The sequence below is a fragment of the uncultured Thiothrix sp. genome (genome assembly GCF_937873765.1).
Lineage (GTDB): Bacteria > Pseudomonadota > Gammaproteobacteria > Thiotrichales > Thiotrichaceae > Thiolinea.
Map to the genome: position 1 here is coordinate 1 of NZ_CALMZC010000005.1, position 57,617 is coordinate 57,617.

General features: G+C 45.8%; 46 protein-coding genes and 1 pseudogene. 18 read left to right on the top strand and 29 right to left on the bottom strand.

What is annotated here, in order from left to right:
• Positions 1-109: 109 nt before the first annotated feature.
• The 12 genes and pseudogenes from Q0307_RS00870 to Q0307_RS00925 form a co-directional block, all read right to left on the bottom strand.
• Positions 110-797, bottom strand: a pseudogene (locus Q0307_RS00870) (IS1 family transposase).
• A gap of 241 nt (positions 798-1,038) precedes the next feature.
• Positions 1,039-1,695: a hypothetical protein gene (locus Q0307_RS00875; protein WP_298655078.1), complete on the bottom strand. Its 657-nt coding sequence runs from the start codon at positions 1,693-1,695 to the stop codon at positions 1,039-1,041.
• Positions 1,696-1,726: 31 nt separating this feature from the next.
• Complete coding sequence (locus Q0307_RS00880) at positions 1,727-2,908, bottom strand: hypothetical protein (protein WP_298655080.1); 1,182 nt, start codon at positions 2,906-2,908, stop codon at positions 1,727-1,729.
• Positions 2,908-3,876: a MoxR family ATPase gene (locus Q0307_RS00885; protein WP_298655083.1), complete on the bottom strand. Its 969-nt coding sequence runs from the start codon at positions 3,874-3,876 to the stop codon at positions 2,908-2,910. The genes Q0307_RS00880 and Q0307_RS00885 overlap by 1 nt, the downstream gene beginning before the upstream one ends.
• Positions 3,876-4,733 carry a hypothetical protein gene (locus tag Q0307_RS00890; protein WP_298655087.1) on the bottom strand — a complete coding sequence of 286 codons (858 nt, stop codon included), beginning with the start codon at positions 4,731-4,733 and terminating at the stop codon, positions 3,876-3,878. Before Q0307_RS00890 ends, Q0307_RS00885 begins: the two co-directional genes overlap by 1 nt.
• 474 nt (positions 4,734-5,207) lie before the next feature.
• Complete coding sequence (locus Q0307_RS00895; protein WP_298655090.1) at positions 5,208-5,345, bottom strand: hypothetical protein; 138 nt, start codon at positions 5,343-5,345, stop codon at positions 5,208-5,210.
• Positions 5,345-5,659 (bottom strand): trypco2 family protein, encoded by a 315-nt coding sequence (locus Q0307_RS00900; RefSeq protein ID WP_298655093.1) that lies wholly within the window; start codon positions 5,657-5,659, stop codon positions 5,345-5,347. Before Q0307_RS00900 ends, Q0307_RS00895 begins: the two co-directional genes overlap by 1 nt.
• 375 nt (positions 5,660-6,034) lie before the next feature.
• Complete coding sequence (gene pepN, locus Q0307_RS00905) at positions 6,035-8,674, bottom strand: aminopeptidase N (protein ID WP_298655096.1); 2,640 nt, start codon at positions 8,672-8,674, stop codon at positions 6,035-6,037.
• 9 nt (positions 8,675-8,683) lie between these two features.
• Entirely contained in the window at positions 8,684-9,550 is an 867-nt protein-coding gene (locus tag Q0307_RS00910) for a DUF4743 domain-containing protein (RefSeq protein WP_298655099.1), read from the bottom strand.
• Between the two features lie 29 nt (positions 9,551-9,579).
• On the bottom strand, positions 9,580-9,975 hold the full coding sequence (locus Q0307_RS00915; protein WP_298655102.1) for a hypothetical protein: 396 nt from the start codon (positions 9,973-9,975) through the stop codon (positions 9,580-9,582).
• Between the two features lie 84 nt (positions 9,976-10,059).
• Positions 10,060-10,590 carry a tRNA adenosine(34) deaminase TadA gene (gene tadA, locus Q0307_RS00920; protein WP_298655105.1) on the bottom strand — a complete coding sequence of 177 codons (531 nt, stop codon included), beginning with the start codon at positions 10,588-10,590 and terminating at the stop codon, positions 10,060-10,062.
• A gap of 67 nt (positions 10,591-10,657) precedes the next feature.
• Positions 10,658-12,892, bottom strand: coding sequence for an NADP-dependent isocitrate dehydrogenase (locus Q0307_RS00925; protein ID WP_298655108.1), 2,235 nt, complete (start codon positions 12,890-12,892; stop codon positions 10,658-10,660).
• 476 nt (positions 12,893-13,368) lie between these two features.
• Between Q0307_RS00925 and Q0307_RS00930 the strand changes: the two genes are divergently transcribed.
• From Q0307_RS00930 to Q0307_RS00955, 6 genes are all read left to right on the top strand, one after another.
• The gene (locus tag Q0307_RS00930; protein ID WP_298655111.1) at positions 13,369-13,632 is read left to right on the top strand and encodes a hypothetical protein; all 264 of its coding nucleotides are present in this window, start codon (positions 13,369-13,371) and stop codon (positions 13,630-13,632) included.
• A 254-nt stretch (positions 13,633-13,886) separates the two neighbouring features.
• Positions 13,887-14,372: a nickel-responsive transcriptional regulator NikR gene (nikR, locus tag Q0307_RS00935; protein ID WP_298655114.1), complete on the top strand. Its 486-nt coding sequence runs from the start codon at positions 13,887-13,889 to the stop codon at positions 14,370-14,372.
• Between the two features lie 145 nt (positions 14,373-14,517).
• Complete coding sequence (locus tag Q0307_RS00940; protein ID WP_298655117.1) at positions 14,518-15,411, top strand: energy-coupling factor ABC transporter permease; 894 nt, start codon at positions 14,518-14,520, stop codon at positions 15,409-15,411.
• Positions 15,412-15,611: 200 nt separating this feature from the next.
• On the top strand, positions 15,612-16,535 hold the full coding sequence (locus tag Q0307_RS00945) for a helix-turn-helix domain-containing protein (RefSeq protein WP_298655120.1): 924 nt from the start codon (positions 15,612-15,614) through the stop codon (positions 16,533-16,535).
• 117 nt (positions 16,536-16,652) lie between these two features.
• Positions 16,653-19,088 carry an FAD-dependent oxidoreductase gene (locus Q0307_RS00950; RefSeq protein ID WP_298655122.1) on the top strand — a complete coding sequence of 812 codons (2,436 nt, stop codon included), beginning with the start codon at positions 16,653-16,655 and terminating at the stop codon, positions 19,086-19,088.
• 120 nt (positions 19,089-19,208) lie between these two features.
• Positions 19,209-20,081, top strand: a complete 873-nt coding sequence (locus Q0307_RS00955; protein WP_298655125.1) for an ankyrin repeat domain-containing protein — start codon at positions 19,209-19,211, stop codon at positions 20,079-20,081.
• Here the strand turns inward: Q0307_RS00955 and Q0307_RS00960 are convergent.
• Together Q0307_RS00960 and Q0307_RS00965 are read right to left on the bottom strand one after the other, a co-directional pair.
• Positions 20,078-21,256 (bottom strand): formylglycine-generating enzyme family protein, encoded by a 1,179-nt coding sequence (locus tag Q0307_RS00960; protein ID WP_298655128.1) that lies wholly within the window; start codon positions 21,254-21,256, stop codon positions 20,078-20,080. The two genes, Q0307_RS00955 and Q0307_RS00960, sit on opposite strands and share 4 nt — an antisense overlap.
• Positions 21,256-21,852, bottom strand: coding sequence for an RNA polymerase sigma factor (locus Q0307_RS00965; RefSeq protein ID WP_298655131.1), 597 nt, complete (start codon positions 21,850-21,852; stop codon positions 21,256-21,258). The genes Q0307_RS00960 and Q0307_RS00965 overlap by 1 nt, the downstream gene beginning before the upstream one ends.
• Before the next feature lie 111 nt (positions 21,853-21,963).
• Here Q0307_RS00965 and recG point away from each other — a divergent pair, with 111 nt between their 5' ends.
• A complete protein-coding gene (recG, locus tag Q0307_RS00970; protein ID WP_298655135.1) occupies positions 21,964-24,066 on the top strand; it encodes an ATP-dependent DNA helicase RecG in 2,103 nt (700 codons plus the stop codon).
• Here recG and Q0307_RS00975 read toward each other — a convergent pair whose 3' ends face one another.
• Both Q0307_RS00975 and Q0307_RS00980 read right to left on the bottom strand, forming a co-directional pair.
• Positions 24,067-27,021 (bottom strand): hypothetical protein, encoded by a 2,955-nt coding sequence (locus Q0307_RS00975; RefSeq protein WP_298655138.1) that lies wholly within the window; start codon positions 27,019-27,021, stop codon positions 24,067-24,069.
• A 110-nt stretch (positions 27,022-27,131) separates the two neighbouring features.
• Positions 27,132-28,595 (bottom strand): OmpA family protein, encoded by a 1,464-nt coding sequence (locus tag Q0307_RS00980; protein WP_298655141.1) that lies wholly within the window; start codon positions 28,593-28,595, stop codon positions 27,132-27,134.
• Between the two features lie 165 nt (positions 28,596-28,760).
• Between Q0307_RS00980 and Q0307_RS00985 the strand changes: the two genes are divergently transcribed.
• The gene (locus tag Q0307_RS00985; RefSeq protein ID WP_298655144.1) at positions 28,761-29,603 is read left to right on the top strand and encodes a sulfurtransferase; all 843 of its coding nucleotides are present in this window, start codon (positions 28,761-28,763) and stop codon (positions 29,601-29,603) included.
• On the opposite strand, the gene tilS is transcribed toward Q0307_RS00985, so the two are convergent.
• From tilS to murA, 6 genes are all read right to left on the bottom strand, one after another.
• Positions 29,600-30,871, bottom strand: a complete 1,272-nt coding sequence (gene tilS / locus Q0307_RS00990; protein WP_298655146.1) for a tRNA lysidine(34) synthetase TilS — start codon at positions 30,869-30,871, stop codon at positions 29,600-29,602. The two genes, Q0307_RS00985 and tilS, sit on opposite strands and share 4 nt — an antisense overlap.
• Positions 30,872-30,873: 2 nt before the next feature.
• Positions 30,874-31,830: an acetyl-CoA carboxylase carboxyltransferase subunit alpha gene (locus Q0307_RS00995; RefSeq protein ID WP_298655149.1), complete on the bottom strand. Its 957-nt coding sequence runs from the start codon at positions 31,828-31,830 to the stop codon at positions 30,874-30,876.
• A gap of 113 nt (positions 31,831-31,943) precedes the next feature.
• On the bottom strand, positions 31,944-33,242 hold the full coding sequence (hisD, locus tag Q0307_RS01000; protein ID WP_298655152.1) for a histidinol dehydrogenase: 1,299 nt from the start codon (positions 33,240-33,242) through the stop codon (positions 31,944-31,946).
• 7 nt (positions 33,243-33,249) lie between these two features.
• Positions 33,250-34,317: a 3-deoxy-7-phosphoheptulonate synthase AroG gene (aroG, locus tag Q0307_RS01005; protein WP_298655154.1), complete on the bottom strand. Its 1,068-nt coding sequence runs from the start codon at positions 34,315-34,317 to the stop codon at positions 33,250-33,252.
• A 5-nt stretch (positions 34,318-34,322) separates the two neighbouring features.
• Complete coding sequence (hisG, locus tag Q0307_RS01010; protein WP_298655157.1) at positions 34,323-34,961, bottom strand: ATP phosphoribosyltransferase; 639 nt, start codon at positions 34,959-34,961, stop codon at positions 34,323-34,325.
• 3 nt (positions 34,962-34,964) lie between these two features.
• Positions 34,965-36,224 (bottom strand): UDP-N-acetylglucosamine 1-carboxyvinyltransferase, encoded by a 1,260-nt coding sequence (murA, locus tag Q0307_RS01015; RefSeq protein ID WP_298655160.1) that lies wholly within the window; start codon positions 36,222-36,224, stop codon positions 34,965-34,967.
• Positions 36,225-36,930: 706 nt separating this feature from the next.
• On the opposite strand from murA, the gene aqpZ reads away from it, so the two are divergent.
• The 3 genes from aqpZ (at position 36,931) to Q0307_RS01030 (ending at position 40,055) form a co-directional block, all read left to right on the top strand.
• Complete coding sequence (aqpZ, locus tag Q0307_RS01020) at positions 36,931-37,656, top strand: aquaporin Z (protein WP_298655163.1); 726 nt, start codon at positions 36,931-36,933, stop codon at positions 37,654-37,656.
• A gap of 161 nt (positions 37,657-37,817) precedes the next feature.
• Positions 37,818-38,933 (top strand): agmatine/peptidylarginine deiminase, encoded by a 1,116-nt coding sequence (locus tag Q0307_RS01025; protein WP_298655166.1) that lies wholly within the window; start codon positions 37,818-37,820, stop codon positions 38,931-38,933.
• An 18-nt stretch (positions 38,934-38,951) separates the two neighbouring features.
• Complete coding sequence (locus tag Q0307_RS01030) at positions 38,952-40,055, top strand: agmatine/peptidylarginine deiminase (RefSeq protein WP_298655169.1); 1,104 nt, start codon at positions 38,952-38,954, stop codon at positions 40,053-40,055.
• A gap of 56 nt (positions 40,056-40,111) precedes the next feature.
• On the opposite strand, the gene Q0307_RS01035 is transcribed toward Q0307_RS01030, so the two are convergent.
• From Q0307_RS01035 to htpG, 3 genes are all read right to left on the bottom strand, one after another.
• Entirely contained in the window at positions 40,112-41,374 is a 1,263-nt protein-coding gene (locus Q0307_RS01035; RefSeq protein ID WP_298655172.1) for a HAMP domain-containing sensor histidine kinase, read from the bottom strand.
• A complete protein-coding gene (locus tag Q0307_RS01040) occupies positions 41,358-42,026 on the bottom strand; it encodes a response regulator transcription factor (RefSeq protein WP_298655175.1) in 669 nt (222 codons plus the stop codon). The genes Q0307_RS01035 and Q0307_RS01040 overlap by 17 nt, the downstream gene beginning before the upstream one ends.
• Before the next feature lie 96 nt (positions 42,027-42,122).
• Positions 42,123-44,012 (bottom strand): molecular chaperone HtpG, encoded by a 1,890-nt coding sequence (htpG, locus tag Q0307_RS01045; RefSeq protein ID WP_298655178.1) that lies wholly within the window; start codon positions 44,010-44,012, stop codon positions 42,123-42,125.
• A 118-nt stretch (positions 44,013-44,130) separates the two neighbouring features.
• On the opposite strand from htpG, the gene Q0307_RS01050 reads away from it, so the two are divergent.
• From Q0307_RS01050 to Q0307_RS01075, 6 genes are all read left to right on the top strand, one after another.
• Positions 44,131-44,463 carry a metalloregulator ArsR/SmtB family transcription factor gene (locus Q0307_RS01050; protein ID WP_298655181.1) on the top strand — a complete coding sequence of 111 codons (333 nt, stop codon included), beginning with the start codon at positions 44,131-44,133 and terminating at the stop codon, positions 44,461-44,463.
• Positions 44,460-44,942, top strand: coding sequence for an ArsI/CadI family heavy metal resistance metalloenzyme (locus tag Q0307_RS01055; protein WP_298655185.1), 483 nt, complete (start codon positions 44,460-44,462; stop codon positions 44,940-44,942). The genes Q0307_RS01050 and Q0307_RS01055 overlap by 4 nt, the downstream gene beginning before the upstream one ends.
• Positions 44,943-45,074: 132 nt before the next feature.
• Positions 45,075-46,529: a class I SAM-dependent methyltransferase gene (locus Q0307_RS01060; RefSeq protein WP_298655188.1), complete on the top strand. Its 1,455-nt coding sequence runs from the start codon at positions 45,075-45,077 to the stop codon at positions 46,527-46,529.
• A gap of 153 nt (positions 46,530-46,682) precedes the next feature.
• Positions 46,683-46,871 (top strand): hypothetical protein, encoded by a 189-nt coding sequence (locus Q0307_RS01065; protein WP_298655190.1) that lies wholly within the window; start codon positions 46,683-46,685, stop codon positions 46,869-46,871.
• Positions 46,872-46,971: 100 nt separating this feature from the next.
• Complete coding sequence (locus Q0307_RS01070; protein WP_298655193.1) at positions 46,972-48,084, top strand: acyltransferase; 1,113 nt, start codon at positions 46,972-46,974, stop codon at positions 48,082-48,084.
• Positions 48,085-48,158: 74 nt separating this feature from the next.
• Positions 48,159-48,983: an SGNH hydrolase domain-containing protein gene (locus Q0307_RS01075; protein WP_298655195.1), complete on the top strand. Its 825-nt coding sequence runs from the start codon at positions 48,159-48,161 to the stop codon at positions 48,981-48,983.
• A gap of 51 nt (positions 48,984-49,034) precedes the next feature.
• On the opposite strand, the gene putA is transcribed toward Q0307_RS01075, so the two are convergent.
• Positions 49,035-52,763 carry a bifunctional proline dehydrogenase/L-glutamate gamma-semialdehyde dehydrogenase PutA gene (gene putA / locus Q0307_RS01080; protein ID WP_298655198.1) on the bottom strand — a complete coding sequence of 1,243 codons (3,729 nt, stop codon included), beginning with the start codon at positions 52,761-52,763 and terminating at the stop codon, positions 49,035-49,037.
• A 64-nt stretch (positions 52,764-52,827) separates the two neighbouring features.
• Positions 52,828-53,643 (bottom strand): M90 family metallopeptidase, encoded by an 816-nt coding sequence (locus Q0307_RS01085; protein WP_298655201.1) that lies wholly within the window; start codon positions 53,641-53,643, stop codon positions 52,828-52,830.
• 249 nt (positions 53,644-53,892) lie between these two features.
• Between Q0307_RS01085 and Q0307_RS01090 the strand changes: the two genes are divergently transcribed.
• Positions 53,893-54,555, top strand: coding sequence for an outer membrane beta-barrel protein (locus Q0307_RS01090; RefSeq protein WP_298655204.1), 663 nt, complete (start codon positions 53,893-53,895; stop codon positions 54,553-54,555).
• Positions 54,556-54,889: 334 nt separating this feature from the next.
• Here the strand turns inward: Q0307_RS01090 and Q0307_RS01095 are convergent, their stop codons facing one another.
• Entirely contained in the window at positions 54,890-55,675 is a 786-nt protein-coding gene (locus tag Q0307_RS01095) for a M90 family metallopeptidase (RefSeq protein ID WP_366936732.1), read from the bottom strand.
• A 131-nt stretch (positions 55,676-55,806) separates the two neighbouring features.
• Entirely contained in the window at positions 55,807-57,186 is a 1,380-nt protein-coding gene (locus Q0307_RS01100; RefSeq protein WP_298655207.1) for a Fic family protein, read from the bottom strand.
• Positions 57,187-57,617 lie beyond the last annotated feature (431 nt).

The window sequence follows — 57,617 nt, forward strand, 5'->3', positions numbered from 1 at the left end:
TAAGTTACTACCGCTTTAGTGGCTCTTCAACTCCTCTGGTGCATGACCAAAAAATTAAAACTACAAGTTTTTTCACTTCAAGCTCCTTAAAAATTCGGGTAATGTCTCATTAGATTTGAAAGTAGTACCGATTGATGAAGGTTCCAATGACTTTATCGTGTAACTCAACTGACTTAGAAAAGCACAGAGTTCGCCGCGCCAAGCGTTTGAGTCGGGTGCGCAAGGTTAGCTTTTCTCGCTCAATGCTTTGGGTATAACGTTTAGAGATTAAATGACGATCAGAAGGGAGTAACCGCTGATAAACTCCCCAGTGATCGGTACAGTACAGCCGAAAGGCCAGCCCCTTGAGTCGTTCTAACAGGAGCATTAACGTATCGTCCATGCGACGCCCTAAGGCATAAGCAAAGATACTTTTAAAGTGCGGTGACCACGTTCCGATTTCCTTCCCACAAACGACCACTGTTTATCGAGTTCACACACAAGCTCTAAGCCATGTTCCAAAGCAAGGGCTTCTAGCGGGAAGGGGGTCACCGACGCGGGGCTGAGCTTTTTAAATGGCGCACTACGGTCGTCGGACTGATCTTCAGCACTCGACCCGTATCACGTACCCCTGACCCCTTCAGCGCCATGTCAATGATCCGCTCCGCCACTCCAGGACGACTCCCTTCATAACGGTCGTTCTACTGAAAACAGGGATGACACCCTCGACAGCGATAACGCCCCTCTCCACTTGACGCCTTACCGTGTCAATACACCGCACTGGAACACTTCGGACATAACACCTCCATCGTTGCCATCATTCCGTTCTCTAGGGGCGGAATCTCATTAGACTCTACTCTATTCAACTTTTTGGATACATGACCGCTATTATATTCAAAAAAATAAACCTAGAACTTAACTACCTACTAACATAGAAAGATGCGATGACATCGTATACCTTTATAAAGCCCAAACTCATCCTGACCAAAGGGTGCTGAAAAATCCCAATAGCCATTTTTAAGCGACTCTGTAGCTGGTTGCCAAATTACTTCAAGTTCCTCACCTCGCCATAGCCACTAAACCTTTGGAATTACGCCAAATACGTGTTGCCCAAACGGACTTAATGATAGCCGTGAAGCTTAAGCGCTCGCGCCCAGTCTCTAGCTCAAAATCGTTTCCTTCTTCCAAGCCCCACAAAGCACGCTCTGTCTGTACCGCTAGGGTTTTATGAACCTCGCCTTGTTTCAGAGTAAGAAGAGAGGTTTCAAGGGTTAAAAAAGCCAGTAGTGAACCATGTAAACTGAGTGGATAATCTTTTGACCAACCTGCTAAAGGCCTTAACCAAAGTTCTTCACCTAATTGCACCAAGAAATATTCAGTTTTGGCTGTTGCTTGTTGTGCAATAGCTTGCACCACACGCGCATCAAAACCGGCCGGAATCGTTTGCCCGTGGCATAATTCTTCACGATAGGCTAAGCCATATAGCAGATGACTATGCTCCCCCTTTGCACCCAAGCGGCGCAAATGCCGCTTTGCAAATTGCCTCATACCTAAATGGTCTGCACGCCCTGAAAACTGACGGGTAAAGCGCGACAGGAAGGTTTGAGCTTGCTCTTGCTCAGGCAAAGCAAATCCTACCAGATCATGCAACATCAGCACTTCTTCCGCCCACACTGCTGGAAATTGGCTAATATGCTGCTGACGTAGTAGAGCCATCACTTGTTGCTGTAAATCTGCAGGCTCAGCTTTAAATAAAGCTTGATAAGCTGCGCGCTTGATCTGCTTTTAGGCTAATCGCCGTCAGACCAAAATTTATGGCTGCATGTTGATAAACCGCAGCCTCAACTCCACTATCTGCTTGATCGCTAGGCAAACACTGCAAAATGGCACGCAGTAATTCTGGCTCAATATGCACGGCTACTGAGATTAAGCCTAAAACACGTTCCACTTTAGCAGAATGCAGCGTTGAACTAGCTTGACTCGTTTGCGGTTTAAGCAGGCTATTCCGATTCCATAACACTTGCGTCAACCACTTACGAAACCGTAAATCTTGTTGCTCGGGTGAAATCGGACTTAATGCATATACTCGGCAGGTTGTTTGCTGCAAACTTTGTATAAAGCGCAGCCATTGTTGACGCACTACACTATCCTGTTCCATCAACTGCCCTAAATCACTCAACACGAATACCGTACTAGGGCTAGCGAAGTGCTGCCACGCTTGTGGTATCGAGTTCGCACTGAACCAATCTATATAACGAGTTGGTGGACAAGCTTCAATGACACGCAGCTCCAAACCTACCCGATCATATTTGCGTTTGATCAGTGCCGCTACCTCTGCCAAGTCATCCCAAAACGGACGCAGTCGCCGACTCGTATCCAGCAAAACATACAAACGTCCCGATACGACTTGGCGGGGCGCTTTGGGAAGCCGGTGTAAGGTTTGCAGATGAGCTAGTTTTTTTACCAAAACACCTAAATCTAAATACTGCCCCTGCGCTAAGTGCAGACTATTTTGCACAAACGGGACTAAGCGCGCCTCAGGCAAAATAGTTTGATGTGCAAGTGGCTCAGTCAGCTCCCAAGGCTGTAAATCAGCCTCTGTCAGCGGCTCAACACTTTGGAGAAACTTGGAGCGTTTAACTTCCTCCTCATTTTGATGAACCTCGCGCTCAGTTAGGGCATAAAAAATAGCAGACGGGCGTTGTTCAAGCTCTGACTCTAAGAACTGAGCTTGGGAGTTTGACTGTGACTCAACTAAGACTGGTTGAGACTCCTGAGGAAAAAAGCTAGGCTCAATAGCAGGCTTTTGGTGCAGCCAAGATAATTCGTAGCCTAATAACTCCGCTACCAAAACCTGCTCTTCCTTAGAAGAACTTGCCTTGAGGCAACGCAATAAATCAGCACGACTAACTTGCTGCTTAACTTGCATTAAACTGCCTTTTTCAGCACAAAATCTTGAATTTCGGCTAAGAGCTGCGCTTGATAAGCTTCACGCTGCTTACCTTTTAGTGCTTTATCAGTCATCTCATCGAGGGCGACTAATAAATCAATATACTCGGCGAGTCCGGCTTTGGCTAAGCCCTGTTTATCCGCTTGCTCTCGATCACGTTTTAATTGTTCAGCAGCTAATTGCTTGATAGGCAAACTGCATTGATTATTAGTGATATGTACCGACGCACGCTCGATTAGCCATTGCTCTAAATTACTTTCATCGACCTTTAAATGCAGCACTAGACAGCGGCGCACAAACGCGGCTGGTAATTCACGCTCATCATTGGTGGTAATAATGACCAAAGGTGCAGGGGTATTAGCTTGTTGACCCATTGTTTCACCCAATAATGGAACATCAAAACCACCATTCCCTAGTACTTCCAATAAGCTATTCGGCAAAGATGGCTCTGCTTTATCAATTTCATCAATCAATAGCACCATGCCATGTTCTAAGCTACCTTCTTGACAGGTTTGTGGGCGGTAAATTTTATGCCGACAGACATCATTATATTGGGTTGCCGCACTATTCCAACCAAACGTCCACCACAACACGCCTGGATTGATATAATGCTTGGGATTGAGCGCGTCGCCTTCTTTGCCTTCTTGTGCATCATTCAGGCGCGCTACCGGATCATAACGCCACAATAAATCCTGCCCTTCAGTTTGACTATTGATCACTTCTGCAAGAAATTGACGCTGTAGTTTGGCAGCAGCGGCTCGCGCTAGATAACTTTTACCTAAACCTGGCTCCCCTTTGACTAATAAAGGCCGTTGCGTTTTCAAGGCCATTTCCAAGGCAAACGCAGACTTTTTATCCAGTAGATAACGACTGCCTCGCCACGAGCCGCAGGGTTTAATGTCGATGATTTCGTTGGGAATAAAATGCTGTAGCTTTAAATCACTCATCAAGCTCCACTCTCTTCAAGACTGACAAATAAATCATCTATTATGGCGCTAAGTGCTATCTCCAACTCTGCTTCGGCAGCTCCATAATGCACAATAGGCAAATCAGGCAGCCAATCGCTTCCTGTGAGTACCGTACACATTTGCAAATCACTTAGTGGGTTTAATTTAAAATTTTCTTCATCAGCAGAGTTCAACTCAAACCTATAAAGTTGATTAGCTGAGCGATTCTGACGCTGTTTGATCACCCGGTTCAGCTTCCGAGCCTCAAGAGAATTAATAGCTTTAGGTCGTTTAATGGGAGTAGCTTTAAAAATTTCGGTATGTAAAATTTCAAAAGCTTCTTGTTTAAACCCCTCTACGCCCCAGCCAGTTTCTCTAACCAAGTTTGAAGCATCAATCGCACATTTACCCTTAAGTTCACCTAATTGCTCATCAAGCATAAACTCAGGCGTTGTATCATACAGCGACGCAGTATGTAGCTCAGCAGCCATACGAGTATAAACAGAGAGGCGGATATAAGCAGTTCTAGCTACTATGCTGTGAGAAGCCAATAAACTAACCAATAAACAAAATAAAGCTCTAATATCCTCAACGACTGATCGATTTGGTTTAGCTCTTGAAACCTCGCGGCTCACTGCTAAGAGTGTATCTAAAACGTCTAAAGGATTTTGCTCAAAAGCATCCATTAAGTTTTGGCAGCACTGTTTAGCGTCCTTCTCATACTCAAGACAACTTAGCTTTTTTCTGATGCCGACCAAGAAAATTTCGTCAAAAGACTGAGTAATAAGACCTTCAATTGCTTTTTTTTGCTCTAGTTTGAAGATTTGCCACTGCTCATCCTGAACTGTTAAACCCATCACCTCTCGAAATGTTGGATACTTATCAATTAAGTGAGGTAAGTAGACTGCCTTAAAATACTCATCTCTATTAGTAGGCGTGGAGCTAATCACCGCATAGAGTTTGTTGTCCTGTATGACAGGAGCACCGGATAAGCCAGCCCAATTGGATTTTTCAATAGCATCACTTTTTGAGCTTAAGCCGATATAAGCACTAGAAGAATTAGGATGATGAAACTCGCCAAAAGCTGAGACCAGCTCACGATCCCCATCCTCACACTTGCCTAAACGCGCAAAACCAAAGCTATCCCAGCGCCCAGCTAAATTAGGGCTAGTTCGTGCAATAGAACAAAAAGCCGACATCGGCAAGAGCAAAGGCGGCTGAAAACGCACAATAGCAATATCTACTTTTTCGCAACTTTCACCATCAAAGACAATAGATTCAACCTTAGCTTGATGCTTTAAATCATCGGCGAACCATTCTAATTCAATCTGCTAGGTATCCATCCAATGAGGAAAAACTACATGCCGTGCTGTAATGAGTAAATCGGGCGCAATCGGATAGCCTGTACCGATGCTATAGGTTCGCTCTTTCTTGAGAGGGCGAATTTTAGCAATTAGCTTGGAATGCATTATTCATCATCGGATAACATGAGATCCTCATGACTGCCATCTGACTTCTGCTTCTTAGGCGTTAAACTCAACTTAATTTTATGCGTCTGGGAGCGTTTATATTTACCTGTTCCTTTCACATCGATATCTAATACCCAGAACTTAATCTTGCCACTGCCTTCGGCTCCAAGCTCATAATCCACCATCGTTTGGAACTCAACCTCAATCGAATTAGTTTGAAAGCGAATATCTTGCCCTTTTCCAGCAATTTGGACGCTTTGCAACTCTTCGCGTAAGGCTTTAATCACCGCAGCCAACTCAAGTTTTTGGGTCATACAATATCTTGGGATTTAGGAGGAAATAGGCCTTATTTATAGAGCGTGGCTAAGCAATGTGCAAGTTTATTAACCTACAATAGGGTGAAAATCTATACGCCAATAAAGACTCGGATAGTTTTAAAAGCTAACAATTGCTCCTAAATTGGGGGAAGATTAAATCTCTCATCGACTCTATTTTTATTTTTGCTACTTAGCGTTTGCCACCCGCACGGCTTGTTTAAAAGCTCACCCAAAGTAAATGTTTTGCTAGCATCCGTATAAAGCTATAAAGCTCCAAATAAAACCTGTTTTGTGGTTGGGAAATTTTTCCCATTTATAATAAAAAGCCCTCCAGTGGAGGGTTTTCTACTTGCATGCTCTAACTAAACTTAACTAACTATTCGCCAAACTTTTACTAACAATTTCATACACATCTGCAGATAAACCGGGGTGAGCTTGAATCCGCTCTAGCTGTGCTTTCATTAAAGCACCGCGCCTTGCTTCATAATGCCGCCAATTCATCAAAGGCCGCACCATGCGCGACGCGACTTGTGGATTCCGCTCATTCAGCCATAACACTCGCTCTGCCAAGAATGCATAACCGCTGCCATTGGCAGCATGGAAATGCAGAGGATTACGCAGCGCAAAGCTACCGACTAGCGCACGCACCTTATTCGGATTACGCATATCAAAGAGCGGATGCTCCAAGAGCTGTTCAACTTGTTGCAAAGTATTTGGCAAACTTGAACTGGCTTGTAGGGCAAACCATTTATCCATCACCAGAGGATCCTGCTGCCAACGCTCAAGGAAATGCGCTAAAGCTGCTGCCCGCTCTGGGCAATCAATATCATTTAATACCCCTAAAGCTGCTAAGGCATCGGTCATATTATTCGCTTGATCATATTGTTCAGCACACAAAGCCGGAATTGCCGCATCTTCTAAATGTCCCAAATAAGCTAAACAGATATTTTTCAAACGCCGCTTACCCATGCTAGCCGCATCAATTTGATAAGCTCCCTGATCTTGGTAGGCTTGGAATACAGCTTCAAAATCCAAGCGCAAAGTTTTCGCTAAAGTGCTTAAAATAAAATCGCGCACTTGATGAATCGCCGCAGGATCAGCAGGGCGCACCAGCTCGGCAATATCCGCCTCTGATGGCAGGGTCAAGGTTTCAGCCCGTAATGCAGGATCTAAACTTTCATCCGTCAAGACCGCTTGCCAAGCACTGACAAACTCATGACTTAACCCCAGTGGATTGCCCTGTTTAAGCTCCGCTAATAAGTTTTGAATGACCCCCATCGCTAAACGCTGGCCTGCATCCCAACGATTGAAGGCATCGCTATCATGCTTCATTAAGAAAATTAGCTCCGCTTCCGTATAGGGATAATCTAAACGCACGGGGGCAGAAAAATTACGTAATAACGAAGGTACAGGCTGTTCAGTGACTTGGATAAACTTAAAACTTTGCTCAGCTTGTGTGAACTGCAAAGTCCCCGTGCAAGCTTGTCCCTCTAAATAGAGCGGTAAATCAGTACCCTCTTGGCCTAGTAAACCAATCTGCAGTGGAATAAGCTGAGCTTGTTTACTTTGATTTTCAGGTGTAGGTGGGCAAACTTGCACACAGTGTAGCGTACAAGTTTGCGCCACAGCATCATAAGTCATCGTCACTTTGACTTCAGGTGTACCGGCCTGATCATACCAACGCTGGAATTGTTGCAAATCAGCGCCATTCGCATCGGCCATTGCTGCTAAGAAGTCTTCTGTAGTAACCGCTTGACCGTCATGGCGTGCAAAGTACAAATCCATCCCTTTCCGGAAACCTTCACGGCCTAACAGGGTTTGGTAAAGACGCACCACTTCCGCACCTTTTTCATACACTGTCATGGTATAGAAGTTATTGATTTCCATATAGGACGCTGGTCGGATCGGATGCGCCATCGGGCTTGCATCTTCGGTGAACTGGAAGGTGCGTAACATGCGTACATCTTCAATCCGCTTCACGGCTCGCGAATGCAAATCCGCCGTGAACTCTTGATCACGGAATACAGTTAAGCCTTCTTTCAAGGACAATTGAAACCAATCCCGGCAAGTGACTCGATTCCCTGTCCAGTTATGGAAATATTCATGACCAATCACCGATTCAATATTGATATAGTCTTGATCGGTAGCAGTTTCGGGGCTGGCAAATACGAGTTTAGAATTAAAGACATTTAAGCCCTTATTCTCCATCGCGCCCATATTGAAATCATCAACTGCGACGATCATGTAAATATCAAGGTCATATTCCAAACCAAAGCGCTGCTCATCCCAACGCATTGCCCGCTTGAGCGACTGCAGCGCATGGTCGCACTTATTAATATTATGTAGTTCGGTATAAATACGCAGGCTTACTTTCCGCCCTGAACCCGTAGTATAGAAATCCTCAACATGCTCTAAACGACCCGCGACTAGCGCAAATAAATAAGCAGGTTTACGATAAGGATCAACCCACCGTGCCCAATGTTTACCTTCCGCTAGTTCACCACCAGCGACTAAATTACCATTAGATAAAAGCACTGGATATTTAGCTTTATCCGCAATAATATCGGTAGTGAATAAGCTCATCACATCAGGGCGATCCGGGTAATAAGTGATTTTACGAAAACCCTGTGCTTCACATTGCGTACAGAAATTACCACTCGACTGATATAAGCCCTCGAGCGCTGTATTTTTTTGCGGATAAATCCGAGTGGTAATTTCGAGATTACCCTGCTCTGGCATATCTAAAATTTGTAAGCCTTCAGCATTCAAACGATAATCTCGCCCTTCTTGCAGTGTACGTCCTTCTAATTGAATACTGATTAGCTCTAAATCTTCGCCGTATAACTCTAGACTATTCGTTGTGGTATTGCGTGCATCGCGCTGATACTGCGCTTTACTGGTAACTAAAGTGAACTCATCACCCAGTTCAAACTTTAATTTAAGCGTTTCGACTTGATAAGTCGGTGGCTTATAGTCGCTTAAATAAATGGTGGTGGGCTGCCCTTCTCTCATTTTGACTTCCTAATCACTAATAGGACTGATCTCAGTATATAAAGCCTGCTGAATAGCAGCATAATTGGGATCAGCTTGGGTTATAAATCCGCGCCTCAACAACAAGTCAATATTGACTAGATTGCAATTATCTTTAAATGCAGTAACTTGCGCGGTTAAAGCTGCTAACTCAGCTAGGGGGATTAATTGAAACTGTTCGACTTCACCATCGGTATTTTCTGGCTGAAAATCTGCGGGTAGCCACAGATCGTAAATAAATAAGCTCGAATTTTCTAAGCCACGGCTTAAACTTTGGCGATAATGTAAAGTACTAACCGCTTGTGCTTGCTTGGCTAAATAGGCTGGAATATTCGCTTCTTCTTGTGCTTCTTTCACTAGGTTATCGAGCAAGCTGAGGCCAACCGGTAAACCGCCTGCAACCATTTGATCCAGCTTGCCCGGCCAAAAAGGTTTGCGCGAAGTGCGAGTACCTATCCAAACATAAACGCCATCTGCTTTTTCTACTAAGCCATTGACATGAATACCAAAGCTTTTAATCCCTAAATAAGAAGCTGCTGCCCGCTCTACCTCCAATATGGCAGGTTGTTGATAACCTAAACACACGGGATAACGTTCATTCACCCAAGTATCAATTACACCTTGTTGGTGCAAGCTCCACATGACTTGATCAAGCACTTGCGTGCGTTGCTTAGGCGTTTGTAATCCAGAAGAGAGTGTAATTTCCCGCCCATATTGCTGAAAAACCTCAGGATACACTAGTAAATGAGCAGCAAAACTCTGACTAATCCAACCGTAAATACGGCCATCAACACGCCAAGCCCTATAATCTGCTAGCTGTGCGTTATTGCACAGACGGATACAATCGAGATAAGCCATGAATGCCGCTTATTAAAGGAATTATGCGTTCAAAGATAATGGTAGATGAGCACCAACGCAATGCCCAATGCACAAGCTAAGGTTGCTAGAGCGACTAATTTACTCAAGCGTGGAAGCAAGAAGCGTTTATTTTGATCGATGCTTTCATAAACTAAGCGCTCCTCGTAACCATGCGTTAAATTAAATGGACGAAAGTCAATCGTCACTAAATCGCCGCGCACTAGTGTAGTGAGGGCTTCCACTAAAGGGGTTTCACGTGAGTAAACTGGTTTAACCGTTTTTACCAAACCGCTCTCATCAAGCTCCGTAAGTCCCATCACTTTACGTGGAACGCGATTTTCATCAGTCACCAGCCAAGTAATTAAACCTTTCCTTGGAGCCACTTGAGTCGTTTTAGCTGCATGTACCAAAAAGGTCTTAATCATAAGCCCGATTACTCGCCATTAGTAAGTAACCTGTACAAACTATCATAAGTCTTTTTAATAACTAACTAAGGAACAGAGTAACGGCTAGATTTCAGAGTTAGTGGGTTCACTTAGATTAGGGATATTTAATTTAGCAGCCTTCTGGGCTAAGCGACGCTCTTTAAAAAAAGCTTGGATTTGCTCCACACAAAGCTGTTGCAACACCCCCCCTGTCAATTGCACTTGGTGATTATGGCGCTTATCTAACAACATATTAAACACGCTACCTGCGGCACCTGTTTTGAGATCGTAAGCACCAAATACCACTCGCCCCACCCGCGCATGCACTAAAGCCCCAGCACACATCACGCAAGGTTCTAAGGTCACATACAAAGTGGTATTAGGTAAACGATAATTGCCCGTTGCTAAGCCTGCCGCCCGCAAAGCCAGCATTTCAGCATGTGCCGTCGGATCGTGCTGGCTAATCGGCTGGTTCCAACCTTCACCGACCATCTTATTATCAAGCACGATAACTGCACCGACTGGAACTTCGCCTTGTTGATAGGCACGTTCGGCTAAGTGTAAAGCGTGTCGGAGCCAGTATTCGTCGGCAGGGATAGTTGGTGGGAAAGACATAAATTTACTTGCAGAAAAGTTGAAAACCTATAGCCCCACTACGCAGAGCTATAGGCATAAAGCACGATTAAGCGTTAACAGCTTCGATTGCTTGATTCAAAGTCGCACTTGGACGCATGACTGCACTGGTTTTGGCCGGATCAATATAATAATACCCCCCTAAGTCCACTGGTTTACCTTGTACACCATTCAACTCAGCCACAATTTTTTGCTCATTCTCAGATAAGGTTTTCGCTAGAGTAGAGAATTTCTCTGCTAATTCCGTATCTTCGCTTTGATTAGCTAACTCTTGCGCCCAATACATTGCTAAGTAGAAATGACTACCACGGTTATCAATATCTCCAACTTTCCGCGATGGGGATTTATTTGTTTCCAGTAATTTCTCAACAGCTCTATCTAAAGCATCGGCGACCAGTTGCGCTTTTTTATTGCCAGTCTTTTGAGCGATGTCTTCAATCGAAACGGTCAGCGCTAAGAATTCGCCTAAAGAATCCCAACGCAGATAGTTTTCAGAAACTAATTGCTGGACATGCTTTGGCGCAGAACCACCTGCACCGGTCTCAAATAAACCACCACCAGCCATTAGAGGTACGATGGAGAGCATTTTCGCACTAGTGCCTAACTCTAGAATCGGGAATAAGTCAGTGAGGTAATCGCGGAGAATATTGCCTGTCACTGCAATCGTATCAAAGCCACGGAAAGCGCGTTCCAAAGTGAAACGCATGGCGCGCAACTGCGACATGATGTGAATTTCAACACCATTCAAATCGTAATCTTCTAAATAACGATTAACCTTTTTAATCACTTCATTTTCATGCGGACGATAGGGGTCTAACCAGAAAACTGCGGGCGTATTCGACATGCGTGCGCGAGTAACGGCTAATTTGACCCAGTCGCGAATCGCAGCATCTTTCGCTTGGCACATCCGCCAAATATCACCCTCTTCCACAGTTTGTACCATCAAGACCTTGCCTTGATCATCTACAATCCGTGCTTCGCCTGCCTCAGTAATTTCAAAGGTTTTATCATGGGAGCCATACTCTTCCGCTTGCTGTGCCATTAAACCCACATTCGGCACGGTGCCCATCGTGCGTGGATCAAAAGCACCATTGGTTTTGCAGAAGTTAATCACTTCTTGGTAAATACGTGCGAAGGTACTTTCAGGTTGTAAGGCTTTGGTATCATGCATTTTGCCATCAGCACCCCACATCTTACCGCCATCACGAATCATCGCCGGCATGGAGGCATCGACGATAACATCATTCGGCGCATGCAAATTAGTAATGCCTTTGCCAGAATCAACCATCGCCAAACGTGGACGCTGAGCCTCACATTCTTTAATGCAAGCTAAGATTTCATCTTGTTGCGCTTGTGGCAGCGTTTTGATTTTCTCATGCACACTACTCATGCCATTATTGGGTTTCACGCCGATTTGCTTGAACAAATCGCCGTATTTCGCGAATAAGTCTTTGTAGAAAACCCTCACCGCATGGCCGAAAACAATCGGATGCGAAACTTTCATCATGGTCGCTTTGACATGCAGCGAGAATAAAATGTCAGTTTCTTTCGCATCTTGCAACTCTTGCTCATAAAAATCGCACAGTGCGCGTTTGCTCATGAACATGCTATCGATGATTTCACCTTGGAGAATATGTGTTTTCTCTTTCAACACAATCACTCGCCCATCCTTGGTCACCAAATCCATGGTTACGTCACATTCGCGATCCATGGTCATGGATTTTTCACCGTGATAGAAATCGCTATGGGTCATATGGGCAACATGCGTGCGGGATGCATGGCTCCACTTGCCCATTTTATGTGGATTATTACGTGCATAGCGCTTAACTGCAGCAGGTGCACGACGGTCTGAGTTACCTTCACGTAGTACCGGATTCACCGCACTGCCCGATACCTTGCTATAGCGTTTTACAAGCGCTTTTTCTTCGTCCGTTTGGGGGCTTTCTGGATATTCAGGCACCATGTAGCCTTTCGAGCGCAGTTCCTTAATGGCCGCAGTTAATTGTGGCAAGGACGCACTAATATTCGGTAGTTTAATAATATTAGCTTCAGGCTTTAGGGTCAGAGCACCTAAATCCGCTAAATTGTTCGGAACGCGCTGCTCCTCAGTCAAGAAATCGGGAAACTCTGCCAAAATCCGTGCTGCGACCGAAATATCGCTCGTCACCACGTCAATCCCCGCAGGCTTCGCGAACGCCTGAATAATCGGCAAAAAGGAATAAGTCGCCAATAGCGGGGCTTCATCAGTCAGGGTATAGATGATTTTTGGATTGTTGGTCGTCATGATTGTCCTTGGTGATAGCTCGTAAAATGAACGCAAGCCGCGCGACAGCTTGGTATAAAAAATCTCCTCACGCTTATTCTACTATATACAACAAGAGATACACAAAAGCGCAGCAAAAAGATTAGTGCTTGTACACGATGCACCAAAATAAAGCATCTAGTGCGGCTAGCTAAATCCTTCCGTGAAACACAAAGCGTTTTATGTAGATCTGTACGGATGTAGAAACGGCTGTCCTGCTCGTAATTGTCGCGCACAGAAGAACGGACGCTCCTCTGACTGCTGAACGCACCACCGCGCAACGCGCAAACGCCTCAATTACTGTTTACAAAGGAGTGTCTGTTCTATTCTTTCTTACCAACGGCTGGATACGGCAAAGCCAGCCGACTAACCAGCTCCCCCCTCAAAACCACAGGGCAACCTGTCACCCAACAAGCCCCTGACAACGCTCAATCTGTTCAGCTATCCGCTTCAACCAAATGGGTGAGCTATTACAGGAAATAAAAAATCTGACCCTAACGCATAATGCACAATTTGTGATAACTCCACAGGGTTTATTTATTCTGACCAAAAACGAAGTAAATAGCTTATGGTATTTACCGGACAGCTCCTCACATCCGCGCTTGTTAAAGCACTTTAAAGCTGGCCAGTTCGTGATGGCAGGTAACTTCCTGCAGGGGAATTTATACCTTGATGTGAGCATAGATCGGCAAACTTTATATAGATTAGTGATGGCAGCCTAACCGGTACAAAGCCATTGAAAACAGGGGTAAGAATTAATCCCTAATACCACCTGATAAAAATAAAAACAGCAACTATGCAAACCGCGATGTTTTTAACTAAGTACTGATTTATGAATATTTTTTCCAAAAAGCCAACTCTATTTTCACATACAGGGAGCAGTGATTAAAAAAATCCTGTCACAAACATCGAAAGTTAGATGCTTATTCTCCCATGCTATACTGCGCTTTTGCAGCGTTGATAGCGTGGGGATGGAATGGAACGTTTTACAGTTTCTTTGGATACGGATTTAGCCCAGCAATTTGCACAATTCATGACGCAACGCGGTTACACCAACCGCTCCGAAGCAGTGCGCGATTTAATGCGCGAACGTTTACAGCAGGAACAACTGCAACCCACATTGGATACAACAGCTTATTGCGTGGGGAATTTGACTTACGTTTATAACCACCATGAACGTGAATTAAGCAGCCGTGTTACCCAATCCCATCACGATCACCACGATTTAGTTGTCGCCATGCAGCATGTGCATTTAGATCACGATAATTGTTTAGAAACGGTGATTGTGAAAGGCAATGTATCGATGGTGCAAGCCTTCGCGGATAGTGTGATGAGTGCCTCCGGTGTGCGTCATGGCAAGTTGCACATTATTCCAGTGGAAACACAAACCACCTCACATGCGCATGGCTATGCACCTTACACACGACATTTTAGCCATACCCACTTTCGCCCAATTAACTGATTCATAAGGATTTTTAATAATTTTCGCTTGGCAAAACCCCGTGTGATATTTAGCATGACTTTGTGGGGTTATCTGATTACACTGTTGCCTAGTTCATACGAATTTTATTTTTTTCATACACAGTAACAGTGAAGGAGTAAAGATCATGCATATCCCGGATTCGATGTTACACGGGGCGATTTGCCCTGTAACGGCTGCGATCAGTGTGGCGGGTGTAGTGGCAGCGACATGGTTGGCGTTAAAAGCCGAATCGCGCCCTAGTGCTGCGCGGTTTGCAGCGATTGTCGCGTTGATTTTTGCCGGACAAATGATGAATTTCCCGATTAGTAACGGTACATCAGGGCATTTATTGGGTGGCGTGTTAGCTGCGACATTACTGGGAATGCCATTCGGCGTGTTGGCGGTTGCTTTAGTCGTGACTATTCAAAGCCTTGTATTTGCTGATGGTGGTGTTACGGTATTGGGCGCAAATGTATTGAACATGGCATTGCTGGGGGCAGGTGTGGGTGGTTGGTTACAACAACGTTTAAGCCCATTATTCGGAAAATACCTCGCAACAGCGGTGGCAGCATGGGGTTCTGTGGTGTTAGCAGCATTTGCAGCAAGTACAGAATTAGCCATTGCGGGGCAAATTAGCTTTGCGCAAGTATTGCCTGCTATGTTGGGTACACACGCTTGGATTGGCTTGGGAGAAGCATTAATTTCCGTCGCAGCGGTTGCGGTATTAGCCAATAGCTGGGTAGCGGAAGGCAGTAAAATGTCAGTAGCCGTACCTTTGAGCATTGCAGTGGTGGTGAGTTTCTTACTTAGCCCGTTCGCTTCTGGTTTCCCTGATGGTTTGGAATGGGTTGGTGAGCAATACCAATTTTTGCACGAATCTGCACCAACTTTCGTTGGCGCAATGCCGGATTACACCATTGCGGCGATCAGTAATGAAAGTTTATCCACAAGTTTAGCAGGTTTGGCGGGTGTCGCAATTATCTTTATCGTCGGTTTTGCTTTAGTGCGTGGTTTAGAAAGCACGGTGACTCGCCGTTAGTTCTGCTTATTTTTTGCCATAGATAGAAGCTATTTTTAGTTAAAGCTAAAGCAAGTATGGCTATCGATTTTGGGAGGCTTAAACTTTAAGCCTCTTAGATAATACTTTATCTTCTAATCCACACATAAACTCACTGAGTTTAGTCTACTATTATCCCTTCAATAACCTAAATGCAGCCCTCTTTTTGGAAGCATGTCTCCATGCAAACCGCAATTCTTTTAGCTAACCAATTCATTATGCTCAATCTTGACTTAGTCATGGATATTCTGCGCATTGCTAATCGAGTCTTAGCAAGCCCACAGTTCCAATGGCAAGTGTTGACAGTGGATAATATTCCTGCAGTTTCTTGTAATGCTTACATCGTTCAACCTGCATGTCATTGGGCGGATTGTGAGACCTTGGATTGTATTTTAGTCATTACGGGCTTTGAACCAGAAACTGGCTTACATCCACCAGTACTTGCTTGGCTACAGCAGCAATATCAAGCAGGAGTCAAGGTCGGCTGCGTGGATACAGGCGCATTTGCTTTGGCCGCTGCTGGAGTTAGGCCGACAGTACCCATGGCGATTCACTGGGATTCAGAATTAAGTTTTCGCCAACAGTTCCCAAACCTGCCGATCACGACTGCGGGTGTATCCTGTGGGGAGGATTTTTTTAGTGCCTCAGGGGGCTTATCGGTGGTAGATATGATGCTGAACTTACTTTCTCAATACCTTAGCCCAACACAATTGAAGGACGTAAATCAAATACTATATTGCCAAGGCTCTACAACGGCAGTTAGCCCTGAACGCTCACAGTTGCTTAACCCACAAAGCCGCATTGAACGCGCTGAAACTTATATGCATGCCGCTCTTGCCCAACCATTATCCTTAAATGTGCTAGCTAAAATGGTCAATATGCATCCTCGAACCTTTAGCCGCCAATTCAGCACCCGTTACGGGATTAGCCCCATACAGTATTACCGACAGTTGCGGTTAAAACATGCACAACTGCTGTTACTACAAACTCAATGGCCGGTCAGTCGTATTGCTGAACTATGCGGCTTCAGCGAGTTGAGCAATTTCTCTGCCTGCTTTTCACAGCATTATGGAATATCGCCGCAACAATTGCGGGTAAAAGGCTAATTAGCTTTATGTCTATTTTCCATAAAAAAATGTCTATTTTTTATATCAAGAAAATACAGCTCGTTTCTTAAACTGTGGGTCAATCAAGGTTAAGTCGATACCTCATGGAGTTAGTTTATGCACCCAGTTTTACCCTCTCATGCAGCTATTCTTATCATTGGCGGCGGGATCAGCGGCTGTTCAATTGCTTATCATCTTGCGAAGCGCGGAGTCGAAGATGTCGTCTTATTAGAACGTAAGCAACTCACTTGTGGTACGACTTGGCATGCAGCAGGTTTAGTCAGCATGCTATGGCCGACGCCCACCTTGACGAACTTAGCTAAATATAGCCATCAACTGTATGCTTCTCTCGAAGCCGAAACCGGCCAAGCTACTGGCTATCGACGCACCGGTAGTTTATCGCTGGCTCGGACAGAAGAGCGTTTAGAAGAACTATTGCGTACCGCCTCCGTCATCAGCGGCTTTGGGGTGGACTGTGAGATGATTTCCTTAGAACGTTTAGCCGAACTCTATCCCGGCATTAATACGGATGGGGTTTTAGGTACTCTGCATATCAAAGCCGACGGTCAAACTAACCCGATTGATACCACGATGGCACTGGCGAAAGGTGCACGCCAGAATGGCGCACGTATTTTAGAAAATACTGCCGTTGAAGAAATCCTTGTTGAGCATCGCAAAGCGATTAGCGTGCGGACTACTGCTGGAGTCATTCGAGCAGATAAAATCGTACTCACCGGTGGCTTATGGTCACGCACGCTGGCGAACCAAATCGGTATACAACTGCCACTCTATGCTTGTGAACATTTCTATGTGGTCACTGAACCAGTTCCAGAACTCACTAAACGTCCAGTACTGCGCGATTTTGATAAAGGTGTGTATTTCAAAGAAGATGCGGGCAAATACTTAGTGGGCTGGTTTGAGCACAATGCTAAAGGCTGCCCAATGGAACGGATTAGCCCTGAGTTTTGCTTTGACGAATTTCCCTGTGATTTAGAGCATATTGAACCGTATTTGCTGGCAGGCATTGATACCGTGCCGCAATTAGGTGAAGTCGGGATTAATACCTTCTTCAATGGCCCCGAAAGCTTTACCGCTGATAATTTGCACCTACTTGGCCCTACGCCTGAGGTAGACAATTTTTGGGTGGCTTGTGGCTTAAACTCCAAAGGGATTGGTGCGGGGGGTGGTTTAGGTAAGATCATGGCCGATTGGCTGATTGATGGTTATCCCTCCCAAGATATTCTCGAATGCGATGTACGCCGCCATCAAACGGCACAGCGCACCCAGGCCTATGTGGAAGCACGCATCCCCGAAGCACTCGGACATACTTATGCGATGCACTGGCCTTTCTATCAATATAAAACGGCGCGGAATGCAGCGCTCTCACCTTTGCATGAAACTTTACAAGCCAGTGGCGCTTGCTTTGGTGAAGTCGGCGGTTATGAGCGTCCCAATTGGTTTGCACGCCATGGGGCAAAACCTGAATACCAATACAGCTATAAGCGTCAGAATTGGTTTGAATTCTCCGCTGCTGAACATCGTGCCGTGCGCGAAGCGGTCGGCATGTATGATGTCTCGTCTTTTGGTAAATTCCGTGTGACGGGTAACGATGCTCTAGACACTTTACAGCGTCTTTCTTGTGCGGATGTGGACGTACCGGTCGGTGGTTTAGTCTATACCCAATGGTTAAATGTGTGTGGGGGAATTGAAGCTGACCTAACGATTGCCCGCCAAGCTGAAGCTGTGTTTTTAGTGATGACGGGAGTCGCCTCAACTTATCGTGATGGCTGGCATTTACGCAAACATCTTTTAGGTGAAACCTGCGTTGAAGATGTGAGTGCTGCCTATGCTTGCTTAGCCATTCAAGGCCCTCAAGCTCGAACCGTTTTAGCTAAAGTCACTGATTGTGATTTAGCTAACCGTGCTTTTGCCTTTGCCACAGGTTGCTTGGCTAAGGTCGCAGGGGTTGAAGTTTGGTTACAACGGATTTCGTATACTGGCGAGTTAGGCTGGGAATTATTGATTCCGGCTTCTGCTGCACTATGGGTCTATCAAGCCTTATGGCAAGCTGGACTTACTGAGGGTATCTGCAATGTTGGCCTGCACGCAGTCAATAGTTTGCGCTTAGAAAAAGGGTTCCGGCATTGGGGGCATGATATGGGGCCTGCGGATAATTTGCAGCAAGCGGGCTTAGCCTTTACTGCGAAGCCAGAGGTTAAAGACTTTATTGGACGTGATGCTTTCTTAGCGACGAAAGCAGTGGGTTTACCAGAACGGCGTTTAGTGCAATTCCGCTTACATGACCCTGAGCCACTTTTATATCACCACGAACCGATTGTGTTCGATGAGCAAATTGTTGGTTATCTAACTTCCGGCATGTATGGACATAGCTTAGGCTCAGCGATTGGCATGGGCTATGTCAATCTGCCAAATTTAACGGCTGAGAACATTCGCACCGGCGCATTCGAGATTGAAATTGCCCGCAAGCGCTTTACAGCGGAGGCTTCTTTGCAAGGTTTTTATGACCCAACAGGTACGAGAATGCGCTCTTAAGTGCGGGGAGTGAAAAAATTATTTTTTCCTCTCCCCGTAAAGATTTCAAAACTCCTTCGTCTGTAGTGATGAAGACGCTGCTCGGCAGCTCACCCATCCCAACTATCTAAGGAGTATTTTATGTTTGCTTTAACAACTAAACACTTAAACCGTTTATCTCACACATTGATTCTTAGCAGCCTGCTTGTGTTGAGCAGTTCTATCAGCGCAGGTGTTTACGAAAACTACGATCCCTGCCAAGACTATGCGGCTAAAGCGGTGTATCAATTTCGCTCACAGCAAATGTTAAATTGTGGTTTTGCTGATTCACGTTGGAATGAAGAAGGTGCGGGTCAACATCATTGGTGTCGAACTGTCCGCCCTAAAGCCACGGAAAATGAAACCAAAGCACGGGCGGAGCTATTACTAAAATGCATGAATCCACACAGCAGCATCAATCAAAATGATATAGCGGTGGACACTGAGCATCTTACCCAAGAAATGCTAGCCGCAGCAGGACGAGGGGCCACTGAGCGTCTACAACAATTAATTGCGGCAGGGGCTGACCTAAAGGGACGACAAAAAGCGGTTATGGATAATGCCCTAAGCTCCCGCGAACTAAAAACTCTTAGTTTCTTACAACACGCAGGGATCGCTTTAGATGTTGGCAACTTTAATCCACTAGAAACTTATATTGGCTATGGCTCTGATCCGAAACTCAATGCGTCTGACTTAAAGATGCTTGGATGGTTATTAAAAAACGGAGTCAATCCGAACTCGGTCAGCCAAGTCAGTGATGGTGGTATTCCTTTAGCAGTCGCCATTGAGCATGACAACTTACCAGCTCTTAAGCTTCTACTCAGCGCAGGGGCTAATCCCAATCTAGATATTCGGGGTAAAGCCTGTCAGACCAATATGCCCTTAGACTTAGCTATTGATAAGGGGGATGAAAAAATCATAGCTGCTTTACGTGAAGCAGGTGCTAAAACTCAAGCACAATGCAGTGGTCGTTAAGGTAAAACGCTTACCACCCTGAATCCCAATACATAACTACGATCCAACACAGACGCGGGGCTACGGGCGGCTGATCGAGCGCTAGCAGGGACATTATCCCATCCACCGCCCCGCCGCGCTCGGAAGGCAGTTTGGCTGCAAATAGCTTTGGTGCTTGCAGTCGTTTGATAGTTTTGTTGCCAACAATCGGTTGTCCACTCCCACACATTGCCTGCCATATCATGCAGGCCAAATGGATTGGCGGCGAATTGCCCTACTGGTGCGGTTTGTGCCCATTGATCACTGCCTTCTACTCCGCTGACATTTGCAAAATGCCGATCCGGCTGATTACCCCAATAAAACGCAGTAATCTTGCCGCCACGAGCTGCATACTCCCATTCGGCTTCTGTGGGTAAGCGATAAGTCTGTCCTGTTTCTTTCGATAACCACGCCGTATAGGCCTGAGCATCTTGCCAACTCACGCACACTACTGGATGTATCTGCGTTTGCGCAAAACCCGCATTAAGCCAATTATGCGATGGACTAATCACCCATGCACTCGGCTTTTGTAAATCCTGAATTGCACAACCCTGCTTTTGAAATTCTGCCGTGGTTACATAATGAGTTGTATCCACAAAACGCTTAAATTGCTGCACGGTAACTTCATGTCGCGCTATTGCGAACGCTTTTACTTGTACCACATGTGCCGGATACTCATTTTCACGGCAACCACCTAACTGATCATCCCAACCCGCTGTACAACCCATCGTGAAGCTGCCAGCAGGTAAATCGATCATTTGCGGCAGATCGATGGGCCGCGTAGCCGGTGGGATAATAGGTGTTGCATTACTGCTTAAACCAGCAATGCTTGATGTGGGTCTATTACTAGAATACGACAACCACCAACCCACACCTAAACCCGTAACTAATAGGCCTAAGCCCACCAACACTAATAAAGTGATCGATTGACCACGTGAAGATTTCAAACGTTCACGGCGTAACCTTTCGCTACGCTGATAAAATGCAGCGGCCTGTTCAGGGGTAATGACCGCAGTTTGCTTGCGGGCTTGCCGCCACAATAATACTTGGCGCACGGCCTCGGCCTCTTCATCCACACGCTTACCCGCAACCGGCAAACGCTTGCCTGCAACCACCTCACCCCATTCGTTTGGTTCGTGCTCGTTTTCGCCTGCCATCAACACAGCTCCTGTTTCAACTGCCAAACCCGCTCACGCAAACCTGATAAGCGCTTTGCAATCGCGCCAATCGTACGCCCAGTGCGATTTGCAATCTCGCCATTGCTCAAACCTTGCACATAATCCGTATACATCGCTATATCCGCAGCACCCGTTGGCTGGCAAGCAATCGCATCAAATACCCGCTCCAAACAATCCACTTGGTTATATAAATTCTGGTCGGCAAAAGCAAGGGACACCGTATTCTCTTCCGACACTGGAACCAAACTGCCATCTAAATCCGGCTCAAAGACCTTGTTCTTAGACTGATACTGCCGCAAGCGATCAATGTATTCATTGCGCACGATAGAAAACAGCCAAGCATTGCAACTGCCCTGTAACTGATGGGCATGACTAAGAATCTTAATCGCTGTTTCTTGAAGAACATCCTGCTGATCTTCAGCACTCAGCGGATAATGCCGATATGCACAAGACTGAATATAGCGCGTCAACACCGATAAGAGCTTCGCACCCTTATCACCGCGCTGTTCGACGAATTGCAGTAGCATGTCTTGGCAGTGTGCATGATCGTTGCTTGATGAAGTTGGCGCGCTCAATCCTAAACTCTTTTTATTAATCGCTGCCTGAATACTAGCGCATTTCTGCCGATTTGCCCGGCTAAGAATGTAGATACACACCGAAACAGCAGACTGTAGTAAACTCTAGCCATGACTGAATCAGCCGCTTCCAAGCTTTTATATCAACCCGTCACTGTTCTTAAAGGCGTGAATGAAGCCACGGCCGAGAAGCTGTTACGTTTAGGGATTATGCGGGTAGTGGATTTGCTGTTTCATTTACCGCTACGCTATCAAGATCGAACACGGATTTATCAAATCGGCAGTTTACGCGTCGAGCAAGAAGTGACTATAGAGGGTGAAATTGAGCTGACTGAAATTGTCAATCGCTCGCGTAAAATGCTGCTTTGCCATATTTCGGATGGAACCGGTTTACTAACTTTGCGCTTTTTTCATTTCACTAACGGTCAAAAGCATAGTTTGAGCAAAGGCGCTTATATTCGTTGTTTTGGTGAAGTTCGCCAAGCGGGCGGCAAACTAGAGATGGTGCACCCTGAATACCGGATTGTGAATGCTGGTGAGTTACCGCCTTTAGAAAACACCCTTACGCCGACTTACCCTAGCACTGAAGGTATGCAGCAGCGCAGCTTAAGCCGTTTAATTAAAATGGCACTAGAGCAAGTACATGAACTAGAGGAATTGCTGCCGGTACAGTTAGTGCGTGAATATAATTTTCCACCCTTAGCAGATTGCATTCGTTTACTGCATCAACCACCGAGTGAACTTGCCAGCCGTCAACTGCTAGATGGAAAGCACCCTGTTCAGCAACGTTTGATTGTTGAGGAATTACTCGCCCATCAACTTGGTGTCCAACAAGCCCGCCATCAAATTAATCAGGTCAAAGCCCCACTCATGCAAGAGCCTAACCAGTTATTTCAGCAACTGCTAAAACTCTTGCCTTTTGCTCCGACTAAAGCCCAGAGTCGCGTCATTCATGAAATTAGTCGAGATTTACAATTGGGTAGTCCGATGAATCGCTTAGTACAAGGGGATGTTGGCTCAGGCAAGACTTTAGTTGCAGTGGCGGCTGCTTTACAAGCGATTACCAATGGCTATCAAGTGGCTTTAATGGCGCCCACCGAATTACTAGCCGAGCAGCATTATCGGAATTTTTGTGCTTGGCTAGAGCCGCTGGGTTTAGATGTGGTTTATATCTCCGGCAATCAGACACCTAAACAGCGCCGCCGCCAAGTCGAAAATCTTTTATTGGGAATCGGACATATTGCCATCGGTACGCATGCCCTCTTCCAACGCACGGTCGAATTCTTGCAGCTTGGCTTGATTATTATTGATGAGCAACATCGCTTCGGGGTACATCAGCGCTTAGAGCTACGCGAAAAAGGTAAACAAGGCGATTATTATCCGCATCAATTAGTCATGACCGCCACACCGATTCCGCGCACCTTGGCTATGACGGCCTATGGTGATTTGGATTATTCGATTATTGATGAACTCCCCCCCGGACGCATACCGATTAAAACCGTGCAATTAAGCAATGACAATCGGGAACGCTTGATTCGCCGCGTGGAGAAAGCTTGCCAAAGAGGCTGCCAAGTCTATTGGGTGTGTACCCTGATTGATGAATCCGAAGTTTTGCAATACCAAGCGGCTGAAAATACTGCGGAATTATTGCGTGAAGAATTGCCCGGCATTGAGATTGGCCTGATTCATGGACGGCTGCATCCGAGTGAAAAAGAACGGATTATGCAGGCGTTTAAGGCTAATCAATTGCAGCTTCTAGTAGCCACTACGGTGATTGAGGTTGGGGTCGATGTACCTAATGCTTCCATTATGATTATTGAGAATGCGGAGCGCTTAGGTTTATCACAATTGCATCAATTACGCGGTCGAGTGGGGCGTGGTAGTGCAGAAAGTAGTTGTGTTCTGCTTTATCAGGCGCCCTTAGGCAAAACTGCACAAAAACGTTTAGAGGCACTGTGTAATAGCACCGATGGTTTTGAAATTTCCAATATTGATTTAGAGCTGCGTGGCCCCGGTGAAGTTTTAGGAACTAAACAAACGGGTGATGTGCGCTTGAGAATGGCGAGCTTGCTGCGCGATCAGCATTGGCTACCTTTAGTACAAGAAGTAGCCAAACAAATTGTTGCACATGAACCGGACAAAGTGCTTGCCCTCACCCGGCGCTGGTTACAGCAACCGGGCGGGGATACCGCGATTCGTTTCTTCCAGAGCTAGTTAAACAAGGTCTTTCAGACGTTCAAAGCGGTAGTTATCTTCATCGTCACGGCAGACGACAATATTGTAGAGATGGAATAAAACGCCTTCGCCCTCTGCTAAAGCACTCACATCACCACTTACTACAACACGTCCGGGTTTGGTAACACCACAATGCACTGAGCCAAGCTTGCCGTAGAGGCCGGGTTTCAGTACTAGACTTTCCTCACCTTCAATCACGCCGCAGTCATAACCACTATCGCTGTCCCAAAGCTGACTGACCAATTTAGAGCCACGGCTGCCATGGCTTTCTTCGATTAAGCGCTGCATATTGATGCGTAGCTTATCCTCAGACCAATCCAGATCAGGCTCGAGCATGTCAGTAGTCGTGGATTTAGTCACCGGTAAAACAGTCTCTTTCACAGTTTCAACCACACTATTTACTGATGCAGCCATTCCAGCACCTACGGCAGCCACCGCCCCTTGAGCGCTAGTTAGCCATGAGCTAGGAGCAACCGGCTTAACAAATTGCTTAAAGGTGTAGACATCACTTGCACGCTCAATAAAAATACCATAAAGCTTTGAAACTGCCGTCTGACCTTCCGCGATTGAACCCACAAGGCCGCCTAAACTGACAGAGCCTGCTTCATTCACGGCGCAAGACACCAAACCTAAATCACCATATTGTCCTTCGCGGAGCGTCAATTGATAGCCTGCAGCATAATCAACTGCACTAGGCTCATTATCCCAAACGAGAGGAGTCAGCTCATCCGTATGCTCAGAAAAATCGCCCGACTTGATCCAATCCGGTAGCCACTTAGACAGACTGGAAAATATATAATTGCCATCATCATTATGGGTCACAGCCATATTGAAGAGATTCGAACGCATCGCGTCGCCCGTGTTTAAATCGCCCTCTAAGCCGCCTAAGGACACACAATTAGTACCCGGTACTGAGCAAGTTACTAAGCCTAAACGCCCCGTTTCACCCGGACGTAGTAGCAGGGTATGCTCTAAAGCAGCTAATTCAGCAGGACTCAACTCACCATCCCAAGCTAATTTAATCGCTTCAATCGCATCTGACTCATCCACAATCATCGGCTGTACACCGGATTGTAGATTAGCTTGTACCGCGGCTACGGTCGCTGCACCAGCCGCCGCCACTGTCAAGCCTGTCAAACTGTCGGCATTTAAACCTTGGCCTAAACTACCAAGCCCAGTGACACTTAAACCTGCTGGATTGAGTACAGCTTCTGCAACATGTTTACCCGCTTCAATCACATCTGATTCGTCCACTGGTTTAGGCGTATTGGCTAATACATCGGCTGCTTTTGCCGCCACTGCACCTACACCGACTCCAACAGCAGCTTGCTTCAGAGTAGCCAGTAGGTCTGAACTTAAACCGACACCCACTGATCCAATCTCGGTACTAGATAATTGCGAAGTTTGCGCCAAGGCTTGATCAGCAGCAGTTGCTAAAACGGTATTCCCCTGTACTAAAGCAGCTTCTTTTAAGCTTGCCAACCAAGCGGGATTAACCAAACCCGTTTGCAAGGTGCCTAGGTCGAAGCTCTGTAACTCAACACCATCGATATTTTTATCCGCTGCTGCTAGATGTACATGCTCACTGGGATCAGTGGCTAAACTCGCAAGATGCACCTCCCCATCTGGCTTAGTTAAGTGGAGCACTGCAGCCCCTGCTGGATGATCTAGTGCCTCTACTTTAGCACCTTCAACTGTGTATAAACCATCTGGGGTATTTAGCTCTACTAAACCTACATCAACTTTGGCATGCTCTAAGTTCAGACCTGCTTCAGGTAAATGGATCACTGTCTCCGGAACCGCTGCGCTTAAAGCCGTCAGGTCAACATTTCCCTCTGGCGTGTGGAAATGAGCTGCAGCCAAACTGACGTCCATGTCCGAAAGCTTAGCTTCCGGCAGATCCATAGGGACATCCGGCACATTCACGGTGACCGCATCCCCACTAACCCTCGCATCAGGCCATTCGACTGCTGAAAGTTCTGCTGGAGGCACAGGCATTTCTAAGTGCAAGGTCTGCAAACCCACATCTGCTTCAGGTGGCTTGACCGACTCAGCCACATTTAGATCAAGCTCACCCGCTGGTGCTTTGATATGCGTAGCAACTACCCCTAGAGCTGCCGCACCCAAACCAACCATGCCCGCCGCCATGTCTTTAACTTCAACTTTCGGTACTTCAACTTCAGGTAAGCTTACCTCGACTTTTGGCAAGTTAACATCAACCTGCGATAATGCGATATCAAGCTTAGGAACTGAGGCCTCAACTTTGGGCAAATCTAAGGCAGGCAGATCAACATCCACTTTAGGCAAACTCAGATCAGCACTTGGTCGATGGGTGTCTACTTTAGGAAGATCAAGCGTCGGTGCTTTCACTTCAACTTTAGGTAAAGCGCTATCAAGCTTCGGTAAATCCACATCGGCTTGGGGCGTCTGTACATCCAGTTTCGCTAGATTGACATCTACTTTAGACAGCTCAACATCGACTTTCGGTAGTTCAACTGTGGGCACTTTGACATCGATTTTAGGTAAATCAATGTCTGGCGCTTTCACCTCCAGCGTGGGCACAGCCACACTCACCGTTGGCGTTTTTAAATCCGCTTTCGGTAGCTCAATATCTGCCTTTAAAGGTGTCACAGTAGCTTTAAGCTCTGGAGCTTTAGCTGTCACCTTTGGAGTTTTAAGCTCAGGCTCTTTCACGTTAACAGTCGGTTTAATTGGTTCACGTGAACGCGCTAAAGCTGCGGTAGCCGCCGTACCAGCAGCCACTGCTGCCGTAGTAACAGGTACACGTAAATGTGCAGTTTCGGTTTGTAATTTAGTTTGAGTTGCGACTATACGGCGCTTGCAGAACACGCCCTTTAACCAACGTCCAATACCGTAGCCCAATAAGAACGCCACCAGTAACCATAGCAGTGACTGAATTAAGAACATAGTCATGTTTACTCTCCTCTGCCTGAGCGTGAAAACCAACCCATGACCAAGCCGAAAATGAAGGTGAGCAGTAACCAGATAAATAACTTAGAAAATAGATACATCATGGGAGAGCCTCACTTTTGAATAATATCAAAGGAAATACGACGGTTTTGCGCCCGCCCAGCATCAGTGTCATTGCTGGCAATTGGTTGTGTTTCACCATAGCCAACACCTTGCATCAAACCTGCATCTAGGCCTTGTTTAGCCAAATAATCCTTGACGGCATCAGCACGCTGCTGGCTTAAAGTTTGATTATAGCCATCTTCACCACGATCATCGGTGTGACCACCCACGCGAATAATTTTGTCTACCAGTGCGGCTTTGCATTCATTCGCCACTTTGGCAAGATTATCTAATAAACCTAAGCTCGCCTCTTTAATAGTAGCTTTATTGGTCTCAAATAAAATTTGCCGACCATTTAAGGAGCCACGCATTCTATCTTGACAAGATTGCTGCTCAGAGGTGAGTTGCACAGGTGCTGGTGTAGTAGGTGTAGCAGCAGGCTCTGTAGCTGGAGCAACTACAGGCTCAGGTGTTGCCGGTGTTGAAGTTGCGGTGGTCGTTACTGGCGCTGGCTCAGTGCTGGTTGTCGCTGGAGCAGTAGGCACAGGCGTTACGCCTGATATTACAGGTTCAGGAGTCGTAGTCGCTGGTGCAACTGCAGTCGTGGTCGGCGTAGTTGCTGGAGCGGGTTCATTGGCTGGTACAGGAGCTGCCACTTCAGGTAATTTTACGCTAATTTGGTTATCTAACTGCGCACTACCTAACAATTGCTGAACCTTGATTGCTACATCTGCTTTAGCTTGATCAGAACTCGCCACACCCATTAAGGTAAAAGCGCCATTCACAAACTTTAAGCCAGACTGCTCAAGACCTGCTAAGACCTCTTTTAAACCACCTAACGCAGCTAACCAAGTTGCAGGAGCGACAGGGCCTACCGTTAATTGATTCACTACATTACCAGCACCATACATTTGCTCAGCAGCAGCGATTGCTTGGTTAATCTCTTCTTGAGAGCTTAAAGTACCTTGTAGAACCCATTTACCATCCTGTGGCAATAAAGCAAAGCTTGGCTCAGCAGGAGGCACTGGAACAGGAGCCGGAGCTACAGCCGGTTCTGGTGTAGCCGCTGGCGTGCTAGTTGCAGGTTCTGGAGTAACCGATGCAGTGCTAGCTGCTGCAGATTCAGCCGCTACGGTGGTCGCTGCAGGCACAGTAGCCGCTACTTCAAGTGCATTGTCCACCACACGAATCCCATAGGTCTCTTGCACCAACCTTACTACTTGCTCACGCTCAGCATCACTAGCAACTATTCCGGTTAATTGCGCATCGCGTCCACGGTGATCTAAATTAACCTGTACATCATTGAAGGAAGCTGCCTTTAAACCGTCCGTGGTTCTGGCTGTTAGATCAGTTTCTACTGGTGCTTGGCGCGAATGAATCATTAACCAAAACAGCAGGGGTAAGCCCAACAAAGTGAGTAGCCACCACCATAACGCTGGTAATGCACCACAACAACACGAACGTTTTTCACTCATTGCTATTCCTTGATAGATTACGTACAAAAGAACTGTGAACTGTTTAAAAGTATAGTGTAGATAAATGCACTCTATAAAAACTTAAATTACTTAGCAGCACTTTGGCTTGCAGCTTAAGAGCTAGCTAAAGAATCATTGACTTAGCTCAACCCCTAGTGAAAGCCTATGTATAAAACTTTAATCAACACCCCAAACTTAGTCGCAAGACTGGGGCAAAAAGATCAGATTATTTTTGATTGTCGCTTTAATTTAGCCGATCCCTCAGCAGGAGAGCAGGCTTATCAAGCAGGCCATATCCCTGGCGCTTTTTATCTGCATTTAGATGCTGACCTCTCCTCCCCTATTCGGGCTGATACCGGACGGCATCCCTTACCGGATATAAAAAACTTTGCTAATAAGCTAGCAGCTTATGGCTTAAATAGAAACACACAAGTATTTGTTTACGATGATAATAGTGGTGCTTTCGCAGGGCGTACTTGGTGGTTGTTGCGTTGGTTAGGCCATGAAGCAGTAGCAGTTTTAGATGGGGGTCTCACAGCTTGGATAACGGCTGGTGGTGTTTTGGAGCAAACCCAAGCACATAAGCCCGAGCAAGTAGGCAATTTCCAAGCTCAAACTCAACCTGACTATTTTCTGACGACTGCAGTTCTAAGTCAGCCACATCCTTATCAACTCATTGATGCGCGTAGTGCAGAACGCTTTCGTGGAGAACTAGAACCGATTGATCCGATTGCAGGGCATATTCCCGGAGCGCTTAACCACCCTTTAACAGATAATTTAAGCAATGGTCAATTCAAATCCCCAGAAACTCTTAAACAAGAATGGGAAGCTAAGTTAGCAGGTAAGTCTGCCCGTGAGATTGTGCATATGTGCGGTTCGGGAGTAAGTGCTTGCCACAATTTACTGGCGATGGAAATCGCCGGCTTAAGCGGTTCACGTCTTTATGTAGGTTCGTGGAGTGAATGGATTCGTGATCTAAAGCGACCGATTGCAACTGGAGATAGTTAAGGCTTTGGATAGATGCCCACAACTAGACGCAATTCGTCACCTACATAAACTAAAGGTATCCGCTCCCGCTCCCAAGGCGGGATACCTGCGGTTTGGAACAAATGCTTTAATTCTAAGGAGTAGCCTTGCTCTCTCTGCAAACGCTCCCCTCCTTGGCGAAAGCGTACCGTAATGGGTAGACCTTGAGCTTTCGCTTGTTGCTTTAAGGATGACACTAATATCGACTTACTCAATCCACAGCCTAAAGAATCTAGATAAAAATCCTGCTCCCAATGTTCCCAAACCCAAACTTGGGTAGGATCATGTGGGCTTAACGGCTGTAAGGCATATAAATCATCACGATAACGGCGTAGTTCGCAGCTTTGCCATTTCACGCAAGGCATGGCATCACTAGACGCCGCCAGAACATCCATCAAAATAGATTGTAATTTTTTCGCTGCAGGCAGAGTAAATCCTAATTGTTGCAGCCAGTGGCGAATCAGAACCTTTTGCATCAGCGCATCGACCGCGTTTAAAGCTCGCACTGACAAAGTATGGGGACGACTACCCGCAAATTGTGGTAATTGTTGGGCCAGTAACTGTGCTAAAATCTGCTGCTGCTCTGCTTGCCAAGCAGCCGCACGACTTAAAGTTTGATTAGCCGCTGGCCAGCGTATTTGTAAACGGGGCAGGATTTCATGGCGCAGGTAATTGCGATCAAACTGGGTTTCAGCATTCGTCGGATCTTCCACATAAGGCAATTGATAAAGCGCGGCGTAAGCCTCTAATTGCACACGACTAAAGGCTAACAAAGGACGACCCAGTTTACCTAAACCTAAACCACGCACCCTTGGCATCGCTGCTAAGCCAGCTCCTCCACTACCACGTAAAGCATTTAACAAAAAAGTTTCCGCTTGATCATCCTGATGATGTGCAGTTAGCAACATCTCATCCGCAGCTAAGTGGGCACTAAACGCTTGATAGCGTGCTCGACGCGCTATAGCTTCTAGGCTTTCACCTACTACAGGTTTCAGGTTTAAATAGATGACGTTTAAAGGCAGTTTTAAACCAGCGCAAATGTGCCAAGCATGCTCTACCCAAGCCTCCGCAACAGCTTGTAAACCATGATGAATATGAATGGCTGCAAATTGAAAACGCTGCGGGTACTGTGTGTACAGGGCTGCACAGGCATGCAACAACACGTGCGAATCGAGACCACCGCTATACCCGATATAATATTTGTTAGCCGGGTGAGCTTCGAGGAAAGAAAACACACCCTCCTGAATCATCCTTAAGCTTCTTCGTATTGACCAAAGCTCAACAAACGCTGATAACGTTTTTCTAAAAGCTTGTCGATATTCATGGCTTTTAATTCACGTAAATTGGCTTCGAGGGCTTCGCCAACGGCTTGGGCAGCAACGGGCATATTTCGATGCGCGCCCCCTAAGGGTTCCGGAATAATCTGATCAATTAAACCCAAAGATTTCAAACGATCCGCAGTAATACCCATTGCATCGGCCGCATCCGCTGCTTTCTCAGCACTTTTCCACAGAATCGATGCGCAACCTTCCGGAGAGATGACCGAATAAGTTGCATATTGCAGCATCATCACACGATCACCAACCCCAATCGCCAATGCTCCACCTGACCCACCTTCACCCACTACGGTACAAATAATCGGGGTACGCAACTGCGCCATTTCATACAAATTACGGGCAATTGCTTCACTTTGTCCGCGTTCTTCCGCACCAATTCCCGGATAAGCACCGGGGGTGTCAATAAAAGTAATAATCGGTAATTGAAACTTTTCCGCCATCCGCATTAAACGCAAGGCTTTGCGATAACCTTCTGGGCGCGGCATCCCAAAATTACGTTTAATATTTTCGGCAGTATCTCGGCCTTTTTGATGACCAATCACCATAATCGACTGCCCACGGAAACGCGCAATCCCACCCACAATCGCATTGTCATCTGCAAAGGCACGATCACCATGTAATTCAGTAAAATCAGTGAATAAGGCTTTGACTAAATCCAAAGTATAAGGGCGCTTCGGATGGCGAGCTAATTGAGAGATTTGCCGTGGAGTGAGTTTCGCGAAGATAGAACGGGTCAGGGTTTGTGCTTTTTCTTCTAATTTGGCGATTTCTTCACTGAGATTGATCTGCGTATCGTCTACAAAACGTAGCTCTTCAATCTTGGCTTGTAATTCGGCAATCGGCTGCTCAAAGTCGAGAAAATCCGGATTCATTATATATAAAAGTCCTGACCAATTAATAACTTGTAGTAAAGTGCTAAACTTTCAGCAGCAAGGTAGGCGTTTATTTTAACTGCCCTGACGCCCACATGCACTGTTTTATCGCATTAGTGTTGAATACGATACTCTGCTGAATTCGCGTGCGCGATTAAACCTTCCCCGCGTGCGAGTACCGAAGCAATCTTGCCTAAATCATTCGCACCTTGAGCTGAACAATTAATTAAAGACGAGCGCTTTTGGAAATCATAGACCCCTAAAGGACTAGAGAAGCGAGCTGTGCGTGAAGTTGGCAGGACATGATTAGGGCCTGCACAGTAGTCACCTAAAGCCTCAGCCGTATAGCGCCCCATAAAAATAGCACCGGCATGGCGAATCTCTTTGAGTAAAGCTTGGGGATCAGCAACTGATAACTCTAAATGCTCTGGCGCAATATAATTCGCAACCTTGGCCGCCTCTGCCATATCTTGCACCTGAATCAATGCACCACGCGCCGTCAGTGAGGTCTTAATAATCGCTTGACGTGGCATGGTTTGCACCAGCTTTTCAATACTTGCCTGCACCGCTTGAATAAAATTCGCATCTGGCGAAACCAGAATAGCTTGAGCATCCTCATCGTGCTCAGCTTGTGAGAATAAATCCATCGCAATCCAATCAGGATCGGTTTGCCCATCACAAACCACTAGAATCTCGGAAGGGCCGGCGATCATATCAATCCCAACCGCACCAAACACCATACGCTTGGCGGTCGCGACATAAATATTCCCGGGCCCGACAATTTTATCCACTTGTGGAATCGTTGCCGTACCATAGGCTAACGCTGCAACCGCTTGTGCTCCACCTATTGCAAACACGCGATCCACACCGGATGCAGCAGCAGCGGCCAATACTAACTCATTCACGTCCCCACCAGGGGTTGGCACGACCATGATTAACTCAGGCACGCCCGCTACTTTAGCGGGAATCGCATTCATCAATACAGAAGAAGGGTAAGCAGCTTTACCACCGGGTACATATAAGCCTACACGATCTAAAGCAGTGACTTGTTGGCCTAATAAAGTACCATCTGCCTCCGTATAAGACCAAGACTCCAGCTTTTGCCGCTCTGCATAGCGACGAATCCGTTCTGCAGCTTGTTGCAAGGCAATACGTTGATCGGTAGGTAAATTATTTAAGGCGGCCTGCAAACGTTCTGGAGCAATTTCTAGTTCTTGCATGGAACTAGCCTGCATGCGATCAAAGCGGTTCGTGTATTCGACCACAGCTGCATCGCCACGGCTACGCACATTTTTGATAATTTCATTGACGGTACTAAATACCGCCTCGTCAGAGACGCTTTCCCAAGCCAATAAAGCATCGAGTTGTTGCCAGAAACTTTGATCTTGGGTGGATAATTGTTGAATCTTCATGACTAATCTATGCCTTTTTAGTGCGGCGCACGCGTACTGCTTCCGCTAAGGTATTCAATACCCGCTCAGTCGTTTCCCAATTGATACAAGCATCGGTAATACTTTGACCGTAAACCAACTCCTCACGCGCTTTACCCTCGGCTTTTTGGTTGCCTTCCACTAAATGGCTTTCAATCATCACACCGCAAATAGCGCGCTGGCCTTCTGCAATCTGATCAGCCACATCGTGGGCGACATCCACTTGGCGACGATAATCTTTGCAACTATTGGCATGACTAAAATCGACCATCAAGTAAGGCGGCAAACCTTCTTTACACAATTCAGCCACGGTACTAGCTACACTACCTGCATCATAATTTGGCTCTTTACCACCACGCAAAATTACATGGCAATCTTCATTCCCACGGGTAGCAAAAATCGCGGTATGGCCGTCTTTAGTCACTGATAAAAAATGATGCGGGCGCAAAGCAGCAGCGATCGCATTGATAGCAATATTGACATTGCCATAAGTACCATTCTTGAAACCAATCGGGCAGGAAATTCCTGAGGACAATTCGCGGTGGCCTTGGCTCTCGGTAGTACGTGCGCCAATCGCCCCCCAACTGACTAAATCAGCTACATATTGTGGGCTAATCAAATCAAGGAACTCAGTCCCTGCTGGCATACCGATATTAGCTAAATCTAATAAGAGTTTGCGCGCAGTGCGCAGACCTTTATTGATATGGAAGCTATTATCCAAATCAGGATCATTGATCAAACCTTTCCAGCCGATGCTCGTGCGCGGCTTTTCAAAATAAACCCGCATAATAATATGTAAATCTTTATTCAGGGATTTACGCAGCTCAGACAAGCGTTGTGCATAGTCCATGGCGGCATCCACATCATGAATTGAGCAAGGTCCTACCACCACCAATAAACGATCATCACGGCCATGAATAATTTCATGCGCCTGTTGACGGCCTTTATAGACTGTCTCACTAGCCACTTGATTCAGCGGCAACTCCTCATGCAAGACTCGAGGGGGAACTAATTCATCCACGCCAATAATCCGTAAGTCATCGGTTTGATATTTCATTATTACTACTTCCTCTGCGCCACTACTGACTGAATCTGGGTCAATAGCTCTTGAATGGAGTCGTGTTTTAGTTTCATTGCTGCTTTATTCACTACTAAGCGCGAGCTGATGTCCGCCATATGTTCAAGCGGCTCTAAGCCGTTAGCTCTTAAGGTATTTCCCGTATCGACCAAATCAACAATACAATCAGCCAACCCCACTAAAGGCGCTAATTCCATTGAACCATACAGCTTGATAATGTCGACCTGCCGCCCTTGACTAGCAAAATAGCGCCGTGCGCAATTCACAAACTTAGTCGCGACTTTTAACTGGGTATCCGGCAAAGGACGATCCGCAAACCCTGCCACCATTAATTTACAATTGGCGATTTTCAGGTCGATCATCTCATACAGACCGTCACCCCCATGCTCCATCAGCACATCTTTACCCGCTACCCCTAGATCAGCCGCACCATATTGCACATAAGTTGGTACATCAGTGGCTCGAATAATCACGATTTTTACATCATCGCGACTAGTATCAAGGACTAGTTTACGGCTGGTTTCAGGATCATCTAAAGGCTCAATGCCTGCAGCTCGCAATAAGGGCACTGTATCTTTAAAAATCCTTCCCTTAGAGAGCGCAATGGTTAGCGTTTTATTCATTACTTAACCGTTTACCCGCTGAATATTAGCGCCCAAACCAACCAGTTTCTGCTCAATCCGCTCATAACCACGGTCAGTATGATAAATACGATCCACCGTTGTTTTACCTTGTGCCGCCAACCCCGCTAGAATCAGGGAGGCTGAGGCACGCAAATCCGTTGCCATCACCGGTGCTCCTTTCAGAGAAGGCATTCCTGCTACAATTGCGGTATTCCCTTCCAAGCGAATATTGGCGCCCAAACGCATTAATTCCGCCACATGCATCATGCGATTCTCGAAAATAGTCTCGACAATCACCCCAATCCCTTGTGAACAGGCATTCATGGCCATGAATTGGGCTTGCATATCGGTGGGGAAAGCTGGATAAGGGTCGGTGCGAATATCCACCGCTTTTAAGATACGTCCACGCATATCCACTTCAATCCAATCTGCACCGGTTTGCACTAACGCACCAGCTTCGCGGAATTTGTGCAGAACGGCATCTAAAGTATCTGGTGCTACCTTGGTAGTGCGCACTCGACCACCGGTAATGGCAGCAGCAGCTAAGAACGTACCCGTTTCAATCCGGTCAGGCAGTACCGTGTAATCAATTCCCTTGAGGCTGCTGACACCTTCAATGATTAATTTATCCGTACCAATACCACGAATCTTCGCACCCATTAAGTTCAAGCAATTGGCTAGATCCGTAACTTCAGGTTCGCGAGCAGCATTTTCAATAATCGTTTCGCCTTCAGCAAGCACTGCAGCCATCAGAAGATTTTCAGTGCCGGTGACACTCACCATTTCCATGACAATATGCGCACCCTTCAAACGATCCGCACGGGCACGAATATAACCTTCTTCGACTGTCACTTGCGCACCCATCGCCTCTAAACCAGCGATATGCAAATTGACCGGACGAGTCCCAATAGCGCAACCGCCGGGCAGGGATACTTCTGCTTCTCCGAAACGGGCGACCATCGGGCCTAAGACCAGAATCGAAGCACGCATGGTGCGGACTAATTCATAAGGAGCGCTAAAACGCTTGATGCTGCTGGTATCGGTATAGATATTATTCTCAGCATCGAAACTAACCTGAACACCCATACCTTCAATGACTGCCGCCAAGGTCTGAACATCTTTCAAGCGGGGGACATTGCGAATCGTCATGGGTGTTTCAGCCAACAAGGTAGCGGCTTGCAAAGGTAGAACAGCATTTTTTGCACCCGAAATGATTACTTCGCCGTCAAGGGCAATTCCACCTTCGATTATGAATTTTTGCATGGTTAGGCTAGTCCGTCTGCTTGTCCAAGAGCTGAGTATCAGCGAAAGGATGGCATAATATCGAAAAAATGCTGCAGGTTCACATGGAATCGAGACTTAAAGGCTTAAAATTCAAAAAATTTGATCAGAACAAGACCTAATCTTCAAACTTTTAGCCTTAAACCCACTAGCTCTCTCAGAGCCTTATCAGCTTTGCAGTACCTTAGCCTGCCCAAAAATACCGCTTAATCCAAATCCTCCACCACTAACAGCAAAAAATCTACCACTTATCTTGTTGCTTTTAGCAGGAACTTAGATTGCCACCTACTCTAGTCAGCAAGGATTAGGATGCAGCATGAGTAAAACAACGGGGAAATAAAAATGCATCTTGATCCTAAATTTTATTTTTTAAATAATAAATTATACCTATTGACTTCCAATTTTTAATAAAAATCATCAATCAGCACTTACACATTAGAGGCTATTTGTGAATTTTCACCACTTTTGAGCTGACGGTGCTATCTACTTGTATCTTGAGCACATTCTAATCTAAACCATCTCAAAAACTAGCTGGCAAGCCATTTCTAGGTAAATTTAATTTGGTTTTTCTGTCAGTCTAGCTTATATACAAGAAGCCAGCTATCAAGCAACAACAAGAACAGCTAGCGGTACATCGTCACTAAAACCTACATTATTTAATCAATTAAAATACATTAAGGAGCTTGCTATGAAGCGTTATTTGGCTGAACTAATCGGCACGTTTTGGTTAGTTTTAGGTGGTTGCGGGAGTGCAGTACTCGCAGCGGCTTTCCCTGAGGTCGGTATTGGTTTAATGGGTGTGTCTTTAGCCTTTGGCTTAACTGTACTCACTATGGCTTATACCATCGGACACATTTCTGGCTGCCATTTAAATCCAGCGGTTTCGATTGGCTTATGGACGGGTGGTCGTTTTCCGACTAACCAACTAGCTCCCTATATTGCTGCACAAGTATTAGGTGCTGTGTTAGCAGCAGCTATCCTCTATCTGATTGCTAGTGGCACAGTAGGTTTCGAGGTGGCTAAAGGCCTTGCATCTAACGGTTATGGTCAGCATTCACCAGGAGGTTATTCTTTAGTATCTGCCCTAGTGATTGAAATCGTGATGACTATGTTCTTTTTGATCATCATTATGGGTGCAACTGATGAGCGCGCTCCCAAAGGCTTTGCACCGATTGCGATTGGTTTAGCTTTAACTTTAATCCATTTGATTAGCATTCCGGTGACTAATACTTCTGTGAATCCTGCGCGTAGCACTGGGGTCGCATTATTTGTGGGTGATTGGGCTGTGGCTCAATTATGGTTGTTCTGGCTTGCGCCTATCGTAGGTGGCATTTTAGGGGCGGTAACCTATCGCTTTATCGCTAGCGAAGCACCTACTGTTGAACACTATCAAACTGTTAGTGATAATCCTTAATCTGTTCTTTGAACTAACAATTCCCTCTGTATATAACGGAGGGGGTTGGATACCCCTGACCGATTACGCATAAAAATTACTTCAACTCTGTATCAGCTAAATATCAGCTTTCCACAGTACGCTGAGTCTCATGACTAACCAAGTTGATGAGAACTAAGACCATGAAACTACCTTACTGGCTGACCCGCCCACTTACCACTGCCATTTTTTGTACGTTGAGTTTGACCACTATGGCTACCGTCCATGCTGCTACCACGATGCCCGATGAAACTGCCCTCCATGACAGTACTTGGCTGCAATGGCCTCATCAGTATACTTATGGTTTGAGCTACCGTAACCGACTGGATGCTACTTGGGTCGCTATGACCAAAGCGTTGGTACAAAGTGAAAAAGTTCGCATTGTGGTTTACAACGATACCGAGAAAAAACGCATTCAAAGCCTGTTAGCCTTGGCGGGTGTTCCCTTGAATAGTGTGAGCTTCTTGATTAGTAAGACCAATGATGTTTGGGTGCGCGACAATGGACCGATCTTTGTAAAAGATGACGCAGGCCGCTTACAAGTGACTGACTGGGGGTTTAATGGTTGGGGTGGTGATACACCGTATACCCTAGATAATACGGTACCTATAGCCGCTGCCCAACAGTTGGGTTTACCAAGGATAGACCTAAATAAGATTGTCTTAGAAGGAGGTGCATTTGAAGTGGATGGTCAAGGAACATTCCTAGCGACCCGTAGTGCTATCCTTGAGGCTAAGCGTAATCCCAATCTAAGCCAAGCAGCTTTGGAACAATACTTAGCGACTCATTTAGGGGTAAGCAAATTCATTTGGTTGGAGGGTGCACCCGGTGGCAAAGAGGACATTACTGATACTCACATTGATGGTTTTGCCCGCTTCGGTACACCCGAGACCTTAGTGACTATGAGTACATCTGACCTGCAATACTGGGGTATTTCCACGGCTGATATTAATAAAATAGCCTCTGCCAGTAATGTTTACGGAGTACCTTATCAGAAGGTGATCTTGCCCCTGACTACTAAAAACGTAGTCACTACTTATGGTAATAATCTAGGTTACAAAGGTTCATACGTAAATTACTATGTCGGCAACAGCGTCGTACTCGTCCCTGAATACAAGGATAGCAATGATAGTGTTGCCAGAAATATTCTCCAAGCGCTGTATCCCACGCGTAGCATTGTAGGTATCGATGTACGTAACCTCTACGCTAACGGCGGCATGGTGCATTGCGTCACTCAACAACAGCCGTTTGCCAACTAATGAATCGGAGATAATTTGATGATCAACCGCCGTCAGTTCCTCAGTTCCAGCTTGCTACTGGGTGCAGGTAGCTTATTCAGTATCCCCCGCCTTGGCTTGGCTGCGTCCCCCAACACCGGCTGGCGGATGCCTGATGAGGGCGAACCTCATCTGCGTACCTGGATGGCTTTTGGTGCATCCAAAGCTATCTGGGGCAGAGACTTGCTCCCCGAGGTACGCCGCAACCTCGCCACTATCGCCACGACCATTGCTCGCTATGAGCCTGTTTCTATGCTAGTCCGCGAGAAGGATGAGGCCATCGCCACTCGTTTATTGGGATCTTCAGCCGTCAAGTTGATCATTTCTCCCTTAGATGATTTATGGATGCGCGATACAGGGCCGGTATTTGTTCTTAATACAAACGGTGAAAAAGCTGGCGTGAACTTCAACTTTAACGGTTGGGGAGAAAAGCAAGCCTTTGCTCGTGATGCTAAGGTAGCGCCTTTAGTGACAGCAGAAGCTGATGTGCCTATGCTGGAAACTCGCTTAGTCCTTGAAGGGGGTGGCATTGAAGTGGATGGTCAAGGTACTGCGATCATCACTGAAAGTTGTGTATTAAATGCGAATCGTAATCCGGGTGTTAGCAAGGCAACCTGCGAAGCTGAATTGAAACGCTTACTCGGCTTAGAAAAAATCATTTGGTTACCGGGTATCAAGGGAAAAGACATCACCGATGGACATACCGACTTTTACGCGCGTTTTGCGAAGCCCGGCGTAGTCGTAGCAGGCTTTGACCCTGACCCCAAATCCTTTGATCATGCAGTCACCAAACGTCACTTAGCCATCCTCAAAACTGCTACCGATGCACAAGGCAGGCAGCTAGATATTGCGGTGATGCAAGCACCCAAGAAAGTGAGGGAGCGATATGCTAATGATGAGTTTGCAGCGGGCTATATTAATTTCTATGTGTGTAATGGTGCAGTGATTGCGCCTGAATTTGGTGATGCCCAAGCAGACCAAGCAGCACATGACACTTTAAAAACACTCTTTCCCGGTCGGGATATTGTGCAAATCAACATTGATGGAGTAGCAGCAGGCGGTGGAGGTATTCATTGCACCACTCAACAAGAACCTGCTGTTTGAATAAAAAACACTATACTCTAGGCTCGATAACCAGCTACCTGCAGGTAGCTGGTCTTCTATGATTGAAACGCATGAAAACTCACCGTCACTCGTGCTCCACCCTCTGGCTTATTTTCTAAGCGCAAGATCCCACCATGTAGCCTGACGATCATATTGACAATAGCCAGTCCCAAACCCGAACCGCCTTGTGAGGGAGAAATCACGAAATCGGTTTGCTTACGCGCTAACAGAGCAGCGGGAAAACCAACACCCTGATCCTCCACCGTCACTTGCCCGTTAGCCACCCGAACCTTGATGAGAGGCTTGCTTGCCTGAGAACCATACTTACGCGCATTTTCTAATAAATTCCGCACCGCTACACTGGCTAAGCGTGGATCAAGGTGGATAATACTAGTGCTAGCCTCCAACAAGACTGAGTCATCTTCAGGTAACAGGCTTTCAACCAACAAATCAAGGCGTACTGCTTGACGTTCTAGCGTGGTTCCTGCATCCAGCCTTGCAAACAGTAGTAAATCTTCCAAGGTATGGCTGGCGGTACGCAAGAGACCCTCCATGCGCGTTAAAGCCCGTTGAGGTGCTTCATCACCTCGTTGTGCAGACTCACAGATACCTCGCAAAGCAGCTACAGGAGTACGTAACTCATGAGCAGTGGCTGAGAGAAAACGCTCACGCTGGCGTAATGAAGCCCAAGCAGGGCGCAAACTCCAATAGGTCAAACCCAAGCCAACTAGCAGCCCCACAACTCCTAACCCTAACGCCGCTAGCACAATACGATGGACAAATGCCTGATAAGCAGCCTCTCCGGGTAGGGGGTCAGCCACCACAATTACCATGGCTTTGGGAGCTGTTTCAGTCATCTGATCTGAATAGGTTGGAATTGCATACAAACGATAAGCAGCAGCCTGAGCATCTACACCATTGAGATAGACCTTACGTTTTTCTCCCATCACTGCCGAATGCAAAAAACTGAAATCACTTAGAGCAAAACGTGGCTTAGATGGTGCAAGATGATGAATAGGAGTTGTTGCAGGTTCTACCACCCAAATATCGTAGGGTGCGGGATAGACATCCGGTTCAAGCTTTAGTAATTCATCATGAAAGACCCCTTGTGCGTCAAACCAAGTGAGTCCATAGACGGTAGTAGCATACAAGGCTAATTGCGTGTCTAGATCGGCATCACGCCGTTCCGCTCGCAAATCAATCGCTACCTTAGCCAACACGGCCATGCCCAACAACCAAGCTAGACTCCAAGCTAACAACAAGGGCAGACCTAGCCGCCACCATTGCTTCCACTGACTTTTACTAATCAAACGCATCATCTAACTGATAGCCTAAGCCGCGCACTGTCTTAATTAAACTGGGCTCACCTAGCTTACGCCGTAATGAAGCGATGATAGTTTCCTCAACATTAGAACCCGGAGTTTCCAATGTGTCCCACCCATATTCAAGAATATCATTCCTAGAGACGGCACGCCCTTTACGCACGGCGAGTAGCTCCAACACAACATACTCTTTAGGACGTAGAGGTATCATTACCCCTGCCCTGCGTACCTCATGCCGCCCACTATCCACTTCTAAATCTGCAATTCGCAAAATGCTAGCACGTGGAGGAGAACCGCGCCTTGCGAGTACATTCACTCTTGCCAGCAACTCATCCATTGCAAAGGGTTTCACTAGATAATCGTCCGCACCTGACTCTAAACCCTCCACACGATCTTGCACACGATCAAGTGCTGTGAGTAACAATACTGGGCTACGTTGACCCGCTGCGCGCCATTCGCGCAGCAAAGCAATCGAGTCACCATCCGGTAGCATCCGATCAAAAATGATCACGGCATATTCGGCATTCTGTAGATAAGTGCGTGCCTCACGCAGACTTGCCACTTCATCAACACTGTTACCGACAGCCCGTAAGCGCCGTGCAATCGCTGCACGTAGTTCGGCATGATCTTCTGCAAGTAAAATGCGCATGGCAATATCCTAGAGCAACTGGTTTTAACCTACATAGTAGCCATAAACAAACGCCCTCTTTTGAGGGCGTTTTTCTTTCCAAACTCAGCTTGAGGCTTAACCCATCGCCAACATCAGCTTATTCAAACGATGAACAAAGCCTGCCGGATCTTCTAACTGGCCACCTTCTGCCAAAATCGCTTGATCCAATAACACACTCGCCCATTCAGCAAAGCGCTCGTCATCCGTTTCAGCCTCCATGCGTGCTAATAAAGGATGACTTGGATTTACTTCCAAGACTGGCTTCGTACTAGGCATTTCATGACCGGCTTGTTTCAAGAGGTGCTGCATATATAACGCCATATCATGCTCGTTCAAGACAATACAAGAAGGTGAGCTAGTCAAGCGATGCGAAACGCGTACATCCTCTACTTTGTCTTTGAGTGTGTCTTTAATCTGATTAATCAGATTTTTAGACTGCTCTTCGACTTTTTTCTGCTCCTCTTTATCCTCTTCGCTGTCCAGTTTGCTTAAGTCTAAAGCACCTTTAGCCACGGATTGCAGTTGCTTGCCTGCAAACTCATGCAGACTATTAGTTAACCACTCATCCACTCGATCCGACAGCAATAAAACTTCAATACCTTTTTTACGGAACACTTCCAAATGCGGGCTATTCTTAGCAGCGGTATGCGAATCGGCAGTGATATAATAAATCTTCTCCTGCCCTTCTTTCATCCGGCTGATGTAGTCTTCCAGTGACACGGTTTGATCGGCACTATCAGTTTGCGTCGAGGCAAAGCGCAGTAATTTAGCCACCTGCTCACGGTTACTGAAGTCTTCACCGGGGCCTTCTTTTAGAACACGCCCAAATTCCTTCCAGAATTTTTGATATTTTTCTGGCTCGTCTTTTGCCATGGTTTCCAGTAAGCCCAGCACTTTTTTCACTGAACCGCTTTTCATGGAATCAATGATTTTATTGCTTTGCAGAATTTCGCGGGAAACATTTAGTGGCAAATCGCTAGAATCAATCACGCCACGCACAAAGCGCAGATAACGCGGCATTAAATGTTCGGCATCATCCATAATGAAGACGCGCTGCACATAGAGCTTGATACCGTGTTGCTGTTTTTGCTCATACAGATCAAACGGCGCACGTGAAGGCAGATATAAGAGCGAAGTATATTCTAAGTTACCCTCAACCCGATTATGTGACCATGCCAAAGCATCTTCCCAATCGTGGGAGATATGCTTATAAAACTCTTGATATTCTTCATCTTTGATTTCATTTTTGGAGCGACGCCATAAAGCATTAGCTTTATTGATCACTTCCCATTCAGTACTGGTTTGACCTTCTTCTTCAGCCGTTTTCAGCATTTTCACCGGTAGTGGAATATGGTCAGAGTATTTACGGATAATTGAACGTAAGCGCCAGTCATTGGCTAAGCCCTGCTCTTCTTCTTTTAGATGCAGAACAATTTCAGTACCGCGGGTTTCTTTAGTAACAGTTTCTAAGCTATAGCCTGATTGTGCATCCGATTCCCAGCGTACTGATTGATCTTTCGGCAAGCCAGCACGGCGGGTAGTTAAACTCACTTTGTCAGCGACAATAAAAGCTGAATAGAAACCCACCCCAAATTGACCGATTAAATGCGCATCTTTTTTCTGGTCGCCCGTGAGTTTTTGTAAGAAATCTTTAGTGCCAGAGCGGGCAATCGTACCGATGTTGCTGACGACTTCATCGCGATTCATGCCGATGCCATTATCGCGAATCGTAATGGTGTGTGCGGCGCTGTCGAACTCGACTTCAACACGCAAATCACCATCATTTTCATACAAACTGTCATTGCCAATCGCTTCAAAGCGTAGTTTGTCGCAGGCATCCGCCGCATTCGAGATCAACTCGCGCAGGAAAATTTCCTTATTGGAATACAGCGAGTGAATCATCAAGTGCAGCAGTTGGTTCACTTCCGTTTGAAATTGTAAATTCTCTTTTGCAGGTGCACTCATGGATGCTCGTCCCTCTTGTTAGTTTCGATGTGAATGCGCCATAGATGGGGTAAAAGTATCGGATTTCAAGAGTAAAAAAAGCACTTGTTTATTTCCATATTTCAACTATTATTGAAATATGGAAAAGACAAAGATCATTAACGCGCTGGCTGCATTGGCTCAGGAGTCACGTTTAGCTGTGTTTCGTGCCTTAGTGCAAGCGGGCCCAGCAGGTTTAGCCGCTGGCAAGATTAGTGAACTTACGGGTATAGCCCCGTCTTCACTTTCATTTCATCTCAAGGAATTGCTGCATGCTAATTTGGTGGATTCGCGCTCAGCAGGACGCTTCATCATTTACACAGCTCAATTCTCGACGATGAACCAACTACTCGCTTATTTAACTGAAAACTGTTGCGCGGGTTCGGCTTGTACCGATAGTACTGCCTGCTCGCCTGAGGAGCTTCAACGATGAAACGTATGCATATTCATATCTCAGTCGATAATTTGCCTGAAAGTATTCAATTCTATTCGGCGATGTTTGCCAGCGCGCCCAGCGTCCTTAAAACTGACTACGCCAAATGGATGCTGGAAGATCCACGGGTTAATTTTGCGATTTCTAAGCGTGGGGCTGCACTCGGATTAAATCACTTAGGGATGCAAGTTGAATCTGCTGAAGAGTTAGCAGAAATGAATGCACGCTTACAACAATTGCAAGATGAAGTCGTGGAAGAAACAGAAGCCGCTTGTTGCTACGCTAAATCTGATAAATATTGGGTGAATGACCCACAAGGGATTGCATGGGAAACCTTCCACACGCTCGATAGTATTCCCGTGTTTGGTAGCGAAGACTTGAAAACTACTAGTAGCTGCTGTGTACCATTAGCAGTGACTAGCACTAATGCATCCTGCTGTGTGCCTAAAGATCAACCTGCAGGTTCAGCCTGTTGTTAAATTGCAGGCTAGCAATTATTTAACTAGGGTTGCTAGCTTTATCGCCAATAATCTTATGGATACATAGATGTAATCTATCTAAATCTTAGTTATGATGTTGGTTATACCAATAATCATAACGAGCACGCTAGCATGCAATCTTCCCGCATTATTTGGCAAAGATCATCTACTTCTGCGCAATGTCCGCTTTGCCATAATGAGCAAAAGAATCAGATCATTTTACAAAGCCAACACTTCCTTGCAGAACGCGGCTATTTAGATTTAGCGCAATGCAGTGCCTGTGAAAGTGCTTGGTTTCCTGAAGCCACTGCTAAAAATGTATCTTACCCGCCCATCGAGCAAGTCCTACAAGACCCCAATTTTGTTTATCTGATTCATCATTATCTAGAAATCGTTAATGGCTTGAATTGGAAAGTACCGATGCTAGAGCGCCTGCCTTTTGAGCAATTTAATTCGGTTTTAGAAATTGGCTGTAATGCAGGGGTAGCGCTGGATTATTGCCGCACTCTTTGGCCTGCTAAGGAAGTCATCGGTTTAGAACCCTCTGCTTATGGCGTCATCGGCTCAAAAGTCTTAGATCTACCCATTTTAGCCAGCTACTTAGTGGAAGCTAATGCTCTAAAAGAAAAGCAATTTGACTTCATTTACGCGACTGAAGTGTTGGAACATATCGCTGATCCGGTGCAGTTTCTTCAAGAGTTAAAGACACAGTTAAGCACGAATGGCATGATCCTGTTAACTACCCCACGTGCAGAAGTCTTGCAGCCTCAGACTGCTCCAGGTGAGTTATATGCCGCTTTGTCGACTGGCTCACATTATTTTGTGACCTCGGCTCAACAACTTGAACAACTAGCCTATCAAGCTGGCTTTAGCTATTGCCATGTGGAAGCATTAGGAATAACACATATGGCGGTCATAGCTAATCAGCCTGTACAGTTGAAACCTGCCCAAAACCAAGCTGAGCGTATTTATGAGTACTACAAAAGAAAAACGCATGTCGATACGCTGTATGCCCGCACCCATCTGGGGCATTTGCTGAACTATCATCAGCAAGCCTTAAGCTGCACGAAACCGATTGAGCCAGCAATCATTACTGAGATTGAACAATTACTTAAGCAGTATTTTGAACTGGATCTCCAAGCTCCTGAAGCCTTTACCCAGCGCTTACTAGCAACCGATCATCTGATCAGCTTCGGTAGGCTCATGCCCTATTCCCTGCCCTTTTACTTAACGGCACAAGCTCAAAGTCAAACCGATGGGGGATTTAAGGAGCAGGTGTATTTAGAATTAGCACGCCTCATCTGCTTACAAGGTCTGAAAACCGATTTTCAGAATCTATTTGTTTATCACTCGCTGCTAGAGCAAATTGAAGTAGCGCTGCAGCCCTTTGCTCAACTCAATTTAGACCAACCACTAGTTAACGAGCTGCAACAAACAGCTAATCAGCTACACACCAAAATTCCAGAATTGAATCAAGCTGTACCTAAAATAGTGCCACTTAAGAAAGCGCTCAAAAAGCATACGAAACCTAAGTTTTATAGAATCTTGCAAGCATCTTTTACTAAGCTAAGGCAACAGCTTGCTTAAATAAGCTGTTTTTGTTCAAAACTAATCAGGAGGAGTGACATTCAATTAAGCGTTGTTTTAATAGCTCATTAAAGAGGGAGTGAGCTGACTGAGACTGATAATAATTAGCTTTCTAAAAGCTGACTTTTAATTTACCACTACGAGGAGAATGGTATGTTGAGTTATGTTGATATAGAAGCCTTCACCACCTACAACTATCGGGTAACCACTAAAGCTGGCTCGAGTTCTCAAGATAAAACCTCTGCTAATTTGACCGATACGCAAATTACCATTAGGCATAAACAAATAGCTAAACGTATGTTGGCTGCATCCAAACAAACCACAAGCAAACAACCGAGTTAAAACCTTATTAACCTCTTAAGTTTCACTTGAGTGCTGGCTTAACACGACTTGCCAGCACTTTTCAGTGCATAATCAGGCTTTTTATGCGCTGTTGAGTCTTATGCATTATCGTACCGAAATAGACGGCCTCCGTGCTTTGGCTGTATTACCTGTTATTGCTTATCACGCAGGCTTTGCTGGTTTTAGCGGTGGCTTTGTCGGGGTGGATATTTTCTTTGTCATCAGCGGCTATTTAATTAGCTCGATTCTGCTCGATGAACTGCAAAATCAACAATTTAGCTTATTCAGCTTTTACGAACGGCGGATTCGCCGGATTCTACCTGCTTTATTTCTAGTGCTGAGCTTTACTGCAGCGCTAGCTTGGTGGCTGCTGTTACCGCATGAGCTGGCTGCCTTTGGGCGCAGTTTGATGGCGGTAGTAGTCTTTGCCTCCAATCTCTTATTCTGGAAAGAAAGCGATTATTTCGCGACCGAGGCGGAATATATTCCACTCTTGCATACGTGGAGCTTAGCTGTTGAAGAGCAGTATTATGTCATCTTCCCACTGCTTTTGGCCTTCTTATGGAAATTTGGACGCAAAGCGATTTATCTAAGTTTAGGCTTGCTCGCTGTCATCGGTTTAGCGACTGCTGAGTATTTATGGCGCGTGGATGCTGGTGCGAATTTTTATCTCCTGCCTAGCCGCTTTTGGGAACTATTAACAGGTGCTTTAGCCGCCGTTTATTTAAAGAATCATCAACCCACAACGGGCTGGTTGACACAGTTGCTCAGCCTTACTGGAGTTGCCTTAATCCTAGGCTCAATCTTTTTACTGGATAATAGCCTGCCTTTTCCTAGTCGCTATGCGCTCTTGCCGACTATCGGCGCTGCTTTAATTATTCTGTTTGCGACACCTAACAATCTAGCCGGACAAATTTTATCCCTGAAGCCCTTAGTATTCGTGGGCTTGATTTCCTACAGCGCTTATCTCTGGCATCAGCCTTTATTAGTGTTTGCACGCATGCAGCCTTATTTAGAGCCTAGTTTAGAATTAATGGCAGCCATGGCTTTTAGTAGTCTTTTACTGGCTTGGTTCAGTTGGCGCTTTGTCGAACGCCCTTTCCGTCAGCGCCAGCGTTTCACACGCAAGCAAATTTTTATCTTTGCGGCAGTCGCTAGCCTATGCTTTTTAGGCTTAGGCTATAGGTTTGCCCAAACGAATTCTGTTGTTTAAAACAGATTCAAGGGAACTGAATCGCTGGTTAGCAATCTTAGCTAGCAAGCATTAACTCAATGAAGGGCTGTTTCATGAAATATCTTAATCTATTCCTTACTAGCTTAGTGGTTGCTAGTAGTTTAGTGCTGACTCCCAGTTTTGCTGATGCCAAACGCGATGCGATGGTCAAAGCGGCTGATAATGAAGTGGGTGGAACTTATGTGCGTGCTCGCTATTTAGAACTCGCCAAAAAGCCGTTTGATCTACAGGATACGCGCAAAAAAGCTTTAATCATGGGTGATAGCCATGCCCAAGACTTTTTAAATATGGTTTTGGAAAACAAAGCTTTAGCAAATTATCAAATCCGTACCCGCTATATTCCCAATATCTGCCAACTGTATTTAGGTGACGAAGACGTTTCCAATTTCATTGAAGAAAAGAATAAGCAAATTTGTGCCGAAGCCGATCACTTGAATGCCGCTAAAGAGCAAATGGCTGAAGCTGATTTAATTATTATTGCTTCCAGTTGGAAGCCTTGGGCGGCGGAACGAATTACGACCACTTTAAAAAATCTAGGGGTTCAGCCTAAGCAAACAGTGAAAATTCTTGGCCGCAAAAGCTTTGGCAAAATTAATGTACGCAGCTATTTACGCCAAACCGATGAAGACTTACTAAAACTACGTAACTCTGTTGATGAGCAGCAAATGGCGGTGAATCAAACCCTGCGTGATCAAGTCGGTGCAACTAATTTCGTAGATATTCATCGTATTACTTGCGGTGAAGGCGATACTTGCCCTTTGTTTACCCCCGATTTAGAACTGATTTCCTTTGATGGCGGGCATTTAACCCCAGCCGGTGCTCGCTATGTCGGGAATTTATTATTTACGCATGCGCCCTTAGCTGAATTGAATAACTAAGCGATTTAACTTAGCTGGCCTAAAACCCTAGACCAGCTAAGTCCTACAAAGTTAATGGGTCAGCTCTGGCTCATCCAAAGTCAGTAAAGATGCATTCCCCCCAGAAGCGGTGGTATCAATTGTCACTACCCGTTCACAGTAGAAACGCTCTAAACCCGCATGCACAGAAACACAAGGTACACGGACTCCTGCTCTAGCCGCCAAAGCTTGGCGAATAATCATTAACTCTGCGTCTGTCGCTTCACTGGCAACCAAAGCCAAATGTGGGAAACTTTTCAAAGTTTCTGTGAGCTGCTCGATCTCAACCACTGCAACCAAATCTTTAGACAAGCCTACCTTATACAAAGCGGTGACTAGGTGCTTAGCTAGTTCGGTATTCGGCAAAGCAACGACATTTCCTGCTAACAAGGCCATCAAAGCTTGCGCTAATAAAGCATGCTCAGACTGCTCACCACCACCCAAACATAAAGCCAACCCACGCCCATGTAAGCTTAAACGATTGGATTCGCCCGTTGGTCCAGGTAAAACCAACTCTTCCACCGCTTCAGACTGCAAATTGGCTAAAATCTGCTGAGCTGGCTGTTTAAGTACCTCTACTAACAAGCTACTAGCTGCTGAGAGTAGAGCCGCACGCTTTAAAAACAACTCATCCCAAGTGTTTTGCGCAGTCCTTGCTTTAGCCGCAAACTCTTGTACGCCGAGCAGAGGCAAACTCGCCATATAACTAGGCACTGAGATAGCTTGCAGCTTCAAGACAGGGGGTTGAGCTTGACTAAAACGCGCTAAATAATGAGAGCCACCAGCTTTTGGCCCTGTACCAGACAAGCCTTCGCCTCCAAACGGCTGTACGCCAACCACTGCGCCAATTTGATTACGATTCACATAAATATTGCCAACATGCGCTTCGCTCGTCAGCTCTTGCACTCGATCATCTAGACGCGAATGAATTCCCAAGGTTAAACCGTAGCCACTAGCGTTAATCGCCGCTAGCACTTGCTTAATCTCTGTCGATTTAAAGCTGATCACATGCAAGACAGGGCCGAAGATTTCGCGCTCTAAATCACTGAGCTGATTCAACGCAATCGCAGTTGGGACTACAAATAAACTCTCGCTCGCCAATTGTGCCAGATGTTTAAATAATACCTTATTCTGCTTAGCAAATTTCTGGCAATGCGTTTCAATCATCTGCTTAGCGTCTTGATCAATCACTGGGCCAATATCGGTTGCAGGCTGCCAAGGATCAGCAATCCTTAATTCGCGGGTTGCACCTTCGAGCATTTTCAAAACTTTCTCACGAATATCCTCTTGAATAAACAAGACCCGCAAGGCCGAACAACGCTGCCCCGCACTTTGGAAAGCTGAATTGACTATATCGCGCACTGCTGCCTCTGGCAAAGCGGTGGAATCCACAATCATGGCATTTAAACCGCCTGTTTCGGCAATCAATACCGCTTGTGCATTGCCTGCAGCAGCGAGAGAACGATCAATTAAGCTCGCTGTCTCTGTAGAGCCGGTGAAGCATACCCCAGCAATGCGTGGATCACACGTTAAAGCCGCCCCCACGACCGCACCATCGCCGGGTAAGAGTGCAATAACCTCAGGTGGCAAACCCGCCGCGAGCATTAATTGGACTGCACGATAAGCAATCAGTGGCGTTTGCTCAGCAGGCTTGGCAATCACAGCATTCCCCATTACTAAAGCCGCAGCGATTTGCCCGGTAAAAATCGCTAAGGGGAAATTCCACGGCGAAATGCATACAAACACGCCTAAACCCTGACGCGTGTTATTATGAGGCTTACGAGCCTCAGCCGCGTAATACAGCAAGAAATCAACAGCCTCACGCACTTCTAGCACTGCATCTAAACGAGTTTTGCCGGCTTCACGTGAAAGTAAAGCCATCAGCTCCGCGCTTTGTCCTTCGTATTGTTCAGCAATCGCCTCTAAGATTGCAGCACGCACTTCAGTGGTTTGGGCTTGCCAAGTCGAAGCGGCGGCTAAGGTGGTTGCCAAGGCTTGCGCTACCTGTTCGGCTGTCGCTTCAATCACTTCGCCGACTTGATCACTGGGGCTAGCGGGATTGAAGATGGATTTTTTCACCCCGGTTAGCGTCTCACCTGCTACTAACGGTGCGGCTAGCCATTGCTTAGACTTAAAGTATTCCATTCCAGAGGCCAATTCACTGGCCATCAGCGGCTGATTGATATTCCAACCCTGTGAATTTTGCCGATCCTTAAATAATTCAGGCGGTAAGGGAATTTTAGGATGTGGAATGAGGCTTAGACTTTCCACAGCACTAATCGGGTCTTGAACCAGCGTACTAATTGGTACGTCGGTATCCAAAAGCTGATTCACAAAAGAAGAATTCGCCCCATTCTCCAATAAGCGCCGTACTAAATAAGCCAGTAAATCTTCATGTACCCCCACAGGCGCATAAATACGCACGGGTTGTTGGGTTTGCTCGTGCACTAAATGATGCAGAGCTTCTCCCATGCCATGTAAGCGTTGGAACTCAAAGCCCTCTTTATTAGCCCCAGCAATTTCTAAAATCGCAGCCAGCGTTTGGGCATTATGCGTGGCAAATTGCGGATAAATCTGCCTGCGATGACTTAAGAGAAAACGTGCTCCGGCTAAATAAGAAACATCGGTAGAAACTTTGCGCGTAAACACCGGATAAGCGGGCAAACCCAAGACTTGGGCTTGTTTAATCTCGGCATCCCAATACGCACCTTTGACTAAACGTACTGCAATTTTGCGCTGTAATTCCGTGGCTAAAGCCGCTATCCACTCCAACACTGGCAAGCAATGCTTAGCATAAGCCTGTACGACAATCCCAAAACCTTCCCAGCCCGCTAATTTAGGATTGCGCAAGACGGCTTCAATCACGTCCAGCGATAAATCCAAACGCTCGGCTTCTTCTGCATCAATATTCAATGGAATATTGGCATTGCAGGCCTGCTCAGCTAGGGCATTAAGCTTAGGCACGAGTTCAGTCAAGACTCGTTCGCGATTCACAGACTCATAACGCGGATGCAAGGCCGAAAGCTTGACCGAAATACCTGAATTAGCGTGCACATAGCTTTGACTAGCTCGTGCCCCAATCGCTTTAATCGCTTTAGAGTAGGAAGAAAGATAGCGTTCCGCATCTTCAGCAGTACGTGCTGCCTCACCGAGCATATCGAAAGAATGTAAGAAACCTTGCGGATTGTTAGCATTCTCCAAGGCTTCAGCAATCGTGCGCCCCAGCACAAATTGCTGCCCCATCACTCTCATGGCTTGCGCAACCGCAGTACGCACCACTGGTTCACCGATGCGTTGCACTAGCTTACGCAGTGAGCCACCTAAACTATTCGCGTCTTGATCTTGACGTAACAACTTACCAGTCAGCATTAAAGCCCAAGTCGAGGCATTAATTAGCAAAGAATCTGCACCCTGCTGATGCCGTGCCCAATCGGCACTACCAATTTTATCGCGAATTAAGGCATCCAGAGTGGGGGTATCCGGTACGCGCAAATAAGCTTCCGCTAAACACATCAAGGCGATGCCTTCATCAGTAGACAGGCCATATTCGGCGAGAAAACTTTCCATTAAGTTCGGATGCGGATCAGCACGTAAAGTCGTCACCCAACTAGCAGCTTGGGCGGTGATCGTTTGGCGGGCTTGGAAATTTAAACCATGTTGTTGTAAACGTGCTTGCACCACTTCGGTTTCAGGGTCAAACCAAGTTTCATTAATTTTATTTCTTAAATTAGCTAACTCAGACGAGTTCATAACTGTGGACATAAAGACTCCTACTCAGAGGCCAAACCGGCCTCAGGTACGCAGTTATAACACAGCCCCGCTCGACTTAAAGCCAGTCTGAGGGATCGACACGATAATAAGCTTTCAACTGTTCAAAGAGTGCTGGATGCTGAGCGGCTAATTGTTTCGGTTGCTCAAAAAACACTTCGGTGACCACGGCAAAAAACTCAGCAGGAGCCGTCGCTCCATAATAATTAATTAGAGTCGGGTCACCCTGAAAAGCAGCTTGGCGCAAAGCGTCAAACTCCGCTTTCAACACTGTTGCCCAATGTTCGTATTGCTCTGCACTGGCTAGAACCGGCACACCATTAGTCCCGCCACTTTCATTATCCAATTGATGTGCAAACTCATGCAAAGCTACATTGTTCCCATCGTTAAACTCGCGATTACCCTTCAGCACATCCGCCCATGACAAAATAATCTTGCCATTGCTCCAAGACTGGCCAAGCATACCTTTTGCTTGCAAGCTGACTAAACCAGCACCATCCACAGCCTCTTCCTCCACGAGAAACGCATTCGGATACACCAAAATATACCGCAAGCCTGCATACACATCGGTCACGCGATTTAGAATCAATAAACAAGCACTCGCAGCAATTGTCACCCGCACTTCATCGGTAATTGCTAAGCCTGCACAGCCGGTAAATTGCTTTTGATGCAAAAACAGCTTGATTCGCTGCCTTAACTGCAATTGCAAATCAGCGGGCATCCGTCGATACACGGGAAAATTCTTTGCCAGAATCTTGCGCCATTCGGCTGGAAAAGGCTCTTTTAAGGCTTGTTTGCGTTGGTAGGCTGGCCATAGCCAAGCAACTAAAGCCGCCAACACAATAGTTATCATCAATCCTAAAGAAAGAGACATACTTCAGTACCTATTATCACTCAAGACTGAGTCTAGTCCTGTAGATATGCTGGCACTTAAGGATTTTTCAAGCAGGCAGGTTCTTATTTATAAATTTAATTAGTATTTTTTAAATACCCAACTATATTTTTGAATATGGCTTATAGGCTTTTAGCCTATAAAATACAAAGAGCTATAAATTAATAAACTTAGTATCCATAAAAAATCAATCACCCTGTTTTATTAATTAAATATTCTGAGGTTGTTAGTATGAAAAAATTAATGATTGCCAGTTGCTGCTTATGCATATCCAGCGCTAGTTATGCAGAAACTAATTGGTATGGTGAAGTTTCAGTAGGAAAAACTTATCATAAACCCAAGCTGAGCCAAGCAACAGGCGGGGTAAAAAGAAATTTAAGTTTACCCTCTAAAGATGCTGATCACGGTTCACTGGATAAAACCAAAATCACTGATCTACGCATCGGTTATCATTTAAGTCCTCACTACAGTATCGAAGCTGATTGGCGTAGACGTGGTTGGGAAGCACGCGGCCAGCGCTCTTATTATGAAGTTGAGCATGCTAAGAATAAACACAAGGCAGTGATGATTAGTGGTGTCTATCGACTCCCTCTACCCTATAAAATGCAAGCTTATGCCAAAGGTAGTGTAGGTTTAGCACGGAATAGTTTACAGGGACGCCTTGCACAAGATGAGATTAATAGTACGAGCTATGCCAAACGCACCCAAACAAGAGCGGCTTATGGAGTAGGTGCGGGGGTTAATCTTGCTCTTAGCAAAAATATCAGTGTTGGCTTAGAATATCAGTATACTAATTTAGGTAAATCACGTAGTGCCAAAGCAGTTGATGGCTCAAGATTAGAGTCTCGATATAAAGGCGGCGAATTAACAGGGAACTTGACGTTTAATTTTTAACTATAAATTTCAACATCCCTTTAGTGAAGCTCTAAGCGCTTAAACTCAATGAGCTTGAACGCTTAAGGCCTCACCCTACTATAAATAAGCTTGAAACTCGACGAATAGCTTTCTTATAGCATTCACGATTGTTACTGCAGAAGAAACAGCAGGCCACTGGCTTGACGCCTATGAGATTACCATTGATTTCATTTCGGGAAATCAATAGCAGGCTGTGAGCAATCCTAAGGTCGGGGTATTCAAGTTACAGATAGCATGCTTCCGCCTAACTGCACACTGGTGGAAAGGCCATATTTAGCCAGAAAGCTTTCCATTAGATACAGCCCCGCTCGACTTAAAGCCAGTCTGAGGGATCGACACGATAATAAGCTTTCAACTGTTCAAAGAGTGCTGGATGCTGAGCGGCTAATTGTTTCGGTTGCTCAAAAAACACTTCGGTGACCACGGCAAAAAACTCAGCAGGAGCCGTCGCTCCATAATAATTAATTAGAGTCGGGTCACCCTGAAAAGCAGCTTGGCGCAAAGCGTCAAACTCCGCTTTCAACACTGTTGCCCAATGTTCGTATTGCTCTGCACTGGCTAGAACCGGCACACCATTAGTCCCGCCACTTTCATTATCCAATTGATGTGCAAACTCATGCAAAGCTACATTGTTCCCATCGTTAAACTCGCGATTACCCTTCAGCACATCCGCCCATGACAAAATAATCTTGCCATTGCTCCAAGACTGGCCAAGCATACCTTTTGCTTGCAAGCTGACTAAACCAGCACCATCCACAGCCTCTTCCTCCACGAGAAACGCATTCGGATACACCAAAATATACCGCAAGCCTGCATACACATCGGTCACGCGATTTAGAATCAATAAACAAGCACTCGCAGCAATTGTCACCCGCACTTCATCGGTAATTGCTAAGCCTGCACAGCCGGTAAATTGCTTTTGATGCAAAAACAGCTTGATTCGCTGCCTTAACTGCAATTGCAAATCAGCGGGCATCCGTCGATACACGGGAAAATTCTTTGCCAGAATCTTGCGCCATTCGGCTGGAAAAGGCTCTTTTAAGGCTTGTTTGCGTTGGTAGGCTGGCCAGAACCATGCCGCGACTGCGCCTAGAATAATGGTTAATAGCTACAAGAGAGCAGTGGTCACGAAATCTGCTCAATCACAACTCATCAAAGAGTCTAATAAGTAGTATATATTGGCTATTTTAGGGTTTTCACGCAGCGAGCTTGCCTTTTATCACCTAGTTGTCAACTCTGCCACTTTTGCAAAATTTCCTGCCTACTATTCATTGAGTACATCCATTCCCGTCCCGATTTTTTTTTAGAGAATAATTTGAAATCAACCAATCCATTTAAGGTTGTTGCTGCAGTATTGTACGAACAGCCAAGGTTTTCCTGCACCTGCCGAATGGTGAATAAACGGAAGGCATCATCTTTAGCAATATTCAAAAGCGTTCGTTGTTTATCGCTTAATCTTCCGTATAACCCACTATCCCAAAGCCAACGATCAAAACGCTCTGCATCTTCACGGATTTTCTTATACGCATCCAAAAACGACATAATGGCTTGAACAATGATTCTTGATTGATAGTCAAAAAAGTAAGTTAAGTCCATATGATCGGTTTCTGTATACAGATAAGAACAAGCATATTTAGTGGGGGCTTTCTTTAACAGCATACTGATGGAAATATACCTAAATGCAATATAATCATACTTAAACATCAGCCAATAGAACAAACCCCTTGCAACCCGACCATTGCCATCTCTAAAAGGATGTTCGTAACCAATCGCAAAGTGCAAGGTGATAGACTTTACTAGTGGATGAATATAAATATCGCTCGCAGCATCGTCGTGGCAGGTATTCACCCATTCCACAAGGTTTTTCAGACGTTGCCTAACCCCCAGTGCGGGTGGGGGCTGATGCACGATTTCATCATCTCTTCCTACTACCACCACATCGTCGGTTTTTCTAAAAATACCTGGAGTATATCGTACGTCATCAATACCCTCTGTTCCAATACGATGCATTTTGGCTATCATATCTACCGATAACGACTCGTGCCGCTTTTCCCATGCGAACTGCATCATTTTATAATTGCCAATAATCATTTTTTCATCAGGTGTTCTTGGCTTTCTTTGCTGCTTTAGCATTTCTTTAGCCACAATCGTCGTGGTTGCTGATCCTTCGAGCTGGCTACTACTAATCGCCTCATCTTCAATTAAATCACTGATTAAGTAGCGACTGAGCTGTACTTTCTCACCAATACGTCTGCTCATAATGTCGAGGGCAGCAGAATTAGTATGCCTATCTACCAGCGAAAAAGCTTTTTGCATAACAGGAGTCAATAGGTAATGACATACTTGCTCAGGCTCACCTAATTTCAATAAGGGCTGTAACTGCTGACTGCGAGCATGACGCATAAACACCCAAGCCCAACTAGGATTAATGTTGGGCGGTACTTTGTACCGAAACTTATCAAAGTGAAGGTATCTACCTTTTTCATCAACGATTCGTTGGTACTCAAAATAATCACTGAGCTTTTCAATGTCATCTTGAACAATCAACCCAAGTACTTTCGAAAAAGCACCAGAACTGCTTTCATTATTATAGGGGGGATTTTTTACCATCTCTCTATCTCAAAAAAGCCAATAATTGAGATAATAGGTGATTAAAATGGATATGTCTCAATTTTATTGTTTTTTGAGACAAAGAGTCTTAGCTAGAGAGACACAAACAACTCACTTAAGTACATTTATGATGTTTCTGTACATTAACTACACTAGTTCTTGCTATAGTCATTTCTATATTAATTTGGAAGTAGCTTTCTAAACTCTTGAAAAAACTATTGTTTATGCATCCCAAACCTTGGGTTAATCATAACTCTACGAGTTCTATTGAAAAAATATAATATACGTTGCTAGTACTAGATAGAATTTAGAATAGGAAAACGAGCACTTATTCGGTACTCAATCAAAAGACAATTGAAAAACCAACTAAAAAATCTGGGTCATGCACCAGAAGAGTTGAAAAACATCTGATTAATGAATTCGCCAATGAC

Coding starts and splice junctions, on each gene's coding strand:
- hisG (WP_298655157.1), bottom strand. CDS start 34,961: ATGAATAAAACGCTAACCATTGCGCTCTCTAAGGGAAGGATTTTTAAA.
- htpG (WP_298655178.1), bottom strand. CDS start 44,012: ATGAGTGCACCTGCAAAAGAGAATTTACAATTTCAAACGGAAGTGAAC.
- aqpZ (WP_298655163.1), top strand. CDS start 36,931: ATGAAGCGTTATTTGGCTGAACTAATCGGCACGTTTTGGTTAGTTTTA.
- Q0307_RS00885 (WP_298655083.1), bottom strand. CDS start 3,876: ATGAGTGATTTAAAGCTACAGCATTTTATTCCCAACGAAATCATCGAC.
- Q0307_RS00975 (WP_298655138.1), bottom strand. CDS start 27,021: ATGACTATGTTCTTAATTCAGTCACTGCTATGGTTACTGGTGGCGTTC.
- Q0307_RS01090 (WP_298655204.1), top strand. CDS start 53,893: ATGAAAAAATTAATGATTGCCAGTTGCTGCTTATGCATATCCAGCGCT.
- putA (WP_298655198.1), bottom strand. CDS start 52,763: ATGTCCACAGTTATGAACTCGTCTGAGTTAGCTAATTTAAGAAATAAA.
- Q0307_RS00910 (WP_298655099.1), bottom strand. CDS start 9,550: ATGGCTTATCTCGATTGTATCCGTCTGTGCAATAACGCACAGCTAGCA.
- Q0307_RS01050 (WP_298655181.1), top strand. CDS start 44,131: ATGGAAAAGACAAAGATCATTAACGCGCTGGCTGCATTGGCTCAGGAG.
- Q0307_RS00945 (WP_298655120.1), top strand. CDS start 15,612: ATGCAAACCGCAATTCTTTTAGCTAACCAATTCATTATGCTCAATCTT.
- Q0307_RS00940 (WP_298655117.1), top strand. CDS start 14,518: ATGCATATCCCGGATTCGATGTTACACGGGGCGATTTGCCCTGTAACG.
- Q0307_RS00985 (WP_298655144.1), top strand. CDS start 28,761: ATGTATAAAACTTTAATCAACACCCCAAACTTAGTCGCAAGACTGGGG.
- hisD (WP_298655152.1), bottom strand. CDS start 33,242: ATGAAGATTCAACAATTATCCACCCAAGATCAAAGTTTCTGGCAACAA.
- Q0307_RS01035 (WP_298655172.1), bottom strand. CDS start 41,374: ATGATGCGTTTGATTAGTAAAAGTCAGTGGAAGCAATGGTGGCGGCTA.
- tilS (WP_298655146.1), bottom strand. CDS start 30,871: ATGATTCAGGAGGGTGTGTTTTCTTTCCTCGAAGCTCACCCGGCTAAC.
- Q0307_RS01025 (WP_298655166.1), top strand. CDS start 37,818: ATGAAACTACCTTACTGGCTGACCCGCCCACTTACCACTGCCATTTTT.
- Q0307_RS00915 (WP_298655102.1), bottom strand. CDS start 9,975: ATGATTAAGACCTTTTTGGTACATGCAGCTAAAACGACTCAAGTGGCT.
- Q0307_RS00995 (WP_298655149.1), bottom strand. CDS start 31,830: ATGAATCCGGATTTTCTCGACTTTGAGCAGCCGATTGCCGAATTACAA.
- Q0307_RS00895 (WP_298655090.1), bottom strand. CDS start 5,345: ATGCATTCCAAGCTAATTGCTAAAATTCGCCCTCTCAAGAAAGAGCGA.
- Q0307_RS01060 (WP_298655188.1), top strand. CDS start 45,075: ATGCAATCTTCCCGCATTATTTGGCAAAGATCATCTACTTCTGCGCAA.
- recG (WP_298655135.1), top strand. CDS start 21,964: ATGACTGAATCAGCCGCTTCCAAGCTTTTATATCAACCCGTCACTGTT.
- Q0307_RS00955 (WP_298655125.1), top strand. CDS start 19,209: ATGTTTGCTTTAACAACTAAACACTTAAACCGTTTATCTCACACATTG.
- Q0307_RS01040 (WP_298655175.1), bottom strand. CDS start 42,026: ATGCGCATTTTACTTGCAGAAGATCATGCCGAACTACGTGCAGCGATT.
- Q0307_RS01055 (WP_298655185.1), top strand. CDS start 44,460: ATGAAACGTATGCATATTCATATCTCAGTCGATAATTTGCCTGAAAGT.
- aroG (WP_298655154.1), bottom strand. CDS start 34,317: ATGAAATATCAAACCGATGACTTACGGATTATTGGCGTGGATGAATTA.
- Q0307_RS00980 (WP_298655141.1), bottom strand. CDS start 28,595: ATGAGTGAAAAACGTTCGTGTTGTTGTGGTGCATTACCAGCGTTATGG.
- tadA (WP_298655105.1), bottom strand. CDS start 10,590: ATGTCTTTCCCACCAACTATCCCTGCCGACGAATACTGGCTCCGACAC.
- Q0307_RS01100 (WP_298655207.1), bottom strand. CDS start 57,186: ATGGTAAAAAATCCCCCCTATAATAATGAAAGCAGTTCTGGTGCTTTT.
- Q0307_RS01085 (WP_298655201.1), bottom strand. CDS start 53,643: ATGTCTCTTTCTTTAGGATTGATGATAACTATTGTGTTGGCGGCTTTA.
- Q0307_RS00930 (WP_298655111.1), top strand. CDS start 13,369: ATGGGTGAGCTATTACAGGAAATAAAAAATCTGACCCTAACGCATAAT.
- Q0307_RS01030 (WP_298655169.1), top strand. CDS start 38,952: ATGATCAACCGCCGTCAGTTCCTCAGTTCCAGCTTGCTACTGGGTGCA.
- Q0307_RS00900 (WP_298655093.1), bottom strand. CDS start 5,659: ATGACCCAAAAACTTGAGTTGGCTGCGGTGATTAAAGCCTTACGCGAA.
- Q0307_RS01075 (WP_298655195.1), top strand. CDS start 48,159: ATGAAATATCTTAATCTATTCCTTACTAGCTTAGTGGTTGCTAGTAGT.
- Q0307_RS01065 (WP_298655190.1), top strand. CDS start 46,683: ATGTTGAGTTATGTTGATATAGAAGCCTTCACCACCTACAACTATCGG.
- murA (WP_298655160.1), bottom strand. CDS start 36,224: ATGCAAAAATTCATAATCGAAGGTGGAATTGCCCTTGACGGCGAAGTA.
- Q0307_RS00880 (WP_298655080.1), bottom strand. CDS start 2,908: ATGCAAGTTAAGCAGCAAGTTAGTCGTGCTGATTTATTGCGTTGCCTC.
- Q0307_RS00890 (WP_298655087.1), bottom strand. CDS start 4,733: ATGGGTTTAACAGTTCAGGATGAGCAGTGGCAAATCTTCAAACTAGAG.
- Q0307_RS00925 (WP_298655108.1), bottom strand. CDS start 12,892: ATGACGACCAACAATCCAAAAATCATCTATACCCTGACTGATGAAGCC.
- nikR (WP_298655114.1), top strand. CDS start 13,887: ATGGAACGTTTTACAGTTTCTTTGGATACGGATTTAGCCCAGCAATTT.
- Q0307_RS01070 (WP_298655193.1), top strand. CDS start 46,972: ATGCATTATCGTACCGAAATAGACGGCCTCCGTGCTTTGGCTGTATTA.
- Q0307_RS00950 (WP_298655122.1), top strand. CDS start 16,653: ATGCACCCAGTTTTACCCTCTCATGCAGCTATTCTTATCATTGGCGGC.
- Q0307_RS00875 (WP_298655078.1), bottom strand. CDS start 1,695: ATGGCTCTACTACGTCAGCAGCATATTAGCCAATTTCCAGCAGTGTGG.
- pepN (WP_298655096.1), bottom strand. CDS start 8,674: ATGAGAGAAGGGCAGCCCACCACCATTTATTTAAGCGACTATAAGCCA.
- Q0307_RS00960 (WP_298655128.1), bottom strand. CDS start 21,256: ATGGCAGGCGAAAACGAGCACGAACCAAACGAATGGGGTGAGGTGGTT.